The 56,055-nt window shown below is 40.8% G+C and carries 50 protein-coding genes (1 of these 50 only partly in view); 28 read left to right on the forward strand and 22 right to left on the reverse strand.

Annotated elements, in window-relative coordinates; genetic code table 11:
- The 4 genes from KV40_RS11370 to KV40_RS11385 all read left to right on the forward strand — a co-directional run.
- On the forward strand, positions 1–135 hold the 3' portion of the coding sequence (locus tag KV40_RS11370; RefSeq protein WP_036481161.1) for a WecB/TagA/CpsF family glycosyltransferase. The gene continues 1,056 nt to the left of window position 1, outside the view; the window shows 135 of its 1,191 coding nt (coding positions 1,057–1,191); its start codon lies beyond the left edge, outside the window; it ends in the stop codon at positions 133–135.
- Between the two features lie 302 nt (positions 136–437).
- Complete coding sequence (locus tag KV40_RS11375) at positions 438–2,339, forward strand: long-chain fatty acid--CoA ligase (protein ID WP_036481162.1); 1,902 nt, start codon at positions 438–440, stop codon at positions 2,337–2,339.
- A gap of 175 nt (positions 2,340–2,514) precedes the next feature.
- On the forward strand, positions 2,515–2,964 hold the full coding sequence (locus KV40_RS11380; protein WP_036481163.1) for a YlqD family protein: 450 nt from the start codon (positions 2,515–2,517) through the stop codon (positions 2,962–2,964).
- A 129-nt stretch (positions 2,965–3,093) separates the two neighbouring features.
- A complete protein-coding gene (locus tag KV40_RS11385; protein WP_036481164.1) occupies positions 3,094–4,098 on the forward strand; it encodes a carbohydrate kinase in 1,005 nt (334 codons plus the stop codon).
- Positions 4,099–4,224: 126 nt separating this feature from the next.
- Here the strand turns inward: KV40_RS11385 and KV40_RS11390 are convergent, their stop codons facing one another.
- Positions 4,225–5,124 carry a hypothetical protein gene (locus KV40_RS11390; RefSeq protein ID WP_172657274.1) on the reverse strand — a complete coding sequence of 300 codons (900 nt, stop codon included), beginning with the start codon at positions 5,122–5,124 and terminating at the stop codon, positions 4,225–4,227.
- 62 nt (positions 5,125–5,186) lie between these two features.
- Between KV40_RS11390 and KV40_RS11395 the strand changes: the two genes are divergently transcribed.
- Both KV40_RS11395 and fba read left to right on the forward strand, forming a co-directional pair.
- On the forward strand, positions 5,187–5,873 hold the full coding sequence (locus tag KV40_RS11395) for a Crp/Fnr family transcriptional regulator (protein WP_036481169.1): 687 nt from the start codon (positions 5,187–5,189) through the stop codon (positions 5,871–5,873).
- A gap of 331 nt (positions 5,874–6,204) precedes the next feature.
- A complete protein-coding gene (gene fba, locus KV40_RS11400; RefSeq protein ID WP_036481170.1) occupies positions 6,205–7,284 on the forward strand; it encodes a class II fructose-bisphosphate aldolase in 1,080 nt (359 codons plus the stop codon).
- Positions 7,285–7,434: 150 nt separating this feature from the next.
- Here the strand turns inward: fba and KV40_RS11405 are convergent, their stop codons facing one another.
- On the reverse strand, positions 7,435–8,214 hold the full coding sequence (locus tag KV40_RS11405; protein WP_036481171.1) for an HAD family hydrolase: 780 nt from the start codon (positions 8,212–8,214) through the stop codon (positions 7,435–7,437).
- Positions 8,204–8,860 (reverse strand): lipoyl(octanoyl) transferase LipB, encoded by a 657-nt coding sequence (lipB, locus tag KV40_RS11410; RefSeq protein WP_036481174.1) that lies wholly within the window; start codon positions 8,858–8,860, stop codon positions 8,204–8,206. The genes KV40_RS11405 and lipB overlap by 11 nt, the downstream gene beginning before the upstream one ends.
- A gap of 433 nt (positions 8,861–9,293) precedes the next feature.
- Here lipB and hpf point away from each other — a divergent pair, with 433 nt between their 5' ends.
- The gene (gene hpf / locus KV40_RS11415; protein WP_036481176.1) at positions 9,294–9,872 is read left to right on the forward strand and encodes a ribosome hibernation-promoting factor, HPF/YfiA family; all 579 of its coding nucleotides are present in this window, start codon (positions 9,294–9,296) and stop codon (positions 9,870–9,872) included.
- A 131-nt stretch (positions 9,873–10,003) separates the two neighbouring features.
- Here the strand turns inward: hpf and ggpS are convergent, their stop codons facing one another.
- Entirely contained in the window at positions 10,004–11,527 is a 1,524-nt protein-coding gene (gene ggpS, locus KV40_RS11420; protein WP_036481178.1) for a glucosylglycerol-phosphate synthase, read from the reverse strand.
- Positions 11,528–12,155: 628 nt separating this feature from the next.
- Between ggpS and gghA the strand changes: the two genes are divergently transcribed.
- On the forward strand, positions 12,156–14,648 hold the full coding sequence (gene gghA, locus KV40_RS11425; protein ID WP_081942830.1) for a glucosylglycerol hydrolase: 2,493 nt from the start codon (positions 12,156–12,158) through the stop codon (positions 14,646–14,648).
- 175 nt (positions 14,649–14,823) lie between these two features.
- Here gghA and KV40_RS11430 read toward each other — a convergent pair whose 3' ends face one another.
- Positions 14,824–15,402 carry a hypothetical protein gene (locus tag KV40_RS11430; protein ID WP_036481180.1) on the reverse strand — a complete coding sequence of 193 codons (579 nt, stop codon included), beginning with the start codon at positions 15,400–15,402 and terminating at the stop codon, positions 14,824–14,826.
- A 339-nt stretch (positions 15,403–15,741) separates the two neighbouring features.
- Between KV40_RS11430 and KV40_RS11435 the strand changes: the two genes are divergently transcribed.
- Complete coding sequence (locus tag KV40_RS11435; protein ID WP_036481183.1) at positions 15,742–16,575, forward strand: LmeA family phospholipid-binding protein; 834 nt, start codon at positions 15,742–15,744, stop codon at positions 16,573–16,575.
- A 43-nt stretch (positions 16,576–16,618) separates the two neighbouring features.
- Here KV40_RS11435 and KV40_RS11440 read toward each other — a convergent pair whose 3' ends face one another.
- Positions 16,619–17,248 (reverse strand): DUF1003 domain-containing protein, encoded by a 630-nt coding sequence (locus KV40_RS11440; protein ID WP_036481186.1) that lies wholly within the window; start codon positions 17,246–17,248, stop codon positions 16,619–16,621.
- Positions 17,249–17,443: 195 nt separating this feature from the next.
- On the opposite strand from KV40_RS11440, the gene KV40_RS11445 reads away from it, so the two are divergent.
- Positions 17,444–17,947 carry a thioesterase family protein gene (locus tag KV40_RS11445; protein WP_036481188.1) on the forward strand — a complete coding sequence of 168 codons (504 nt, stop codon included), beginning with the start codon at positions 17,444–17,446 and terminating at the stop codon, positions 17,945–17,947.
- Position 17,948: 1 nt separating this feature from the next.
- Here the strand turns inward: KV40_RS11445 and surE are convergent, their stop codons facing one another.
- The 7 genes from surE to KV40_RS11480 form a co-directional block, all read right to left on the reverse strand.
- Complete coding sequence (gene surE / locus KV40_RS11450) at positions 17,949–18,632, reverse strand: 5'/3'-nucleotidase SurE (protein WP_036481190.1); 684 nt, start codon at positions 18,630–18,632, stop codon at positions 17,949–17,951.
- Entirely contained in the window at positions 18,629–19,765 is a 1,137-nt protein-coding gene (locus KV40_RS11455) for an alkene reductase (RefSeq protein WP_036481191.1), read from the reverse strand. Before KV40_RS11455 ends, surE begins: the two co-directional genes overlap by 4 nt.
- 79 nt (positions 19,766–19,844) lie before the next feature.
- Positions 19,845–20,309: a YbhB/YbcL family Raf kinase inhibitor-like protein gene (locus tag KV40_RS11460; RefSeq protein WP_036481192.1), complete on the reverse strand. Its 465-nt coding sequence runs from the start codon at positions 20,307–20,309 to the stop codon at positions 19,845–19,847.
- Between the two features lie 67 nt (positions 20,310–20,376).
- On the reverse strand, positions 20,377–21,009 hold the full coding sequence (locus KV40_RS11465; RefSeq protein ID WP_036481193.1) for a glutathione S-transferase family protein: 633 nt from the start codon (positions 21,007–21,009) through the stop codon (positions 20,377–20,379).
- An 84-nt stretch (positions 21,010–21,093) separates the two neighbouring features.
- Positions 21,094–21,648: a type 1 glutamine amidotransferase domain-containing protein gene (locus tag KV40_RS11470; protein WP_036481320.1), complete on the reverse strand. Its 555-nt coding sequence runs from the start codon at positions 21,646–21,648 to the stop codon at positions 21,094–21,096.
- A gap of 136 nt (positions 21,649–21,784) precedes the next feature.
- A complete protein-coding gene (locus tag KV40_RS11475) occupies positions 21,785–22,522 on the reverse strand; it encodes an SDR family oxidoreductase (RefSeq protein WP_036481196.1) in 738 nt (245 codons plus the stop codon).
- Positions 22,523–22,722: 200 nt separating this feature from the next.
- Positions 22,723–23,319 carry a TetR/AcrR family transcriptional regulator gene (locus tag KV40_RS11480; RefSeq protein ID WP_036481198.1) on the reverse strand — a complete coding sequence of 199 codons (597 nt, stop codon included), beginning with the start codon at positions 23,317–23,319 and terminating at the stop codon, positions 22,723–22,725.
- A gap of 49 nt (positions 23,320–23,368) precedes the next feature.
- Here KV40_RS11480 and nth point away from each other — a divergent pair, with 49 nt between their 5' ends.
- The gene (nth, locus tag KV40_RS11485) at positions 23,369–24,037 is read left to right on the forward strand and encodes an endonuclease III (RefSeq protein ID WP_036481199.1); all 669 of its coding nucleotides are present in this window, start codon (positions 23,369–23,371) and stop codon (positions 24,035–24,037) included.
- Positions 24,038–24,086: 49 nt separating this feature from the next.
- On the opposite strand, the gene KV40_RS11490 is transcribed toward nth, so the two are convergent.
- On the reverse strand, positions 24,087–27,287 hold the full coding sequence (locus KV40_RS11490; RefSeq protein WP_052055556.1) for an efflux RND transporter permease subunit: 3,201 nt from the start codon (positions 27,285–27,287) through the stop codon (positions 24,087–24,089).
- 79 nt (positions 27,288–27,366) lie between these two features.
- Positions 27,367–28,779, reverse strand: coding sequence for an efflux RND transporter periplasmic adaptor subunit (locus KV40_RS11495; protein ID WP_052055557.1), 1,413 nt, complete (start codon positions 28,777–28,779; stop codon positions 27,367–27,369).
- A 268-nt stretch (positions 28,780–29,047) separates the two neighbouring features.
- Here KV40_RS11495 and KV40_RS11500 point away from each other — a divergent pair, with 268 nt between their 5' ends.
- The 6 genes from KV40_RS11500 (at position 29,048) to KV40_RS11525 (ending at position 37,440) form a co-directional block, all read left to right on the forward strand.
- Positions 29,048–29,533, forward strand: coding sequence for a MarR family winged helix-turn-helix transcriptional regulator (locus tag KV40_RS11500; protein WP_036481201.1), 486 nt, complete (start codon positions 29,048–29,050; stop codon positions 29,531–29,533).
- Positions 29,534–29,651: 118 nt separating this feature from the next.
- A complete protein-coding gene (locus KV40_RS11505) occupies positions 29,652–31,322 on the forward strand; it encodes a DUF3685 domain-containing protein (RefSeq protein WP_036481203.1) in 1,671 nt (556 codons plus the stop codon).
- A gap of 117 nt (positions 31,323–31,439) precedes the next feature.
- Positions 31,440–33,449, forward strand: coding sequence for a pentapeptide repeat-containing protein (locus KV40_RS11510; RefSeq protein WP_052055558.1), 2,010 nt, complete (start codon positions 31,440–31,442; stop codon positions 33,447–33,449).
- Between the two features lie 2 nt (positions 33,450–33,451).
- Positions 33,452–34,069, forward strand: a complete 618-nt coding sequence (ureG, locus tag KV40_RS11515) for an urease accessory protein UreG (RefSeq protein WP_036481205.1) — start codon at positions 33,452–33,454, stop codon at positions 34,067–34,069.
- 99 nt (positions 34,070–34,168) lie between these two features.
- Positions 34,169–34,684, forward strand: a complete 516-nt coding sequence (locus tag KV40_RS11520) for an urease accessory protein UreE (protein ID WP_036481208.1) — start codon at positions 34,169–34,171, stop codon at positions 34,682–34,684.
- A gap of 107 nt (positions 34,685–34,791) precedes the next feature.
- On the forward strand, positions 34,792–37,440 hold the full coding sequence (locus KV40_RS11525) for an efflux RND transporter permease subunit (protein WP_036481209.1): 2,649 nt from the start codon (positions 34,792–34,794) through the stop codon (positions 37,438–37,440).
- A gap of 79 nt (positions 37,441–37,519) precedes the next feature.
- Here the strand turns inward: KV40_RS11525 and KV40_RS11530 are convergent, their stop codons facing one another.
- The 3 genes from KV40_RS11530 to psbD all read right to left on the reverse strand — a co-directional run bounded on the left by KV40_RS11530 (position 37,520) and on the right by psbD (position 40,790).
- The gene (locus tag KV40_RS11530; protein ID WP_036481211.1) at positions 37,520–38,191 is read right to left on the reverse strand and encodes a HEAT repeat domain-containing protein; all 672 of its coding nucleotides are present in this window, start codon (positions 38,189–38,191) and stop codon (positions 37,520–37,522) included.
- Between the two features lie 174 nt (positions 38,192–38,365).
- Positions 38,366–39,748: a photosystem II reaction center protein CP43 gene (psbC, locus tag KV40_RS11535; protein WP_036481213.1), complete on the reverse strand. Its 1,383-nt coding sequence runs from the start codon at positions 39,746–39,748 to the stop codon at positions 38,366–38,368.
- Complete coding sequence (psbD, locus tag KV40_RS11540) at positions 39,732–40,790, reverse strand: photosystem II D2 protein (photosystem q(a) protein) (protein ID WP_036481215.1); 1,059 nt, start codon at positions 40,788–40,790, stop codon at positions 39,732–39,734. The genes psbC and psbD overlap by 17 nt, the downstream gene beginning before the upstream one ends.
- A 512-nt stretch (positions 40,791–41,302) precedes the next feature.
- On the opposite strand from psbD, the gene KV40_RS11545 reads away from it, so the two are divergent.
- The 6 genes from KV40_RS11545 (at position 41,303) to KV40_RS11570 (ending at position 48,237) form a co-directional block, all read left to right on the forward strand.
- Positions 41,303–41,854, forward strand: a complete 552-nt coding sequence (locus KV40_RS11545; protein WP_036481218.1) for a photosystem I assembly protein Ycf4 — start codon at positions 41,303–41,305, stop codon at positions 41,852–41,854.
- Between the two features lie 114 nt (positions 41,855–41,968).
- Positions 41,969–42,712: a peptidylprolyl isomerase gene (locus tag KV40_RS11550; RefSeq protein ID WP_036481219.1), complete on the forward strand. Its 744-nt coding sequence runs from the start codon at positions 41,969–41,971 to the stop codon at positions 42,710–42,712.
- Positions 42,699–43,829 (forward strand): beta-ketoacyl-ACP synthase, encoded by a 1,131-nt coding sequence (locus KV40_RS11555; protein ID WP_371260775.1) that lies wholly within the window; start codon positions 42,699–42,701, stop codon positions 43,827–43,829. Before KV40_RS11550 ends, KV40_RS11555 begins: the two co-directional genes overlap by 14 nt.
- A 170-nt stretch (positions 43,830–43,999) precedes the next feature.
- On the forward strand, positions 44,000–45,076 hold the full coding sequence (gene acsF, locus KV40_RS11560; RefSeq protein ID WP_036481222.1) for a magnesium-protoporphyrin IX monomethyl ester (oxidative) cyclase: 1,077 nt from the start codon (positions 44,000–44,002) through the stop codon (positions 45,074–45,076).
- Positions 45,077–45,337: 261 nt separating this feature from the next.
- On the forward strand, positions 45,338–46,405 hold the full coding sequence (locus tag KV40_RS11565; protein WP_036481225.1) for a pentapeptide repeat-containing protein: 1,068 nt from the start codon (positions 45,338–45,340) through the stop codon (positions 46,403–46,405).
- A gap of 122 nt (positions 46,406–46,527) precedes the next feature.
- Positions 46,528–48,237, forward strand: coding sequence for an iron uptake porin (locus tag KV40_RS11570; RefSeq protein ID WP_052055559.1), 1,710 nt, complete (start codon positions 46,528–46,530; stop codon positions 48,235–48,237).
- On the opposite strand, the gene KV40_RS11575 is transcribed toward KV40_RS11570, so the two are convergent.
- The gene (locus KV40_RS11575) at positions 48,227–48,535 is read right to left on the reverse strand and encodes a hypothetical protein (protein WP_253274232.1); all 309 of its coding nucleotides are present in this window, start codon (positions 48,533–48,535) and stop codon (positions 48,227–48,229) included. The genes KV40_RS11570 and KV40_RS11575 overlap by 11 nt on opposite strands.
- A 113-nt stretch (positions 48,536–48,648) precedes the next feature.
- Entirely contained in the window at positions 48,649–51,567 is a 2,919-nt protein-coding gene (gene uvrA, locus KV40_RS11580; RefSeq protein WP_081942831.1) for an excinuclease ABC subunit UvrA, read from the reverse strand.
- Positions 51,568–51,628: 61 nt separating this feature from the next.
- On the opposite strand from uvrA, the gene KV40_RS34885 reads away from it, so the two are divergent.
- Positions 51,629–51,856, forward strand: coding sequence for a hypothetical protein (locus tag KV40_RS34885; protein ID WP_156114018.1), 228 nt, complete (start codon positions 51,629–51,631; stop codon positions 51,854–51,856).
- Between the two features lie 21 nt (positions 51,857–51,877).
- Here the strand turns inward: KV40_RS34885 and KV40_RS11585 are convergent, their stop codons facing one another.
- A complete protein-coding gene (locus KV40_RS11585) occupies positions 51,878–52,306 on the reverse strand; it encodes a PIN domain-containing protein (RefSeq protein ID WP_036481231.1) in 429 nt (142 codons plus the stop codon).
- Positions 52,303–52,533 (reverse strand): hypothetical protein, encoded by a 231-nt coding sequence (locus KV40_RS11590; RefSeq protein WP_036481237.1) that lies wholly within the window; start codon positions 52,531–52,533, stop codon positions 52,303–52,305. The genes KV40_RS11585 and KV40_RS11590 overlap by 4 nt, the downstream gene beginning before the upstream one ends.
- Positions 52,534–52,765: 232 nt before the next feature.
- Here KV40_RS11590 and KV40_RS11595 point away from each other — a divergent pair, with 232 nt between their 5' ends.
- From KV40_RS11595 to KV40_RS11610, 4 genes are all read left to right on the forward strand, one after another.
- Positions 52,766–52,984, forward strand: a complete 219-nt coding sequence (locus tag KV40_RS11595; RefSeq protein WP_036481240.1) for a hypothetical protein — start codon at positions 52,766–52,768, stop codon at positions 52,982–52,984.
- 23 nt (positions 52,985–53,007) lie between these two features.
- Positions 53,008–53,490 (forward strand): hypothetical protein, encoded by a 483-nt coding sequence (locus KV40_RS11600; protein WP_036481246.1) that lies wholly within the window; start codon positions 53,008–53,010, stop codon positions 53,488–53,490.
- A gap of 107 nt (positions 53,491–53,597) precedes the next feature.
- On the forward strand, positions 53,598–55,262 hold the full coding sequence (locus KV40_RS11605; protein WP_052055560.1) for a CTP synthase: 1,665 nt from the start codon (positions 53,598–53,600) through the stop codon (positions 55,260–55,262).
- A gap of 208 nt (positions 55,263–55,470) precedes the next feature.
- On the forward strand, positions 55,471–55,728 hold the full coding sequence (locus tag KV40_RS11610; protein WP_036481247.1) for a DNA-binding transcriptional regulator: 258 nt from the start codon (positions 55,471–55,473) through the stop codon (positions 55,726–55,728).
- Positions 55,729–56,055: the final 327 nt, after the last annotated feature.

Here is a 56,055-nt window from a genome sequence, read left to right on the forward strand (position 1 = left end):
GAGAAAAAGTTTGGGGAGATTATTATTCAAAAAGGATGGATTAATCTCGTGACTCTAAAATGGTTTATCGAACTACAAAAACAACTGGTACGGGTTGCTAGTAACAAAGAGCTAGAAGTTCAAATAGCTAGATAAAAAAAGCATAAGACAATAGGATTACTATATTGATTTTTATATACTCGCTCGTGCGATCGCTAAATGGCTAGGGCTATTATAATACTGTAGTTAGTTGGTTAAAATTAGCAATTTACTATTTAGTCAAACAAAATCAATCTTTATTTATCGATCGCCAGTAAATAATCTACTCGATCGCAGATAAAGAGCGGTTAGCCCATATATATATTTAGTATCTGTAACCATACAAACGACTAAATTTTTAAAAATAACTTAGTTTGACGAATCATTTAGTACTTCCTATGAATCGAGTCGTATCACCTATGTCTATCGACTATAGTTCGCTCCAGTCGCTAACAGAAATTACGCCTATTACTGCCGAAAAATTTGGCGATGTAGTTGCCCTGCACGATCCCCATAGCAAACCCGAAGTAAAAATAACCTATCGCGAGTTAAACAGGCAAGTTGGGTATTTTGCGGCTGGTTTACAGGCATTGGGATTAAAACCCCAGGATAAGGTGGCATTTTTTGCTGACAATAGCCCCCGTTGGTTTATTGGCGATCGCGCTATTATGACCGCAGGAGGAGTAGATGTAGTGCGTTCTGCTGGTGCAGAACAGCAAGAATTAGTTTATATTCTGCAAAACAGCGATAGTACTAGTTTAGTCGTCGAAAACCTTAAAATATGGACTAAATTACGTTCTCAACTAAAGGATTTATCTTTACAGTTTGTTATTTTACTTTCAGACGAACAACCAGAGTCAACCGAATCGCTTAAAGTTCTCAACTACCAACAGTTAATCGATTTAGGCAAAGAAAGTCAATTGCAGTCGGTGCAGCAAGACAAACAAACTTTGGCAACTTTACTATACACTTCAGGAACAACGGGTAAACCCAAAGGTGTCATGCTCACTCATGGCAATTTATTACATCAGGTAAACGCGATCGAAACCATATTTCAACCGCAAGCAGGAGACAAGTTACTATCTATTCTTCCTAGTTGGCACGCTTACGAAAGAGCGGGGGAATACTTCTTTTTAGCTCATGGCTGTACTCAAATTTATACTAATATTCGCTACTTTAAAAAAGATTTAACCGAACATAAACCCGTATACATGATGGGTGTACCCCGTCTTTGGGAATCACTGCACGACGGAATTCAAAAACAGCTAAAAGAACAATCGCCATCGCAACAAAAGCTAGTTAAATTTTTCCTCGATCGCTCGGAACGCTATATTATTGCCAAACGTATTGCTAACAACGCTAGTTTAGACCATTTTAAAGTTTCTGGTTTGGCAAGAGCGAACGCTAGATTAGAAGCGATCGCCCTCGCACCAGTACACAAGTTAGCAGACCGCCTGGTGTATCGTAAAATACGTGCGGCAGTAGGTGGTATTGAAGCCGTTTGTAGTGGCGGTGGTTCTTTAGCTCGCTATCTCGATGATTTTTACGAAACAATTGGAATTGATGTTTTTGTAGGCTATGGCTTATCAGAAACTTCTCCAATTACTAACGCTCGTACTCCAGTTCACAATGTTAGGGGAACTGCTGGCAAACCGCTACCAGAAACTGAAATTAAAATTGTCGATCCTCAAACTCGTGAAACTTTACCGCAAGGAGAAACGGGTTTGGTATTGATTCGGGGAACTCAAGTGATGCAAGGTTACTATAACAATCTTGAAGCAACAGCTAAGGCAATCGATTCGGAAGGCTGGTTCGATAGTGGCGATCTCGGTTGGGTGACACCAGATAACGATTTGGTACTTACAGGTAGAGCCAAAGATACCATTGTGTTGACCAACGGCGAGAATATCGAACCGCAACCAATAGAAGATGCCTGCGTTCGCAGTATTTATATCGAGCAAATTATGCTAGTCGGACAAGACCAGAGATCGCTCGGTGCCTTAATCGTTCCCAATATTGATAATCTTCAGCAGTGGGCAAAAGAACAAAATATCGATTTTCAACAGAGTGAATCATCTCAAGGTATAAACTCTGCTAATTTAAATAATCCAGCCATAGAAAATCTATATCGTAGCGAACTGAATCGAGAAATCAAAAATCGTCCTGGCTATCGCGCCGACGATCTTGTTAAAACTTTTCGCCTGATTTTAGAACCATTTTCTATTGAAGCAGGCACTATGACTCAAACCCTCAAAATCAAACGTCCTGTAGTTAGAGAACGATATCGAGACATAATTGAGGAGATGTTTGCTGAAAAGTAATAACCGTACTTGCAAATAACAGTTTGTTATTCGGCAAAAAAAGATGACATTCAATTTAAATTCAGTTACAAGTAAAAAGATTAAAAGTTCGGGAAGTAACAAATTTTAAATTTACAACTTTCTGTAATCTTTACGCTGTGATTTACTCAACTTAAGAACTAAGCAAAATAAAACTATGGATTACGCAACTGCAAGCTTGATGTTAAAACGTCCCGTGACTGTAAAAGCGATCGTGACCACGAGATGGAAAGAAGAAGTTCAACAACAACTGCAAAATCAAGTATCTCAATTAGACAAACAGATGCAGCAACTCGATATGCAGGGCAAAAGAACTATCGAGGAAATCAATAAACAAGCCAAACAGCCTGCAAATCCGCAAATATCCAAACAGATTGAAAGTGTTCAAACTCAGGTCAATCAAAAAAAGAGCGAGATCTTAAATAAGAAAAATCAGATTTTACAGCAGCTACAGCAGATACAGCTTTTAGAATTAGAGCAAGAAGTAGTACAGGCTCAAATGGAAAGCTTCTTTAGACTGGAAAAAGGAGATAACCTGGTTAAAAAAATGAACGTTGAAGTTGTGATCAAAGACGGAGTAGTAGAAGAAATTCGCGGCGAACTTTAAACTGTAGGGACGTTTATAACGTCCCCATCCAGTCAAGCTAGCAATCTAAGTAAATAGACCTATTTAACTCCAGATCTTTCTCTGGGACAATATTGATTATTACGTTCGTTTTGTAATGAGGAGTCGAAATTGAATAGTAATGGAAGTGCCTCCAAGCTGGCTAAAGTAATTTGTCTGGGAGAAATATTGTTCGATCTCCTCGCCAACCAGATAGGAAAATCTATGGAAGAAGTAGATTCTTGGACGGCATATCCAGGAGGCGCACCAGCCAATGTTGCTTGCGCTTTAGTTAAATTAGGTACTCCTGCTGCTTTTATCGGCTGTGTGGGCAAAGATACTGAAGGCGACGAGTTAGTAAAGCTTTTAGAGACTGTAGGCGTAGATGTATCTGGAGTACAACATTCCCAGGATGCTCCAACCAGACAAGTGTATGTAGTTCGCTCGACAAAAGGCGATCGCACTTTTGCCGGCTTTGGCGATCGCCAGCCTGATAAGTTTGCCGATGCCTATCTTCAAGCCGATAAATTACCGCCCAAACTATTTTTAGATGCCGAATTTTTAGTAATTGGCACTCTGGAATTAGCTTATCCTCAAACTCGCGCCGCAGTATTTCGTGCTTTAGAACTAGCAGAAGAATATCATCTCAAAGTAATTTTAGATGTTAACTGGCGAGGAATGTTTTGGCAGGACGAATCGGAAGCTTTGCCTTTAATTAACCAACTTTGGGAATATGTCGATTTTCTCAAGTTAGCAGATGAAGAAGCAAGATGGCTGTTTGATACTGCTGATGCTGGAGCTATATACTATCGACTCGATTCGGTAGAAGGAGTTTTGGTCAGTAATGGTGATGCTGAAGTTAGCTACTGCTTGAGCGATAATGAAGGTTTTGTAACTCCGTTTAAAATCGAGGTTGAAGATACTACAGGAGCGGGCGATGCTTTTTTAGCTGGCTTTATCCATCAAATATGCCAAAAAGGAATTAAAAGTTTGAACGATCGCGCCGTTGCCCAAGAAGTAGTGACATATGCCTGTGCGGTTGGTGGCTTAACCGCAACTAAATCGGGAGCGATTTCTGCTCAACCCCTGCTAACTGAGGTTGAGTCTTTTCTCCAGCAAAATTCTAGTGCGCTCTAAAAAATCAGAAAGAGAGCCAACGACTTGCCGGGTTTCGTCTTGACTCTCTTAATCTGGTTCGCTCCTCACACGCCAAAGATACTAAACAAACATGGAATGTTTGTCAAGGTTTTTTCAAAATTTAATTTAAAGTTCTCTCAACGCTACTACTCTAAGTTCGGTCTGAAGTAGTTTTTGTAAAAAGTATTGTACTAAAGCGAGTAAGCCCAAACGAGCGATCGCTTGCTGAGGATGCTTCCGCTTGACCGCACCAAAAGTTTGACATCTGGCTTCAAAAGCTAACATTGCCTCGCTGAGATCAAAAGCTATTTTAAGCAAATTATTTTTATTAGTTAATTCTTCAACTGTTTTTAGTACTTGAAACAATAACCTGTATTCTGTAGGATGAGTTAAATAAAAATTACCTGTTGTGTCAAACCAAGAGAGTGATTCTGGCTGGACTATTTGCCAAGTTGAAGTTAAAAAAGGACGTTTTTTCAACCGAATCAGTTTTTCTCGTTCTCCCAAAGCCAACCAAGAACAGCAACGAGCATGAGCGTACTGTATTGAAAAATAATTCGGCATTAAATCGACTTTTGTTAGTGAAGCATCTATAGTAGAAAGTTGGCAATTGTTTGCTTTGGCAATCTCCGAATTTAACCAGCAGGCTAAAGTCAAATCTTCACAGTAAAAGTCAATTTGTCCTGCCGTTACTACTACTCTAAATTCTAAACTCGCCTCACTCTGCTTAAAGGCGATCGAAGCTAATAAATCGATTAATTCTTTAGCAACAATTATTGGTGATAAATCTACATATTTAGCAAGAGCAAAAGCAATTGTACATCGGTACACAATTTTTGAAGAACGAGCGAATAAGGATAAAATTTTGCGATCGAGTAAAGCATGAATTAACTCTGGATCGATAGCAATATCTTTGGTTTGCCAATATAAATCGATTGCTCGGCGTAAATTTTGTGTTAGCGATATTTTAATCAGATTTTGTTTTATATCTTGAAGTTTAGAAAAATTAATAGAAAAAGTATTCATTGATACGTCATTATTCATAGTAGAATTAATACTTATTCGATCTATCATTTTGCCTGTTCAATATGCACTTCTCCGATTCATCATCTGAGACATCTCGCCCTTTTTCAACTTGGCAAAGTATTACTGATTGGGCGCAAGAACATTATAGAGATCGTATTTTTAATAAAGACGAGCGTATTCCGACTCGTCCCGAATTGATATATTTGGTAGGCAAAGGAGCGATTCGTCTGGTTGGTACGCCAGCAAAAACCACTGAAGTTTCTACAGAATTATCTGATGAATTGATAGCAGAAGCCTTTCTTGGTTTTGTTGGTGCAGGTCAACCTTTTGAAACTGTAGAACAGGCAGCTTTTGTAATTCAAGCATACGCTCACGTAGATCGTACTCAAGTAATCTGGCTTTACTGGCGAGATTTAGAGAATTGGCCTCATTTTCGTCAAGAAGTAGAGCGAGCATTTCGCTATCAACATCAGCGTAAATTATTGTGGCTTACCGCTTTAGGACAAAGAAAGACTATAGATAGGTTAGCCAGTTTTTTGATGCTATTAATTGAAGAGTACGGTAAAGCAGAACCACAGGGTTACTGCTTGCCCTATACTCTGACTCACGCTCAAATAGGTAGTGCAATTGGCTCGACTCGCGTTACAGTAACTCGTTTGATGGGAAAGCTGCGCCGTCAAGGCTTAATTTTTCCAGGGGATGATAACTCGATTTGCATACCTAAAACCAAACTCGATCGCGGCTTATGAACAAATAGCAAAGTCCGACCGAATCAATATTTTAGAAGATTATAATTGCCGTTACTAGCAAAAATTTTTAAAATCTTCTGTTTTAAATATAAAATATATCTTAAGATTAACAGGTAAGAAATTAATTTTTCTTAAACTACACCCAATAAAATGACGCAGGGTGACACTAATAGATTAAAACAGCAGTTGCCATCAAGCTCTGTTGACTAAAGTAAAAATTCTCGTTTTGCAAAATACGAGTCGCGTCAATAACTCGTCCGTTTTCTAATATTCTGAGATGATATAGATAACGTTCGTCACTCGATAAAAAAATATATTTAGGAGGACATCTATGGCACTCGTACCAATGCGGTTGCTTTTAGACCACGCTGCTGAGAATGGCTATGGCATTCCAGCATACAATGTAAACAACATGGAGCAAATTATTGCGATCATGCAGGCTGCTGAAGAAGCTGATAGCCCCGTAATTCTTCAGGCTTCTCGTGGCGCACGTAAATATGCAGGAGAAAATTTTCTTCGCCACCTAATCACCGCCGCTGTAGAAAGCTATCCTAATATTCCCATTGCTATGCACCAAGACCACGGCAATAGTCCTGCTACTTGCTTTTCTGCAATGCGTAATGGTTTTACTAGCGTCATGATGGATGGCTCTTTAGAAGCAGATGCTTCAACTCCTGCCAGCTTTGATTACAATGTCAACGTTACTGCAGAAGTCGTTAAAGTTGCTCACTCGATTGGTGTGAGTGTAGAAGGCGAACTTGGCTGTTTGGGTTCTTTAGAGACTGGAAAAGGCGATAAAGAAGACGGTCATGGTTTTGAAGGAACTCTCAGCAAAGAACAGTTGTTGACCGATCCCGACGAAGCAGTAGAATTTGTCGAACGCACGCAAGTAGACGCTTTAGCTGTAGCTATCGGTACCAGTCACGGTGCCTATAAGTTTACTCGTAAACCTACTGGCGAAATCTTGGCTATTAGCAGAATTGAAGAAATTCACAGCCGTTTGCCCAATACTCACTTGGTAATGCACGGTTCTTCTTCCGTACCTCAAGAGTGGATCGAAATGATCAACGAGTACGGTGGTAAAATTCCCGAAACTTATGGGGTACCTATTGAAGAAATTCAAAAAGGTATCAAAAGTGGGGTGCGTAAAGTTAATATTGACACCGATAACCGTTTGGCAATTACTGCGGCAATTCGTGAAGCTGCTTTCAAAGATCCTTCTAACTTCGATCCCCGTCACTTCCTCAAGCCCTCAATTAAGTACATGAAGCAAGTGTGCTTAAAACGCTATGACGCTTTTGGAACTGCTGGAAACGCTAGCAAAATCAAGCAGATGACATTAGATGACTTTGCGGCTAAATATGCTAAAGGCGAACTAGCTGCTAGTCCTAAAAAAGCCGTTACTGCTTAAATAGTGCGATCGCTATAGAAGCTATAATCAAATAATCTCTAACTACCCTGTAGAAAAGTTATTAGCTTTTCTGTGGGGTTTTCTGCCTGTAATTTATTTGGTTTTAAGCTGTTGTTTGGTTGCTATTTGCTACTTACAAACAGATAGCTGTTATTTATTGGTGTTTATTACTAACTCTGCTAGTTCGTAAAAACCTCGATTTTCAGCGTTAGTAGTTATATAAACAGGTAAATGTTTCAGGCGATCGCGATATTCTAAAATATTTGCCACCCCTACCGAAACAGGAAATATTTGAGGATCGAACAAACTTTCGTCGTTGGGACTATCCCCAACGGTAATAATATTTTCTGTAGTTAAATCGGGAAAATATTGTTGTAATATTAGTTTCAATGCTATTGCTTTATCTTGTTGTTTGGGTTTGATATGACACTGAACGTTACTATAGGTAAACCCCCACCCTTCAGCATGGCATATAGTTGCAATCTCTTCTATTTCTTTATTAGTCAAATTATTAATATCGAATGTCCAATCCGTGAGGCGAAAACGATTGTCTTCTGATTCTTCGATCTGGGGAATTTTAGTTTGAATTAATTGAAATACAGTTTTTAGTTGCTGTCGATGTTTGGCAATATCTTTAATTTCAGTTATTAATTGACTGCGGTTTAAGTGACTCCACAAAACCAAACCGCCATTTTCAGCGATCGCGCCAACAATGGGTAAATAAGAAGCAATTGCCTCAACCCAACCAGCCGAACGTCCCGTGACAATCACAACGCTGATGTTAGCCTTTGCCAATTTTTCTAAAGCCAATAACACATCGGAGGTAAGCTTACCATTATGAGTTAAAGTTCCGTCGAGATCGGTTGCTAGTAGCCGAATATTGCCCAGTTTTTTATCGGTTATTGCCTTTAATATTGGTTTAGTTGACATCTTGAATAAATTCTACTTGAAATACGGCAGCAAAAGCTGCTGCTACATCTAGCCTAATCTGTTCTACTGTAATATTGGGAATAAACTCCGCCAGACTACCTACAGGTTTGTCGGCAATACCGCAAGGAACTATCTGTTGAAAACCACTCAGATCGGGACAGACATTAAGGGATAGACCGTGCATAGTAATCCAGCGACGAACTTTAATTCCTACTGCCGCAATTTTTCTTTCTTCCAGCCAAACTCCCGTCAGTCCTTTAAGGCGATAGGCTTGTAGACCATATTTAGCCGCTACGCGAATAATTACTTCTTCTAGCTGTCTCAAATACCAGTGTAAATCCTGTTGATAGAAGCGCAGGTTGAAAATAGGATAAGCAACTAGTTGACCAGGGCAGTGATAGGTTACTTCGCCGCCTCGCTCGATACGATGTAGCTCAAAGTTGTTTAGTTGTGGATCGAACTTAAGAAAATCTGTTTTTGCTCCCGTACCCAAAGTATAAACTGAGGGATGTTCTAATAAGATTAAAACATCATCGAAATTGGGGTTGTTAAGACGTTCGGCAACAAGCGATCGCTGCTCTTGCCAGGCTTTAGTATACGGCACTAAGCCTCGATTTTTTAAAATACAGCATCTTTGAGTTTTCATGCTAGTTAGCCGCAATTTTAAAACCGAAAATGTGTTCTAAATTTAACCAAATGTCAATCAATGTAACAGAAAATCAAAAGAAATAACAGATCTGATGTTTTGTAGAATACAAAATGCTAACCTAAGAAGCATAAAGTGAGTGAAGATTTAAAGTATTACTAGATGTAATTTAAATACTGGCTGTAATTAAGCTAACTTTTTCTATTCATCGAGCGACTAATTAATTACTAAAGTAATCTTGATTCTTCCAAAACTAAAGATATTGGGGGGAAAAGCTACAAGTTTCAATTGAAAGAGGTATTAACTGTAACCAACAAAAAACTACAGTGCTTGTTAAAGAAACATAGTTAAATATAGCCAATCGTTGTATAGATATTTATTGCTGCGTATAGGCTATTTCGAGCATACAACTAGCATGGAGAAATAGAAAAGTATGAAGCTTTTAATCCAAGGTAACAATATTGCGGTAACAGATTCAATTCATGAATATGTCAAGCAGAAATTAGCTAAAGCAGTAAAACATTTTGAAAATATTACCAGCAAGATAGATGTTCATTTATCAGTTGCCCGTAATTCTCGGATTGAAAGCAAACATAAGGCAGAAGTGACTGTATATGCTAACGGTACGGTGATTAGAGCGCAAGAGGGCAGCAGCAATCTCTACGCCAGTATCGATATGGTAGCAGACAAAATTTATCGTCAGTTACGCAAGTATAAAGAAAAGCATCTAACCAAAAAAACTCACGCTCATGTGAGAACGGGCGATATTATTGAAGCAGCACCAGTAGAAGAAAATTTAATTGGCGATCGCACTCCCGAATTACCTGCCGAGATCGTTCGTAATAAATACTTTGCCATGCCGCCAATGACGATCGACGAGGCACTAGCGCAATTGGAATTAGTAGACCACGATTTTTATATGTTTCGCAATAAGGAAACTCAAGAAATCAATGTGATTTATACTCGCAATCACGGTGGCTATGGCGTAATTCAACCCCGCGACACTTTCTAACAAGGAACTAAAAAAGGTGGGGCTTGCCCACCTTTGACTATTCTATTTTGGTACGAAAAAAGAGGTTAGATGGAAAAACTAAGAAAGAGCGCTCGCTTCTTCCTCCTTTCTTCATCCTTATTCCTTTAAATCTAATTATTGGCTGCCGATAGAGCAGCTTCGCGTTCCTCTACTGTTTGGTGTTGGAGATTTTTAAATTTATCTAGTAACCGATCTGCCCAATACTTAACGTCGTAAGTAGTTACAGTTTCATACATTTTTGCCATCCGCTCTTTTTGTTCCGATTCTGGCATTTCCAAAGCGCGATCGATCGCTCGATCCATACCGTCAATAGAATAGGGATTAGTTAAAATTGCCTCTGGTAGCTCTACTGCCGCACCGACAAACTCGGACAACACTAAAACTCCTTTATCTTCTTTGTGAGCGACGACATATTCTTTGGCAACCAAATTCAACCCATCACGCAAAGGAGCCGTCCAGCAAATATCTGCTGCTTTGTAGTAAGCTATAAGCTGCGAAAACTCTAGAGGTTGAGTAAACAGTCTAATTGGCATCCAGTCTAATTTGCCATAACGACCGTTAATTCTACCCGCCAGTTGTTCGATTGTCTCTTGAGCGTCTTGATAAACTCGCATTCCAGCAGCAGCTTCCACGCAAGTCATCACAAAACTAATTTTACCGTGTAGCTCTGGGCGGCGTTCTAGCAAACGCCAGTATGCTTCTAATTTTTCTTGATTGCCCTTGACATAATCTACTCTGCCTGCGGCAATAATTAATTTACGTCCGTTTAGTTCGGCTTTGATATCAGCCAGATGCTTTTCGGTTTCTGGCTTTTCTAAAGTATTGAGGATATGTTGGGGATTAGTACCTACAGGAAAAGCATCGATATTAACTACCTGTTCTTTATAACTCAGTTGGGTCGTAACTTCTGGCTCTGCTAGAGCAAGACCTACAGGAGTCATGTGTCCTTGGGAAACTGCTTCTTGCTTTAAAATTTTGACTGGTTTGAGGCTGCGAGCTACGCGCACAAAATTTTCCGAATAGCGGGGAACGTGAAAACCAACAATGTCGCAACACAGCAAGCTTTCAGCGATCGCATCTCGCCAGGGCAAAATATTAAATATGTCTACCGAAGGGAACGGAGTATGGTGGAAAAAGGCGATTCTGGCATCGGGTTTTTGCTGGCGAATATACATAGGCGCGAGCCAGAGATTATAGTCGTGAACCCAAATCAAAGCATCTTCTGCCGCTTCTTTACAGGCAGCATCGGCAAACAGGCGATTAATCTCCTGAAAATTTTCCCAGTCGGCAGTTTCTGACGTAAAGTGATAGGGAAAAGAATGCAGGATCGGCCAAAAAGCTTCTTTAGAAGTAATGTGATAGAAGTGTTTTACTTGATCGGCGTTTAAGGGAATGCGTCGTACGTTATAGTTACCTTCTCCTTCAATTTCAACTCGCTCTTGAAAATTGGCTTTTTGTTCGGCAGTTACCTGTTTCCAAGCAATCCAAGTTCCCTGATTGACATCTGCAAAAAAGCTTTTTAAAGTAGGTACAATTCCATTGGGACTTTTCTTTGGTAAATATAAGGTTTTGCCATCTTTGACTACTTCGTCGTAAGGTTCTCGGTGGTAGAGGATTACTAAAGAAGATTTCATAGTTATTTGGAGGGTGTTGTTTATTTTCGGTCTTAGCGAGAGTTGAATTGGGACTCATCGATCGCGATAATCACTAAATTTTAACTGGCTATAATGAATTTACTCGAAAAACATTATGCAGTTAAAGATTGCCGCGCCGTAAGAAGGCAGAGCAGTAACTGTCGGTCGAGTAAAAAATGCTTGTTTCATTTAATTGATTTAAACCAGCAGTTTGATGACACGATCTAGATCTATATTAAAACCCAATCTCAATTTTCAATCTTTTTAATTACTTTCGTTATAGTAACTAGAGTATTTGCTGCCAAACAAGCAAAGCTCGGGCGTGAGGATCGCTCGTGTATTATTTTACGATGACCGAAAATATGAATATAGTAGAATCCTACACTATTGATGAATGTAACCCAAATTAGAGTTTTCTTATTGAGGAAGCAGCTAAATTGGTTATTAACGAGCGATTCAGTTTATAGTGGAGTCTTTGACTGAATTTGCAGTCAATTAATTAAAAAAGTATATGCCGTCTACCCCATACTCACTATTGTTGTATTCTGGCAATGTTACATAACAAAAATATAAATTTATTAGTATTTTGATAATAACGGTGCGGTAATGCCTGGCTGTATATCAAAATATGTCCAAGAAAAAGCAAATTAGTTTAATAACCAGAGATAATGGCGTGAAAGTTGAAGCAATAAATAAATCGGTCGCATTAGTAGAAGAAGCAACAGGACAATTACTAGCTTGGGCGACAGGTCTAGAATCATCAACCAACAATTACTTAGAGCAAGTCAGAGCCCTGGCGACAAAACTAGGCGCGCACTATCGTGCTGACGGGCTGACAGAAATTGGTTTTTGGGTACCAGGATTGATGGGAGATGTTTTACACGAGCGAGAGATTTTTTTAGAAGTCTTTACTCCCCTGGATGAGATTGACTGGCATAATAAAGAACAGAGAATTAGATTTAGACGCGATCGCCTCCAGTTAGAACAGCAAGGAGAATTTATCTGGGGTGTAGTGTCGGGAATGCAGGCTGGAACGCGCGATCGAACTGGTTCTTTTTACTGGTTGCGCTATGTAGATCGCGCTCAACAACTGCGGACTATTCGCGATTTGGTACCTTATTCTCTGCCCTATGGTATTTTTGCCCCTGCCGAACTCTACGACATAGATAGCTTACAGGCAAATAGAACCGATTTAGAATATTTTCGACGCACTGCCGTACCTATTAAGAAAAATGTCATTCCCAGAGTTAGCGATCCGAAAAATATTTTACAGCTTCATGTCGGTACGGCTTCAGCTGAAGGAACTCTATCGGGATTGACCCGTATTTATCAAAACATTGCCCAGAAGCTAGAAGCAAATACGCCACTAACATCAGCAGAACAAAACTATGTCGGCTACGATGCCATAGAACTTCTACCTACCGAACCGACAATCGAATTTCGCGATGAGTATAGTCCTGAAAGTGAGTTTTTCTCTTTCATTTCTGAAGACGAAGATATTGTAGAAGTAGAATTAACCAAACCCAATACTCAAGACTGGGGCTATGACGTACCGATTTTAGGTTCTAGCACCACTAATCCTGCCTTGTTAGAAAGTTTGCGTCCAGACGAAGTAATTGAGTTTATCGCTACGTTGCACAATTTTCCTACTGGACCAATTCAACTTATTTACGATTTAGTATACGGACACGCTGATAACCAGAGTGAGTTGCTGATCTCTCGTATGTTTCTCAAAGGTCCTAATATGTACGGTCAGGATCTCAATCATCAATTACCGATGGTTAGAGCAATTTTATTGGAAATGCAGCGGCGTAAAATCAACAATGGTGTTGATGGGATTCGTATTGATGGCGGTCAGGATTTTCGCTTTTTTAATCCTCTTTCAGGCAGAGTCGAATATGACGATGCCTACTTGCTAGCTATGAGCAATGTAGTGCAAGAAATTGGCGGCAATCAAAGACTCTTAGTCACTATTTATGAAGATGGTCGTCCCTGGCCCGAAGAAGGGTGGGAAGAAAAATCGCGCTACCGCGAACTAATCGAACTGCAACCAGAGTCCTATCAATGGGGACCTCTAATTTTCGCTCATAATACTCCTACTCTTAAAGGTTTTTGGGAGCGAAAATGGAGTCGCGTTAGAGAAGTAATGGAAATAGGCGATCGCTGGATTACAGGATGTGCCAATCACGATACCGTAAGACGCGGCAATCAAATCCCTCTCGATAAACCAATTAACTGGCATTTGGGAAAAATTCTCACTCACATACTACATCATGCCTACGACAATCCTGCCATTACCATGTGGGTCTATGGTTTTAGCCCTGGGTTGCCTATGGACTTTATTAATGCGACCATGCGCGCTCCCTGGTTATTTTTCCGCAACACCGACGAACAATACGGAGTCAAAGTAGTTTCGGAAGAATTTGGCTTTTTAGACTGGCAAATTACTCCCCAACTATACAAGCAATCATATTGCTTTCCCCGTCTTAAATCTTTAGGCTTCAAACAACTACCGCAGCTACAGGAGTTTGGTCGAGCTTTACAGGTAGCGATGATTAAACAAGATTACAATTTAGCAGAGGTAGTAGAGGTTTTGCGTTCCTGTACCGACGGCAATTGTATTGATGAGACTTCGCCGTACAAAGAACTGAGGCGCGGTACGATGGTTCGCTTCCTCAAAAAGCTCGATGAAGACAGACTCAAGAGTTTTGCGTTGCTGTTTATGGAAGATTGCTATCAAATATGTAATGTCGCCCATTATCAATCTCAACTCAATGCGGCACATACTAAATTTAATCTTTCTCTAAGGCAGTTTCGTCACCAGCATCCTTGGCTACAAAAAAATATTTTGGCTACAGATACTTTTGATAAGCTTGAAGATCCAGAGAGAACGATAGTTTATGGAGTGCGTTACGCTCCCGACACTGACAAACCCACAGTTGCAATGGTAGGCAATTGGGAAGGAGAACCTATAACTCTCAATATCGAAGAGTTATTAAAAGTTAAGCGCGATCGCTTGCAGGTGGCGATCGCAACTCCTGGTTTAATAGTTGAAGATCTTAGTTCTGTAACTCTAGCTAATAGTCAAAGCTTGTTATTAACCGCTAATGAGACTGACTAATATAGTTTGGGGACGCTTACAAACGTCCCCAACCGTCAAATATTTAAAAAATCAGCAGAAATTTTTATTAAACTTCTTGCAAAAGTTGATTAGGAATAAAAATTAATTTCTTTCCCCTTAATCTTTACCCTTTACCCTTTACCAAAGGAAAATTTATCGGGCTTGTGCAAGATGTCTATCCTTCAGTCAAACCACCGAACGTACCTTTGAGAGCGGCAATTGCGTCTTCTGCTGCCGACCAAATACTGTCTTCTGGTTCTTCTCCTACCAACTGACGAGTACCGTATAAATAGATCGCGCTTTTTAATTGTTCTTGGTGAGCGCGGTTTTTAAAGTTAACTTTGTTAATAGGATCGACTAGCTTTTGTAAAATGCCGTCTGTAGCCTGGGCTGCCTTGTGAACTAACAAACCAGTCATCACTAACTGGTGTTTTAGCCCTTCATGCTGCATAATTTTTTCATATACATCGAGTTTGCTTCCCGACATAAGCTCTTCGATAGTTCCTACCATGCTTTCTACGGTGTTGCTAGGATCGGAAGTCATTTCCAAATCTGAGATCGCTTCATCGATCGCAGTCAAACTTTTGCGATCGTCTTCTAACATATCATTGAGGTTTTCTGTAACTTTATTTTCGCCTTTACAAGCTTCAAGTAATTTTTCTTCGTTAGAAATCATTAGATTTTGCAGAGCTTTCATATCTGCTAGCTTGCGCGCGATCGCATTTTTTTTGGTTGTTTCTAATGTAGCTGCCATTTTTATTTAAAAATTCTACAAATCTGACTTAATATTTTTAGTTTTACGCTAATAAAAATTAGAAACATCGTACTTACGAGTGATTAGAATACAGTTTTTTAAAATTATATTTAGGAAAATTCTATTTTAGAAATCGTAATAAAAATCAAATGACCTGCAAATAAAAAAATACTAGCTTACTAATTTACGTCTTTAGATAGATTCAATTTTAATTTATGTCATACGCAATTGATTTAATTTAAAATTAAATAGAGTATTTTTTATTTCTGTCTAGTTGCAGTTTACTTTTGTTTATATTTTTTAATTTTTAGTGATTACAAACTTTTGAATTTTATAATAATGAATGCTAGAGCGTCAAATAACTTTTGTATAACAAAAGCTGCATTAAATAAAGCCGCAGAATTATATTTATCCAGTCAGGTAAATAAATCTAAAAGTCTAGAAATAGATATAGATAGCGAAGCAAATAAGCTTATCAAAGGCGAAATAAACTCTATTAATTTTAACGGCAAAGAAATAGTTGTTTTTCAAGATATTAGTATTAAGGAAATAAACCTTAAGTCAGACAGCATAAATTTAGATTTATTAGAAGCTATTTCTGGTACTATTAAATTAGAAAAGCCAAGCAATATTCAAGGACAAATAATTTTAAGTCAGGCAGACTGTAACCATTTAATAAATTCTAAATATTTAGCAACTCTTTTAGAACGGCTGCCAATAAAAATTGACGAGCGGTTATTTACATTTGATATACGACACGCTAAATGCGACTTAAAAGATAATAACAAACTAACTTTAAGTGCAGAATTAATTTTGTCTAATTGTTTTCAGTTCGCGTCCTTAGAGAGCCAAAAATGTACAAATTCAGGTATCGAAAAAATATCAAAATTTGAAATCGATCTATTGTTGGTTGAAGATGGACGAAAAATAATTTTTGAAGGGGGCAAATATCAAGAAAACCAAACTCTATCTTTAGAAGCTACAGTTGCAGTTCTTGGAAAAATTAGAGATTTGGTGTATTTTCGTCACTTTACCTCCCCTAGCTTAAATTTTCAAATAAAAACAATTGAGGTTAAAGCCGAACAAATAATTCTCGATCTCGATGCTACTGTAAACCAACTACCCGACTCTTTAGAAAGTTCGTTGATAACCGCAGCTTTAGAAATAAACTAATTTATCATTTATTTTAGCTAAAACTAAAATTTAACTAACTTTATTATTGAGTAGAGTTAGTTTCTTCCGAGTCTGACATAGGCGACTGATTTACTGTTGGCTCCAAATTCTGCTTGATAATATTTAGAACAACTTGAGGATCGGTTGCTTGCTGCATGATTTGAGCTTCCCAATCATAGCGATTGCGCACGCTGGGCATATCGGTTCGTAACTCTTCAATAAGTTCGATTAGTTTGGCAATTTTTTGTTCTGTCAATAGTTCGATCTGTAAGATTAAATGCGATCGCTGTTCTGCTAATTTATCTTGACGTGCTTGCTGTACTAAAACTCCTGTAGCAATAAGTAGAGACGCTACGTCTATTCCCATTTCCTGTAAGTCAAATTTGGGTAAGTTCCAGGGTAGCGAACTCGGCGCAAAATGACTGCATAAACCCCAGCTAACAAACAAAATCAGCTGAAGATATAAAAATTCTGGCTTACCAAAAAAAGCAGCAACTCGAGTTAAGACACGCTCGTGAATTGGTATATCCTTAACCTGTTTTGCTTGAAAACCAATTACGGATTCAATGTTTTTTAATACCTGTTCTGATAAAGGATATTTTTTGCCATTGATAAACACCGAGTCTGCTGAAGTAGTGATAACAGGAGAGGAATCTTGACAATCGGCAACCATAGTATTGGTATTTTTTTACAGTTAATTTGGCAGGTAAACATTATTATGATTATGACAGTATAAAAAAAGAAATACACGATGCCAATGATAGCGATCGCCTAATGACCAAGCGATCGATATTATATTTAGTATCTGCACGAGCATTAAATCTAATAAATTGTTTATTTTTAGTACGACCGAAGGAAGATAACTAAATTGACTGACAAACAAATTGGTAAGCCTCAGCTACCCAAACTACCTACTTCAGAAATCGAGCCCGACAAGGGTTTGCAGGCAAAAACCCAACGCTGGTTTGAATATCCTGTCAAAGCACAGCCACATCATACCGATTATGCTGGTATAGTTTGGCACGGAACTTATCTAACCTGGATGGAATCTGCCAGAGTCGAATATTTGCGCTCTATTGGTATTGATTTTTCTAATTTGGTTGCTATGGGGTGCGATTTGCCTGTAGTCGAATTATCGCTACGCTATCATCGCCCAGTTCGGTTGGGTACATCGGCAGTAGTAAAAACTCGTTTGATTGAAACCGAAGGCGTACGCATTCATTGGGACTATCGCATTCTGTCATTGGATGGTGAAGAATTATACGTGACGGGGAGAGTAACTTTGGTAGGGATCGATCGCGAAAAAGGTAAAATTATGCGTCAATTACCAGCTAGCGTTCAAGATGCTTTGGTAAAAGTGACTCAAACTTGATTTACAGCTTAATTAGACTTACAGCAATATTACCAGAAAAACACACATCGACATCGGTTCCAGGAGAGCGATCGCGTTTGGCATATTCTCCCTGATAGTAATATAAATCTTCCTCAACTCGATAATCTACAGGCAGAGGGTCAATACTGAGATCGCAGAACACGATTTTTGGTTCTGGTGCATTTGGTTCTAAATGGGGCAAATTGACATTCCAAAAACTATAAGGTGGCAGCGAACGGTGGAATAAAGTTTCTAAAACTCTAGCCGTCCAGCGACTAGCTACTTGCCAGTCAACAATTAATGGTCTTTTAATCCAGTGAGAAATTGCTATACCGGGTATACCATGTATAGCTGCTTCTCTTACCGCCGCTACTGTCCCCGAAATGTAAATATCCGTACCTAAATTTCCCCCAGCATTGATTCCTGAAAGCACCCAGGTAATTTTTTTATTTTTGGCAATTTGAGTTATTGCCATGCGGCTACAGTCAGCAGGAGTACCATCTACCGCATATTCTACAGGCGATCGCTTCTGAAGGTGAATTGGTTTACTAGTAGTTACGCGATGTCCGCAACCCGATAAAGGCGATTTCGGCGCGACAATAATATTTTTTTGGGTTACTGCGTGCTGCAAAGCTTGAATGCCTGGAGCATCAATACCATCATCATTAGTTAAAATTATGGTCATGCTCTGGCTATAGTTTGAGTAGCATTAGACTTTTGATAGGTAGGAAAATCCGTGTAGCCTTCAGCTTCAAAGGAATACCAAATGGACTGGTCGGCATCGGGATTGAGTTCCCAGTTATTGGCAAAACGGGCAACTAGATCGGGATTACTGATATACGGTCTACCAAAGGCAATTAAATCGGCATCTCCGTTAGCGATCGCTTTTTCGGCTGATTCTTTGTCATATCCGCAATTACCCATAACAGTTCCGTCGTATATTTTTCTTATTTCTGCTAGAGTCATCGGCTCTCCAAGTTCGTGGAAACCAAATGCTAATCCGTCAAGTACGTGCAAATATGCCAATCCATGATTGTTTAACTGTTGGATAACATAGGTAAAAGTTTCTCGATAATCTGGCGAACCCATATCATTATAAATGCCATTCGGAGAAAGTCTCACGCCTACTCGTCCTGTATCCCAAACACTCAAAACAGCTTCAACAACTTCTTTTAAAAATCGATAGCGATTTTCTAAACTGCCGCCATATTTATCGCTGCGGTGATTGGTTTTAGACTGCAAGAATTCATCAAGAAGATAACCATTAGCACTATGAATTTCTACCCCATCAAAACCAGCTTGTTTGGCGTTGGCTGCTGCTTGGCGATAGTCTTCCACTATTTGAGGAATTTCTTCGGTTTCTAAAGCCCTGGGAGTTTCATGGGGCTGTTTGCCGTTCGGTGTATGTACTTCCGCTCCTTCATGTCTAATTGCTGAAGGTGCGACGGGAAGCTGGTTGTTGGGTTGAAAGCTGCTATGAGAAGCTCGTCCCGTATGCCATAGCTGCATGAAAATTGGCGTACCTTTGGCGTGTACCGCATCGACAACTTGTTTCCAAGCTTCGGTTTGCTCTGCTGTATAAACACCAGGAGTATGTTGCCAACCATTTGCCTGTTGGGAAATAGTCGTAGCTTCGGTAATAATTAAACCCGCACCCGCTCGTTGGGCGTAATACTCTGCCATCAAAGCATTGGGTATTCTTTCTTTACCAGCACGCGATCGAGTCAAAGGAGCCATAATCGCGCGGTTTTTTAAAGATAGATCGTTGTTAAGTTTAAAAGCACTTAATAGCTGTAGAGAATTTGTCTGAGAAGTCATATCGCTCGGTAATAGAAATGTTTCTGAATTATTTAGTAGTTAGTGGTTAGTAGTTAGTTATAAATAATATTGGGTTGTTCTAACGCTCGTAAGTTCCTACTAGTCTGGCTTGTGCCGTAACATAATCGGCGATCGCGTCGAGTAGTTCTTCTCTATTTAAACTGGCTTTGAGGTCTAGAGATTTATTTAAAGCGTAGAGCCAGAAGTAATAGTGATGAACGCCATGACCTTCTGGAGGAGCGGGACCTGTATAGCCATTACTGCCAGCACTGTTGCTGCCTTGAGTAAACTTATCGCCGCCAGCTTCTGCGATTTCGGTAATATCGGGCGGAATATTGTAGAGAGTCCAGTGAGTAAACCCTAACGGTAAGGGTGCATCGGGATCGTAACAAATTAAGACTAACTGTTTGGTTTCAGGTGGTATTTTACTCCACTGGAGAGGGGGTGAAATATTTTCTCCATCGCTGGTATAGCGTTTAGGTATAGCTGCTAGAGGCGAAAAAACAGGACTAGTAAGTTCTAAATCTTTGAGTTTTAATTCCATAAAAAATATTTTAATTGCTGCAAATTTAGTTTGTATTCTTAACCTTCAGCCAGGTCAAAAACTCAAATCAAGCACAAATTTCTTTGACGCTGGCAAGAATCTTAACCTCATCCCACCAAGCTTTTAGTTTGGGAGTTTGTGCCGTAACTGTAGTAAATTCAGGCGTTTTTTCTAAATAAATAAAAATTGGAATTAGATAAAAATCGGCGATGCTAATCAGACTACCTGCTAGAAACGGAGTGCATAAAGCTACGTCTTCGATCGCCTTTAAAGCTTTTTGAGTAGGTGCGATCGCCTCACGAACTGCTGATTCGTCTGGTTGACCTCCCTGTTGGGGTACGATTAAACGTTGAATCACAATCGTACCAACGGCGTGAGCGTAAAGATAATTGTCGATAATTGACATAATCTGACGCATTTTAGCCTCCAGCAGCAAATCTGGCGGACTAAATTTGCTGTCAGCCAATTTTTGGTTAATGTAGTGTGTAATGGCGGTTGATTCGTAGATTGTTTCGCCGTCTACTTCCAATGTGGGAACTTTTCCGAAGGGGTGCTTGTCTAAATATTCTGCTGTATGATTGTCACCATTAAAAATACCGATATCTTTTGAGTTATAGTCGATATTTGCTTCTGCTAGCAATAAACGGCTGGTGCGGACATAGGTACTTGTAGGTGTACCGTAGAGTGTAACATTGGGCATAGATATAAATTAATTTACTTCAGTATGTTATTTAATCGTGTAAGGTGAGTAATGCGATTTAGTTAGGCATTACTCACCACAAAACTACTTGGTTACTGGTTGCTTAGAAAATAATTCGATCGCTTTAGCGTTAAAAGCAGGAATATCGTCGGGGTTACGGCTGGTAACTAAACCATTATCTTCGACTACTTCGCGATCGACCCAGGTAGCACCTGCATTTTCTAAGTCTGTTTTGAGTGAAGACCAAGAAGTAACGGTGCGTCCTTTTAAAGCACCAACTTCAACCAGAGTCCAAGGACCGTGACAGATAGCAGCAACTGGTTTGCCAGCATCAAAGAAAGATTTTACAAACTGTACTGCTTTATCTTTGGTACGTAACTGGTCGGGGTTTGCCGTACCACCAGGAAGTAACAAAGCATCGTAGTCGTCGGGATTGGCGCTATCCAAAGGAACATCGACTGTAAAAAAGTCTGCTTTGTCATAGTGATTCCAGCCTTGAACGCGATCGCTATTAGGGGAAATAATATGTGCTTGCGCTCCCGCTTCTTCAAAGGCTTGCTTGGGTTTAGTCAATTCTACTTGTTCAAAACCATCAGCAACGAGGATGGCAATTTTTTTGTTGTTTAGTTCTTGTGACATAATTTTATCTTCTGTTTGTCTGGTTGCAGATAGTTGCAATCTTAAAGACTGCAAGCAATTGTCATAGCAATGCTTTACTTTTAACCTATCTCTCCGATAGAGCTTATTTGTCGTCCCCAAGTAAGAGATCGAGATTTTATAGTTCCTGCTTGGTAGGACGAATAATCATTTCGTTAACGTCAACGTCTTCAGGCTGCTCGATCGCATAGGTAATTGCGCGGGCGATCGCATCAGCATCAATGGCTACTGAATATAGTTCGTTGACGCTTTTAGCTGTCTCGTCGTGACTAATAGTGTTAGTTAACTCGGTGTCTACCGCTCCTGGTGAAATATTTGTCGAGCGAATCTGTCCGTGAGATTCGAGTCTAATTCCTTCTGAAATTGCTTTAACGGCAAATTTGGTGGCGCAATAAACCGTACCTCCAGAAAATACCTGATGTCCTGCTACAGAAGAAAGATTAATGATGTGTCCCGATTTTTGCTCGCGCATAATCGGCAATACCGCAGCGATGTTGTATAGTACACCTTTGATGTTGACATCTACCATTTGCTCCCACTCATCGACTTTAGCTGCATCTAAAGGTGATAGAGGCATCAAACCTGCATTGTTGACTAAAACGTCAATGCGTTCGTATGCCAGCTTGGTCGATTTGGCTAATTCCTCTACTTGAGAGCGATCGGTAACATCTGTGACCTGATATTTGGCAGTGCCTCCATCTTTTTGAATTTCATCGACTAATTCTTTGAGACGGTCTTCTCTTCTGGCAGCCAGCATTAATTTGGCTCCATTTTTAGCTAGTCTACGAGCAGTAGCTTCACCAAGACCGCTACTAGCTCCTGTAATAATTACTACTTTATTTTTTATTTCAGACATAATTAATTCTTTGCTTTATTACTTTAAGATCGCTCGTCTAAGAAAAAATTATTTGTTTGTTGCTGTTGAGCTTAATTTATTCTTTTGACTTGGATTTATTGTTTATTTGCTAGGTTAAATAATTAATACTTGTTTACTAGTAGACCAGTCGTCTATTAGCAACCGATAAAATACTACTAATTACAACAACAGTCCTAAATCTAACTAAAGTCAGATTTACCCAAAATTTGCCGAAATAAAATTTTGGCAAAGGTTTGCATCGGTACGGTAGATTTTGTAACCTTAGCTTTTAAAATTGCTCCTTCCCAGCTCGAGACAATAAACTTTGCTAGATCTTCAAAATTGTTATTGTCTGGGATTTCTCCTGCCTCATGAGCCTCTTTTAGACACCGTACAAAATACTGTTCCCAATCAACAAATACGCGATTGAGGCGATCGCGAAACAACTCGTTTTGCGCCGATAGTTCTTGTGCGAGATTACCAATTAAACAGCCTTCAGCATACTGACAGGCTTCCATATCCTTAATCCCTGACATAAAGTAATTATGCAGTCGCGTCAAAGGAGAAAATCGTTTGTCCTCTAAAAGATTTTTTAGTCTATCTTCATATCTGCTGGCAAAGTCATCAATAATTGCCAACCCAAAATCTTCTTTACTAGAAAAATAATAATAAAAGGAACCTTTGGGAACGCCTGCGGTAGTTAATATGTCATTAAGACTTGCCGCTTTAAATCCTTGTCGCAGAACAATATCGCTGCCGACTCGAATTAATTCATTGCGTTTATTAGTTCGTTTCATAATATATACATTTTATCAATAGTAGACCAGTCGTCTTTCTATCTATCAAATGACTTTAAAGCGATCGCTCGATATCGAAACCGCAATAACCAAGCTACGCGAAACAGTAAAACCCTTTCCCAAAGCTGCAATGTTTGCTCTAGCAGATGAGGGATATACTTCTGCTTTCGAGCAATTAATTGCCTGTATTATTTCTATTCGCACCTATGATGAGGTTAGTTTGCCAGTTTCCCGTCGTCTATTTGCGGTGGCCAATACCCCAACAGAAGTCAGTCAATTAAGCCTAGAGCAAATTGAATCTTTAATTGAAGCCAGTACCTATGCTAAAAGAAAAGCCGCACAAATAAAAACAATTGCCGAAACAATAGTTTCTGAGTACGATGGCGTTTTACCTTGTGATGCAGAAGTAATGTTGAGTTTTAAAGGCGTAGGAGTAAAATGCAGTAATTTAACTTTGGGTATTGCTTGCGGACAACCCCATATTAGTGTAGATGTTCACGTTCATCGAGTCACCAATCGCTGGGGATACGTACGAACTAAAACCCCCGAACAAACTACTGCTGATTTAGCAACCAAACTTCCTCAAAAATATTGGATTAAAATTAATAATTTGCTGGTTCCTTTTGGCAAACACATCTGTACTGGTAAATTACCTCGCTGTTCTAGCTGTAGCTTGCTGGAGATGTGTCAGCAAGTAGATGTAGTGAAACATCGTTAATCTAAAACAAATTTGAGATAACACAATATAGGGTTTGATGTTTAAAACGTTATTGCCAAGAATCAGTCTTAGTATTCCCAGAACTAGAAAGAGCTACATCTCTCCTGCCGTTTCCTGTTTCTGCATCCGTAGGAGGAGAGGGTAAATGTTTGGAAATGCGATCGCTCAAGCCAGAAATTACGATATACAGTACGGGGACGACTAATAAACTAAGAAAAGTAGCAACAATCATACCGCCAATGACTACAGTTCCTAAAGATTGACGAGAAGCCGCACCAGCACCACTGGCGATCGCCAAAGGAAACAGACCGACGATGGTAGAAAATGCTGTCATTAGAATTGGACGCAGGCGTTGTTCGGCAGCTTCAACGGCGGCTCTAACGGTAGAATATCCCTGCTCTCGGAGTTGGTTGGCAAATTCTACGATTAGAATTGAGTTTTTGCTTGCCAAACCGATTAACATCACCAGACCAATTTGACCGTAAACATCATTTTCCAATCCTCTTAAAGACAGTGCAAGTAATGCTCCCATCACTGCTAACGGCACTGCCATCATAATAATCAGCGGGTCGAAATAGTTTTCATATTGAGCAGCCAGCACCAAAAAGACCATTACCAATCCCAAGCCAAAAATTATCGGTGCCTGTCCTCCAGAACTAATTTCTTCTAAAGCCGTTCCCGACCAAGCATAGTCATAGCCTGCTGGTAAAGTTGCTTCTGCTACGTCACCAATAGTAGAAATCGCTTCGCCCGAACTATAGCCTTCGGCTGCCGAACCAGAAATCTCAATGGATCTAAATAAATTGAAATGAGGAATAGTAGAAGGTCCAGAGGTAGGAGTGAGAGTAACCAAATTAGCTAGGGAAACCATCTCGTCATTAGCGGAACGAACGTATAGCTGTCTGACATCATCTGGTTTAGCGCGAAACTCTTTATCTGCCTGAACATATACGCGATAGTTGCGCTGTTGTAGGGTAAAGTCATTGACGTACTGCGAACCCAGGGAAATGCCCAGGGTAGCGAGAATATCGTCAATATCTACCTGGAGTGCCTTAGCCGCATCACGATTAATAGTCACCTGATAGCGGGGTGTATCGGCAGTAAAAGTAGTGTAAACAGATTCTAGTTGCGATCGCTGGTTTGCTTGTTGTAAGAACTGGTTGGATACTTCAACGAGGTTATCGATATCTTCACTGGAAGTTAATTCCTGAAGATGCAGGGTAAATCCGCCAAAGGAGCCAAGTCCGCGAATGGCTGGCGGGTTGTTGGGCAAAATTCTGGCTTCGGGAATTGCCGCAAACTGCTGTCTCAAACTACCGATAAGAGCCTGTGCCGACTGGTTTGCATTAGTGCGTTGCGACCAGGGTTGGAGATTAGTAAACATGATGCCGCTGTTGGCACCACCGCCACCAAAGCTAAAGCCACCAACTGTAAAGACAGCCTGTACTTCTGGAAGTTCTAGCATCTCGCTTTCAGCTTGCTGCATTACCTTGCGAGTATAGTCGAGAGATACCCCTGGAGGTCCTTGAACGATGGTAATAAAATATCCTTGGTCTTCTTCAGGGAGAAATCCACCAGGAACCTGCGTATAGAGGAAGGCGGTAAATCCTAATAAGACGATAAATAGACCGATAACGATACTTTTAAAATGAACGATCTTCTCTAGCAACCTCCGATACTTGCGCCGTACCCAATCTAAAAAACGATTAAATCGCGAGAAAAACCAGTTTAGCCAGCGAGGAGGGCGATTTCCCCGACGCAACAATAATGCCGAGGCTGAAGGAGCCAGGGTTAGTGCGAGAAAAGTGGAAACGGCGATAGAAAAGGCTAGTGTTAGAGCGAATTGACGATAAATTGCACCCGTTGCTCCAGGGAAAAAAGCCACTGGTATAAATACCGCCATCAATACTAGAGAAGTTGCAATAACGGCGCTAGAAAGTTCCTGCATCGAGGCGATCGCCGCTTTACCAGGACTCTCTCCTTCTTCAATGAGTCGGCTGATATTTTCTACGACAATAATCGCATCATCTACTACAATACCCGTTGCTAGAGTTAGCCCAAATAGAGTCAGGGTATTAAGAGAGAAGCCAAATGCTCTAACAAAAATAAAGGTGCCGATTAAAGATGTGGGAATGGTTAGAACGGGAATAATCGTCGTGCGCCAATCTTGCAAGAAGATAAAAATAATCAAAATTACCAGCAAGACAGCTTGTATCAGAGTAAAAACTACTTCTGAAAGCGACTCATCGACAAATTCGGTAGCATCGAAAGCAACTTGATACTGAATACCTGGAGGAAAATCTTCAGACAAACGAGCCAACTCTGCCTTTACCGCTTTGGCAACATCTAAAGCATTACTGCCTGGAAGTTGGGTAATGCCCAAACCAATAGCTTCCTGTCCGTTGAACCGCAAAAAAGTGCTGTAGTCCTGTGCGCCTAATTCTACTCTGCCTACATCTTTAACCTGAATCAGCGCATCATCATCTTCCGAGCTAACTACCACATTTTCAAACTCTTCGACGCTACGCAAACGAGTATTGGCTTCTAGTTCGATTTGGTAGAGCAAATCGTTAGAAGCAGGCTGTTGTCCCAAGCCGCCAATTGCCGCCTGAATATTTTGTTCGCTAATGGCATCGACCACATCTTGAGGTGTTAAGTTACGGGATGCCAATTGATTGGGGTTCAACCAAAGGCGCATAGCGTAGCGGCGTTCGCCAAAAATTTGTACGTTTCCCACTCCATTTACCCGTTGCAAAGCCTCGGCAATGGAAATATCGGCATAGTTACTCAGAAAAATCGGGCTGTAGCGATCGCCTTCACTAAATAGTCCAATTGCCATCAAAAAACCCGCGTTTTCCCGTTCTACAACTACTCCCGTACGCTGTACGGTTTCTGGTAGTCTAGCCTCGGCAACAGAAACGCGATTTTGCACGTCTACAGCAGCTAAATCGGCATCTCTAGAGGGGTCAAAGGTAATCTCAATCGAACTACTACCGCTACTGCTGGTTGAAGAAATGTATTGCGATCCCTCAACCCCATTAATTTCTCGCTCCAAGATATTGGTAACGGTGTTTTCTACTACGTTGGCACTTGCTCCAATATAGTTAGCCGTAACCGAAACCTGGGGAGGAGCGATTTGGGGATATTGGGCGATCGGCAAAGTAGGAATACTAACCGCTCCCAGCAACAGGATTAGTAAAGCACAGACACTAGTAAAGACTGGTCGTTTGATAAAGAACGAGGAAAACATACGGCGGTTGGCAATTTAATTTATGGGATGAAGCGTGATATTAATCGTAGGAATGCTTTGCGAAGCATTCCTACTGACATTATTGAATCTGAAGCTGGTCTTCAGCTTGTTGCTTAATTGGCGCACCATCGGCAAGATTCAAAATTCCCGTGACGACGATGCGATCGCCCGATTGCAGACCTTCTAAAACTGGATAGTTATTGTTTTGCAGTTCTCCCAATTCTACGGGTACTTGTCGGGCAACTAGTTGGGGTTGTTCTGATGCTTCGGCTCCCGAATCTGCTTGAGGTTCTGGTTCCCGTGCCACATAAACAAAAGCTTGTCCCCCTACGCGAGTAACTGCCGTTGTCGGCACCAAAATTCCCTGTCTTTCTTCCCAAACTATACGAGCGCGTACGTCTTGACTATCGCGTAACTGACCGTCTGGGTTGGGAAACTGAGCCTGAGTCAAGATAGTTTGGCTATTAGCATTTACTTGCGGTGAAATAAAAGTAATGCGTCCCTCGCCAAAAGAATTTCCCTGGGTATCTTCGAGTTCTACTGGTAAACCCCTTTGCAAGTCAGAGCGGCGTTCTATGGGAATTGCCAGTTCTAATTCTAGAGGATCGTTTTTAGTCACGCTGGTAAGCGTAGTACCAGGAGCGACATAAGCCCCCAACTTAACGATAATATCGCCAACCTCACCCGCAAAGGGAGCAACTATATTTGTGTATTGTAGTTCGTCTCTGGCAACAGCTACATTTGCTCTGGCTTCTTCTACTGCCGCCTCAGCCTGACTGAGATTAGCACGGGCTGCTTGAATCTGGTCATCGAGAGAATTGAGTTGAGCAACAGCCGCCAGGCGATCGCGATTGGCTAAATCTAATTCTTCTTGCGCTAAAGCTCCTTCATCGACCAGAAATTGACGGCGACGAGTTTGTTCTTTTTGCAGTTCTACTTCTGCTGCCGCTGCCGATCGCTCTGACTGTACGGATTGCAGTTGAGCCTGAGCATTGGCTCTTGCCGCCTGAGCGGAATTTAGCGCCGCTTGCAAGCTGCTCAACTCTGCCGTTTGCCGATCTGGTCGAAGTTGAACTAAAGGCTGTCCTGCTGCGACTTCGCTACCTTCTTCTACATAAATTTGGCTGACTCTGCCCTCTATTTCTGGGCTAATATTAACCGACTGAGGAGAAGTCAAACTGCCAATAAACTGTGAGGTTTCTCGCACTGTTGAAGACTGTAGAGTTTTTAAGCCTACAGGAGCAGCTTGTGGTTGAGACTGAGCCGCTGGCGGAGAAGTGTCGGCTTGGCTAGTCTGCCACCATCGCCATCCTCCATATCCCAGCAACAATAAAACAATTAATCCCAGCAAAATTTGCCAGGGTTGTTTGGGTTTTGGTTTCGGAGATTTACCATTGGTTTCAGTATGGTCTGGTTTTATTTGCTTATCGATGACCTGGGAGCGATCTATTTCTGGAGATTTTGGTGAATGATTGGAGGAGTTTGACTGCATTACGTATATCTGGTTATGGCTGAAGAGACTAAGCTCAATTAAATAAAAAGTTAGAAGTTTAAAAATTAATTAATATTTATAATCGCTATAATATGCTGTACATCAATTAGTTAGGTAAACTAACTGTTTGGTTAACTAACTATACAATTAAACATTATAGTCAACAAAATTGTTCGTAGGTTGGTCATAAAAGTGATGGGAAGTAAAAATCGACCGATAGTAAGATTTAGAAACAAATTGATAAAACAATGTGTTAGGTTAGGTAGTTATGGCAGTCAATAATTTTTCCTCGACACCGCTGGCTCAAGCTACAGGAGCTACTTCCAAGCAATGTGCGAGCAAAATTTTACAAATTATTCCCGAGATAACTTACTTTCTCCGCAATGAAGTGCGGCAGTACGGACAGCCTCGATTATCTCTATCTCAACTGCGAATTTTGTGTTTTTTAGAGCGCCATCCGCAGTCTTCACTGTCTGAGGTGGCAGAATATTTAGATGTAACGCGTCCTACAACCTCTGGGGCGATCGAACGTCTGGTACAGCAAGGTTTAGTCGATCGCGCCAGCGATCCTCAAGAGCGCAGAAAAATTTTGTTGTCTCTTACTTCGGCGGGTAGAGAATATCAACAGCAAGTGTATCGAGCTATGTTATCCCGCATCGAAAAAAAACTCGGTTCTTTGTCCCAAACCCAATGTTGTCAACTGATAGACGGTCTGCTGCTGCTAGAAACGTTATTTTCTGAAACAAACCCTTAAATTAATTTTCTGGACTTGATACTTTCAGCTGCATTCAGCAATATAATTAACCAACGGTTAGAGATGACTGCGAAATCTGCTTTTATCTCGATCTCTGACTTATTGAAGACAGCGAGCGATGACCCAAGACCAGATTAAACTCTTTATCGTTGATAATGACCCTATCTTTCGTCTGGGTTTTTGTACTGCGATCGCCCGATATCCCGACTTAGTAATTATCGGTCAGGGAGACACCAGCATTGATACTTTTCGCCAACTCACTCAAGGAATCATCTTAAATGTTTTAGTAGTGGGTATAGGTTTAGATTTGCCTGAGTTAGAGTTTTCTAGCCTCCAGTTTTGTCAAAGGATTGCCCAGCTATATCCCCAGCTACCAATTTTTTTACTCACCCTCGATCTAAAGTTTAAGCAGGCAAATAAAATAAAATCTTGGGGAGTGAGAGGTTACTGCAATAAGGGAACCAGTATCGAAACTGTTAAAGATGCCCTGCGAGCGATCGCCTATGGTGAAAATTACTGGCAAACTCCCACCCAAAGTCGTTCCAATCAGTTACAGAAGATTTTATCTAACCTCAGTCGGTCGGGAAGACAAGAAATTGCCGATAGCCTGGCAGAAATCGAACGGCAGTTAGCAAGCCCAAATTTATCTGATTGGGAACGGGTATTTTTAGTCGGTCGTCAACGAGAACTGTTAGCCGCACAGTGGTTATCCCGTCAGTTAGTTGCTGAAGATTTACCAGCAGCAGAGAGTAATGATTCTTCCTTGGTGCGATCTTCAACACCAGAGATTATACCGCTGTCTCCACCTACAAACTTAGAAATAGCACCAGTTTTTGAAGATTCAGTTACCGCCGAAATTTTTGAACGAGTTTTTAACGATATTCAATTTGGTTTATTTAATCGCACTCCAGTTACTTTAGAAATAGATATTTTACAAAGAGAAAAAAAGCAGTTTTTACTCGGTCTGATTCTCAATCTCGTCGGAGAAACATTAGAAGAATTAAAAACTAGAGATAATCCTTTAATTCCCATTGAATTAAATTTACGCAGTATCTGGCAACAAGCTACTAGCGATTTTTTTTTCCTGCACTACGAACAAACTATTGAAATCGAGCGCGAGCAGTTGACTACAATTTTGTTGCAGGAGTTTGAAACAATAAAAAAAAATACCTTCGACAAAATTTACTCTAGCTTAGAATTATTTGCTTATTTGTTAGGTGAAACTAAGCTGTCTATAGACAATGTATCCTATAGTTCTGACGCTCCCGAAGCCAAAATTCGCGCCGAAAATCTCTTGCAAAATCTGATTATTCAGTTAGCAAATTGTGTAATGCAGGTGATTTTAAACAACTTTTACGATCTAGAAATTTTTAAATACAATCTCTACACTCCCACGTGCCGAACTGCAAGGGAAATTGCCAGTTTTCGCAACGAATTATCCTGGCGTTATCGTTTAGAAACCTATTGGGAAGAGCCAAAAAATGTATTTGAAAGCCGCCATCGCTTGTTTGTTTTAAATAACGATCGCATCAAACTGTTATTTATTTACGCTCCTCGTAGAGAAGAATTAGAGCAGCTTCAAGGCATTCCCTGGATGGCGACAATTGCCATTGAAACTCGCGACGCGATCTCGCCACGACTCAGAGCAGTTTTGTCATTTGCAGGTAGCGGCGTAATATTTATTTTGACTCAGGTAATTGGTAAAGGTATTGGTTTGATTGGCAAAGGAATTATTCAAGGAATTGGCAGTACAATCAAAGATGTTCCTAATAACAAAAGTAGAAAGTAATAAAAAGGCAAAAGGCTCGGATGTCACAATTGTCAATATCTCTAGATCTGAATCCTTACCAGTCTGTTTATAATTTTTTATTATCATACCATTCTTCAGCCATTCTCAAGTTAACTGATGATTGAGAAACCAAAGTTAAGCTTGTTTAAAGCCACCCGAAGGAGTTTGGGTGGAAATTTGAGAATTTATCTGCAAATTTTGTTTTTACTATTAATTATTTGTAGCTTTAATTTGCTGTTTTGCGATTTGTCTATGGCGGTCACTCAAACCGATAAAAATTATTTAACCCTAGAAATTTTACAAGAAAAACTAAATAATACAGTTCGACAAGAAGGGATAGATACTATAGAGTTAAACAACTATATTATCGATCTATCCCAACAAGATAACGAATTTATAGATAGTTTTTATCAACAAATAAACTATAAAATCAATCGTACCAAAAACTCAATCAAACTAGATTTTAGCGATAGTATAATTCAAGGGAATTTTGAGCTTAATCGCTTGGGAATTGCAACTCCTATGGTAGAAGGTGCATTATCTTCGCTGCTTACTCCTCAAGAGCGCGAACAAATTAAAAGCTATCATCGATCGATCGATAAGTCGCAAGAATTAAACCCAACAATTAACGTATTTCGAGACATTCTCAATCTCGATCGCACCGTGTTTACTGCTACGGCAGATTTTTCCAACATCTTATTTTTACAAAAGTTTGAAGCTATAGAAACCAATTTTCAGCAACAAGCCAACTTTACTAATAGTATATTTGCCGAACAAGTAGATTTTGGCGGTGCTGTTTTTGATGGAGTCATACAAAGCGATCGCACTCACTTTTATGATAAAGCTAACTTTAATAACATACTATTTTCAGGAATAACTAATTTTAGCAATAGTTACTTTGAAGGAGAGATCGATTTTAACAATGCGGCTTTTTTTGGACTGGCAAATTTTACTCGCAGTATTTTTTATAAATCTGCTGATTTTAGTAAAACAATTTGGCGCGATCGCGTATTGTTTTCTAAAGGCAAATTTTTAGATTGTTTGACCTTGACCGATGCTACTTTTGAAAGAAATCTTGCTTTTCGTGATGTATACGTCGGCTCTAATATAAATTTACAAGATGTAAGCCTATTAGATAGAGTCGATTTTAGCAATGCTTTTTTTGCTACTACTTCCAAAATCAACATGACTGGTTTGGCTTTTGATGCCGAAGAAGCAAAGATTATCGGTGAAAGTGGCACAATTGGCAATGTTATTACTCTCGATCTTTATAAAGGCAATGAAACTGTTTTTCGTAACTTAATTCGTAATTTTCGCAATCTAGAACAAATTAATGATGCCAATCAAATAGAATACCAGCGAGAACAATTAAAATTGCAGTTTTTGGGCGATGGACTGATTAAAACTCCCTGGCAAAAAATATTTAGACTTAGTTGGATAAGTACTTTATTGCAGTGGATGGGTTTGAGTTTGCTCCTACTTTTAGGCGACTATGGCACTAACTTCAACTTAATATTTAGTGTGGGAATTTTAACCATTGCCTTTTTTAGCGTTCTTTTCTGGCTTATCGATCGCTATCGTCCTCAAATTTTTCCTCCAATAGTTCCTACAGGGTACGAAACATTCTGGATGATAAGTAGTTATCTAGCATTAACTATTTTTGGTACTGCTAATGTATTTATTTCAACTGATAAACCCTGGTTGACTTTAGCCTGTGTGGCTATTGTTTTATTACCAGTTCCTCTGGCATTCTCAATTCGTTTTTTCTGGCAGAATAAGACCGAGAAACTATTTGACGTTACTTACTTTGTGGAAAATGGCGAAATGCGGCAGTTTCGCTTAATGTTAGGGCGACTGCCAGTTATGCCTCGATTTTATTTCTTTCGCGATCGCTTCATGCCAATTTTGTGGGACAAACGCTGGAATTGGTTAAATTATTACAATCTTAGTTTGAATAACGTGTTTAAACTCGGCTTCAATGATATCCGCGTCCGAGACGAACATTTACCAGGTACGATTGCCATTTTAGTCTGGTATCAATGGTGTCTGGGGGGGCTGTATACTGTTATCTTACTTTGGACGCTCTCACGCACAATACCAGGTTTAAATCTCTTACTTTATTTTTAAATATGAAAAAATCGGCAGCAAGATTGGGTATAGGAGGTCCTGTAGGCAGTGGCAAAACTGCTTTATTAGAAGGATTGATCCCCAAATTAATCGCTAAAAATATCGAAACTGCGGTAGTGACCAATGACTTGTTAACTACTGAAGATGCCGACCGCCTCAAAAAAAAAGGCATTCTCGCCAGCAATCGCATCGTAGGAGTAGAAACTGGTAGCTGTCCCCATACTGCCATTAGAGAAGATCCGACCATGAATCTATTGGCAGTCCAGGATTTAGAATTACTCTATCCCCAACTAGATCTAATTTTTATTGAAAGCGGTGGCGATAATTTGGCATCTACCTTCAGCTACGATTTAGTAGATGCTTATATTTTTGCGATCGACGTAGGTGCGGGAGATGATATTCCTCGCAAACGGGGACCTGGCTTTGTACAGGCAGATTTAGTAGTTATCAATAAAATCGATCTCGCTCCCTATGTTGGTGCTAACTTAGATTTAATTCGCCAAGAAGCAGCAATACACCGACAGGGCAAACCACTAGTTTATACCAACTGTAGAACGGGAGAGGGTTTGGATGAGGTTGTAGAGTTTATTTTAAAAACGGTCTTATTTTTCGATTCATAAACTATAGAGTTTTTTAAACCAAACTTTTACTAATCTTTGATTTTGATTTTTTACACTAGTAGTAGAAGTTTGACCTTTAACTACAAAATACAGGAGATTATGACCGAGATTGTCCGTAAATATTTGGGGAATACCAATGAAGATCCTGGTTTAGAACAGCAGATTACTAAAGCTTGCCAAAGTCAGCAGTGTTTGGAAATCGATCTCGTTCTAGCAGATCGCGCCAAAGGCAGAATCTTTACTCAATCTACTTCGGGTGTGGCTATTGGCATTATTAAAAATCGAGATCGCCTGTTAGAAACGGGAGATGTGTTTGAAACCGAATCTGGGAGTTTGATTCTAATTCGCTTACAGCCACAAAAATTGATGGTGCTGAGTTTTACCCAACCGTTAGGCGATCGCGCCGTCGATTTAGTCCATCTCGGTCATGTTTTGGGCAATCATCATTATCCGATCTTTATCGAATCGAATAAAATTTACGTTCGATTAGTTACCCAACCAGCAGCAATTGAAAAAATAATCGCCGAATTCGATTTGCCTGGATTGAAAATAGAGTACCAAGGCAGATCTGCTGAAGAACTTACTTTTTCCAATCATCATCATCAAACGCTATAAATAAAGTTTTTCTAATATCGCAATCGTCATAAGAAAATTTTTGCAGTTGAGAGGCTCGCTAAAGTAATAATTAAAAGCAGCTAACTACTCAAACTGCGTCTGGATAAATGTCTTTTAACCAAGGTTTTAATTTTTCTCGCTTCGCAATTTATCATTCACGCCTCACCATTTGTGCCTGGTTAGCTGTAGCGATAGCAGGAATATTTGCTTTTAGTTCCCTGGAGTATGCCCTATTTCCCAACGTTACTTTCCCTGTAATAATAGTTCGCGCTAAAGCTAATTTAGAAACTGTATTAGACACCGAAGCTCGATTGACCGTACCTTTGGAAACCGCCGTAAATACTGTAGTAGGGCTACAACAGTCTACTTCTTATACATATTTGGGACAAACTGTTGTTAATTTATTGTTCGACACCAAAGTAGATTTAGAAACTGCGAATACAACCATCGAACAGGCGATCGCGCCAGTAGAGCTTCCTGCTGCCACAGATATTGAAATAATTCCTTACAATCTCAATGAATCTACGGCAGTTAGTTACGTACTCGTTAGCGATCGCTACGATTTAACAGAATTAACTCAAATTGCCCAAACCCAAATTGCTCCCGATCTCGATCGTTTACCAGGAGTGCAAAGAGTAGATATTCTCGGTGATGCAAACTTTAACCTCACTACTTCGATTGATAATGCCAGCCTAATTCATTTCAATCGCCGTCAGGCGATCGCGCTTCAGGTGGTCAAACAGGCAGATGCCAATACTTTAGAAATAGTCGAACTAGTAGCAACTGCTGTCGATCGCTTTAGAACTCAATTTGCAGATATCGAGCTAGTTCTGGCAGAAACTCAAGCTGACTATATTCGTCAAGCAACCAAAGCTACCATTGAGGCTTTGTTAGGAGCCATTGTTTTAGCAGTAGTAGTAATTTATCCTTTTTTACGCAATTTACGAGCGACTTTAATCGCAGCGACTGCCATTCCCATATCTTTATTAGGCACGTTTATCGTTATGGCATTGGTAGGTTTCAAACTCGAAACCCTAACTTTATTAGCTTTAGCGTTAATTATTGGCATTATTATTGATGATGCGATCGTCGAAGTTGAAAATATCATGCGCCATCTAGAACATGGCAACACTATCAAACAAGCGGCACTACTAGCTACTGAAGAAATTGGTTTGACGGTGTCGGTTTCGACTTTAACTATTGTGGCGGTATTTTTGCCTATTGCCTTGATGGGTGGAACTTTAGGACAGTTTTTTCGACCTTTTGGTTTGACTATTTCGGCAGCAGTATTAACCTCGTTGCTAGTTGCCCGAACCCTAACTCCTGTTTTGGCAATATACTGGCTTACACCTAATTCACCTCAAGCCAGAAATAGTAAAAATAATCGGTTAGTTAGAGGCTATAGCAATATATTAAGCTGGTCTTTAAATCATCGCCAGCAAGTAATGGGAATTGCGATCGCTTCTTTAATTGCAGGTATTGCTTTAATTCCTTTAATTCCCCAAGGATTTTTACCAGAGCTAGATCGAGGGGAATTTAATATTTTTTATACTACTCCCTTGCCTAATTTAGCGGACCGTATTGCCTCTCCTCAACCGAAACCGCAGCCAGATAATAGACCATCACAATTTGGCTGGTTGACTAAAATAGCCCGTTCTCCCGAAACAATTTTGTTACGTAAGACAATTGCAGTTGGCGAACAATTAGAAACGGTAGCGTTAAATAATCTCAATGTCGAGTCCGTTTATACCATTGCAGGGGTAAGGGGCGAACCAAATAAAGGTAAACTCTACATTAAGCTCAAAAGCGATCGCGATTCGACCACCTCTCAAGTACAAGAAACACTCCGTACCGCTTTACCGCAAATCCCTAAAGTCATTATCAGTATTGAAGATATTGCTTTTGTAGAGACGGGTGAAGATAGTGCGGTCAAGATTGCTTTGGTAGGGGAAGATTTAGAACGGCTTAGAACCAGTGCGATCGCTTTAAAAGAAAAGGTGGTACGGCTACCTGGATTTACCGACGTGCGAGTTACTAATGAAAACCCCAAACTGACTACAATCGTCCATCAAGACGGCAAACGAGTTACCTATCTTAATGCCAATCTAGCCAGCAACAAAGCCATTGGCGATGCTACACAAGAAGTAAGGAAGATCGCCAAATCGATTTTACCTTCTGGTATCAGCCTCGATTTAGAGGGAGAATCGGCGAGAACCCGTAAAATTCTTGGAGAATTTGCCGTCACTTTGGTTTTATCGCTAATTTGTATGCTAATAGTTCTTTATTTTCCTTTTCGCCGCTGGTTAGAGCCAATGGTAGTCGGTCTATCGCTGCCGCTATCGATAGTAGGAGCCATGCTGGCTTTACTAATAACTCGAAGCGATTTTGGCATGATCTCCTTAATTGGCTTAATCTTTCTACTTGGCTTGTTAGATAAAAACGCAATTTTACTTTTAGATTACATCAATCGCTTGCGTAAATCTGGCATGGAGCGCACTCAAGCCATTTTAGAGACGGGGGTAGTGCGCCTGCGACCGATCTTTATGACTACTATCTCCACAATTTTAGGAATGCTGCCCATTTCCCTTGGTTTGGGTGCGGGTTCGGAATTAAGACAGCCAATGGCGGTAGCGATTATTGGCGGCTTGATAACTTCTTCTATATTGAGTTTAATTGTCGTTCCCGTACTTTATACCTTGCTGGAAGACTGGAATTTGCCAGCCAAGTCTATGCAAAAATCTAACCGATATTACTAGCGATCGCTAGTAATAATCAATTGTCCGTACTTGATATAAAAGATCGAAGAAGCGATCGCCTCATTTACCTAAAATAAAGTCAAGTATTTTGTTCTAAATTTTTCAACGAAATACTAGCTGCCTGGCTTACCTGTGGGTGAATATCTTTAGCTAAAAATTTGAGTGCGGAGATGCTTTTTTCAGTATTGAAATTGCCCAAAGCTTCGGCAAGTCGCTGTCTGACCAACCAATCTTCCGAACCTGCAAAATCAAGAATGCGATCTACTGACTCGGTGGCTTTAATTTCACCTAAAGCTGCGATCGCAGCCTGTTGCAAAATTATTTCTTCACTGTCTAAAGCCTGCAATAAAACTTCTTTAGCTCTAATGTCTTTTAAATTCCCTAAAGAAACCGCAGCACTAAAGCGTACCAACCAGTTAGTATCTTCATAAAAAGCTCTAACTAAAGGTTCAAAAGCTCGAATATCTCCTAGATAACCTAAAGCACCTGCCGCATCAGCACGAATTCCATAGTCTTCATCGGCTTTTAACAGATTGACTAAAATCGGATAGCATTCAGGTGTTGGTTTGACTCCTAAAGCAAATACCGCCATCGATCGCACTGGTAAAATTTCGTCGTCAAGCACCTTTTTGATCAGCGGTACTGCATCTTCGGGAGCAACTTGTCTTAAAGAGGTTAGAGCGAGTAAACGATCTTTAGAGTTTGGGCTTTCTAGCTGATTGGCGATTTTATCTAAATCTGGTTGTTCCATAGTCGATCTATACTGACTTATCATATTTAAACAGTAGACGATTCTCGATGAATAATGTAGATTTGAATCGCTAAATACCAGAATTTTTGCAATAAATAAGCTCCCGTAAAACAGCGGGAGCTTATTTATTTGTCTAGCCTGTATTAAACCGACAAAAATAAATTAAATTGTCAATCAGTCTAAATCGGGCATACTCAATACGGGTTCGGTTTCGCGGTTGATACCTTTTTCAAAACCTGCTACAGCCGCTCTAGCGCGTCCTGCGTGCCACCAGTGTCCGACTAGGAAGAAGAAAGCCATGACGAACTGGAACGCAGCCAACCATTGACGGATGTTGACAAAGTTAAAGGAGTTAGACTCGGTAATAATACCACCAACAGCATTAATCGAAGCGTTGGGAGCATGAGTCATGTATTCAGCAGCACGACGTAGTTGCCAGGGCTGAATATCATTTCTAACTTTGTCGAGGTCGATGCCGTTAGGACCGCGCATGGGTTCTAACCAGGGACCGCGAAAATCCCAAAAGCGCATGGTTTCTCCACCAAGAATAATTTCACCAGTGGGAGAACGCATTAGGTACTTACCAAGTCCCGTGGGACCTTGAGAAGAACCAATGTTCGCGCCCATTTTTTGGTCGCGAGCTAAAAAGAGAAAAGACTGTGCTTGAGATGCTTCGGCGTTAGTAGGTCCATAAAACTCACTGGGATAAGCAGTGTTATTGAACCAAATAAAACAAGCAGCAATAAAGGACATAAAAGATACAGCAGCGAGGCTGTAGGAAAGATATGCCTCACCAGACCAAATTAAAGCGCGGCGCGCCCAACCAAAGGGCTTGGTAAGAATGTGGAAAATGCCGCCAAAAATACAGATCAAGCCGACCCAAATGTGACCGCCAATAATATCTTCCATATTATCGACACCAACAATCCAACCTTCGCCACCAAAAGGAGCAGAAGTTAAATAACCAAAGATTGTTGCTGGATTGAGAGTTGGGTTGGAGATCACTCTAACATCACCACCACCTGGCGCCCAAGTGTCATAAACGCCACCGAAGAACATGGCTTTAAAAACTAACAGTAAAGCACCACAGCCTAGCAGAATTAGGTGATAGCCAATAATGTTAGTCATTTGGTCTTTGTCTTTCCAGTCTTGACTAAAGAAGCTAGAGTATTCTTCTAAAGTATCTGGACCGCGAAGGGCATGATAGATACCGCCCAAACCAAGAACGGCTGAAGAAATTAGGTGTAAGACACCAATTACAAAATAAGGATAGGTATCGATAACTTCTCCACCAGGACCTACTCCCCAACCTAGTGTAGCCAGGTGAGGAATCAAGATCATTCCTTGCTCGTACATGGGTTTTTCTGGTACGTAATGGGCGACTTCAAAAATAGTCATCGCACCAGCCCAAAATACGATCAAGCCTGCGTGAGCGACATGCGCTCCAAGAAGTTTACCTGAGAGATTAATTAGTCGTGCGTTACCAGCCCACCAGGCATAACCTGTAGTGTCTTGGTCGCGACCGCCTGCAAAAGCGGGATTAGAGAGCGTTACCACGTGGTAGTACCTCCTCTGGGAATTCAAATCTTTGATGTGGTTGGTCTTGTTTTGCCATCCATGCTCTTAGACCTTCATTGAGCAGAATGTTTTTCGTATAGAAAGTTTCAAATTCTGGGTCTTCTGCCGCTCTCAACTCTTGAGAGACAAAGTCATAGGCTCTGAGGTTGAGGGCGATGCCGATGATGCCGATACTCGCCATCCATAGTCCCGTTACCGGTACGAACAGCATGAAGAAGTGTAGCCAGCGTTTGTTGGAAAAGGCAATGCCAAATATCTGCGACCAGAATCTGTTTGCCGTTACCATACTGTAGGTTTCTTCTGACTGAGTCGGCTCGAAGGCTCTAAAGGTGTTAGAACCGTCTCCATCTTCAAACAGGGTGTTTTCCACTGTCGCTCCGTGGATCGCACAGAGTAAGGCTCCTCCCAACACTCCTGCTACTCCCATCATGTGGAATGGGTTGAGGGTGAAGTTGTGGAATCCTTGTACGAACAGAATAAAGCGGAAGATTCCTGCTACTCCAAAGCTGGGTGCGAAGAACCAGCTCGATTGTCCTAATGGATAGAGTAAGAAGACCGAGACGAATACGGCGATTGGGGCGCTAAAGGCGATGGCGTTGTAGGGTCTGATTCCTACTAAGCGCGAAATTTCAAACTGACGCAGCATAAAGCCTATCAGTGCGAAGGCTCCATGTAGTGCCACAAATGTCCACAAGCCGCCGACTTGACACCAACGGGCAAAGCTCCAGTTGGCTTCAGGTCCCCATAAGAATAATAGGGAGTGTCCCATGCTGTCTGCCGGAGTGGATACGGCTACGGTTAAAAAGTTACAGCCTTCGAGGTAGGAACTGGCTAGACCGTGAGTGTACCAGGAGGTCACGAAAGTGGTTCCTGTCAGCCAGCCGCCTAATGCCATGTAGGCGCAGGGAAATAATAGAATTCCCGACCACCCGACGAAGACGAAGCGATCGCGCTTGAGCCAGTCGTCGATGATGTCAAACCATCCTCGCGACGCTGGGGCGCGTCCTACTGCTATTGTCATATTTTTTAATCCTCTTGTTTGAATCTACAAACTGTGAGATTTTTCATTAATGTGCGCGCTCGTCATGACTCGGACAGTGCGATCGACGAACGATTGTAATGAACTGTCAAGTTTTATAAAATTCTACCTTCTTAAGGGTAGGATTCTTATATATTTAGGCAAGTTTGCGCTTGGATTCATTTACTTTGTGCGCTTTGGTTGTTTGCCAGACGCAGCATTTTTTAAAATAGCACGAAACTAGCGTACATTAGGGCAAATCTCAAGCTTTAGCCCTAAAATCCATAGCGCGAAAGCATGAATCATCATTTATATAATTATTAGCAAAAATTTAACAAATTAACATAAATTTTCTCATAATTTAATATTATTTAATTATTGACGCAAAAAGAGACAGTCTCATAGGTGGCGCGAGCTATTACTAACCTCCAATAATCCTCCAATAATTAATATTAGTAAAATAAGTCGAGCACAATGAGACAATAGACTCGACCGTATTCTTATTGCAACTGGTAATGATAGACAACAGCAACGTATTTCGTCAGAATATTTTGGGTTCTCGTCGATTTAGTAACTTTTTTTGGGCAGTCGCCGTATCTGTAGGCGGCACGGGATTTTTACTAGCAGGACTGTCTAGTTACCTGAAGACTAACTTATTAATTGTTTCCGATCCTACAGGGTTGCAGTTTATTCCCCAGGGAATCGCTTTGAGCTTTTACGGTGTAGTGGGTTTGCTGCTAGCAATTTATCTTTGGCTTCTGGTTGTTTGGAATGTTGGCAGTGGCTACAACGAGTTTAATAAAAAAACGGGGAAAATTAAAATTTTTCGTCGGGGTTTTCCAGGAAAAAATCGAGAAGTTGAGATAGAAATACCGATAGAAGAAGTTCAGTCAGTTAAAGCTGAAATTAGAGAAGGACTAAATCCCAAGCGAAGTCTGTATTTAAAAGCCAAAAAAAGAAGAGATATTCCTCTAACGCGTGTCGGCGAACCGATCGCCCTATCAAAGTTAGAAAATCAGGGTGCAGAGCTAGCTAAATTTTTGGAAGTTCCCTTAGAGGGGTTGTAACATCAAAGATTTTTTAGATTGACCATCTTACTAAAGTGAAAGTAGTTAAGTTAAAACAGTTAATTTAGATTATGACTTAAAATTTAGTGTTGTAAGTAACAAAAATTACAAAAAATGACCGACAAAACCAAAGTTTGGGCAATTGCTCTAATTTTACTAATTTCGATTGGTGCTTTTACGCTCGGTGGCTGTACTACATCAGCAACGGATGTCTCCGAAACCTCATCATCTGATAATCTGACAACAAAGCAATCTCAACAGGCAATCGCGCCACAGCAAAATATGACTAATCTACCTCAACTAGAAGGAATGGCAACAGTAGAGCTTACCGTTAATGGTTCGCCCATACTTATAGAAGTTAATGGTAACGAAGCTCCCGTAACTGCTGGTAATTTTGTCGATTTAGTAGAAAGGGGCGTGTATGATGGACTGGTATTTCATCGCGTTATCCCTGGTTTTGTAGCGCAAGGAGGCGATCCCCAGGGTAAAGATCCCAATTTTAAAGGAACTTTGGGAACTGGCGGCTTTGTCGATCCCGAAACGGGTAAAGAGCGTAGAATACCTTTAGAAATCAAACTAGATGGTGAAGGCGAACCTACCTACAGCAAAGCAGGTTTGCCTTCTCAATCGGTGACTCTCAATCACGATCGCGGCGTAATCGCAATGGCGCGGTCGGCAATGCCAGATTCAGCTTCTTCGCAGTTTTACATTGCCCTGGAAGACCTAGAATCTTTAGATGGCGACTATGCCGTATTTGGCAAAGTAACTTCGGGTATGGACGTAGTAGATAGCATTAGCCAAGGCGATCGCATCGAAACAGCCAAAGTTGTTGAAGGTGCAGACAATCTCAAACGCTAAAACCAGCGATTCTCAAGCGGTAGTAGTAACGGGGATGGGTTTATTGACCTGTCTCGGTTCGCTACAGCAGAGTTGGCAGAGTTTATTGGCGGGTAAATCGGGAATAAAATTCATTCAGCCTTTTGCCGGACTGCCATTCTATCCTCTAGGAGCGATCGCTCCCAAACCGATTGAGATCTCTACTATTACCGAACCAATTGTAGCCGCAGCACTTGCCGATGCTAACCTCAAACTTCCCTTGCCAGACTGCGCCGTAGTCATCGGTTCGAGTCGTGGGTGTCAGGCAAATTGGGAGCGATATAATGCTGCTAACTGGTTAGAAACTTTACCCCATCAGCCAGCGATCGCTACAGCCAGATATCTCCAAACTACTGCACCAGTTTTGGCACCGATGGCAGCTTGCGCCACGGGAATTTGGGCGATCGCCAGAGGCTACGAATTAGTAGCTACTAATCGCTGTCAGAGAGCGGTTGTCGGTGCAGTAGAAGCTCCCATCACCAGACTAACCCTCGCAGCTTTCGAGCGCATGGGGGCGTTAGCTGCTACAGGCTGTTTTCCTTTCGATCGGCAAAGAGAAGGATTGGTTTTGGGAGAAGGTGGTGCAGTGTTAGTTATGGAAACAGCAGCTTTAGCTCGCAGTCGTAGAGCGAGAGTTTACGGCGAAATACTGGGCTTTGGTTTATCTTGCGACGCACATCATATTAGTTCCCTGGATATTAGTAATCGAGCAGCTTACCAAGCTGTCAAACAGTGTCTGTCTCGCAGTCAGATAGAAGCAAAAACAGTCGATTTAATTCACGCTCATGGTACGGGAACTGAGCTAAACGATCGCCGCGAAGCCAAAATAATCGAGCATCTATTTGCACCAGAAGTAGCCGTAACCGCCACCAAAGGAGCGACGGGACATACTTTAGGGGCATCTAGTGCCATATCTACTGCTCTTACTCTAATGGCGATTTCTCAAAGTATTCAACCCGCCTGTATCGGTTTACAACAGCCAGAGTGCGAGCTAAATTTTGTAACCAAACCACGCCAAAAGCAAATAAATAGCGCTCTTTGTTTTAGCTTTGGCTTTGGCGGACAAAATGCCGTATTAGCAGTAGGAAAATATGAGTAGCGAGTAGCAAGTAGCCTTCTGACCTCTGCCTTCGTTAGGTGATTAACATTCGTTAACTATCTGCGATAAACTCGGCAATATGTTGCAAAATATACCCTTAGTAGCCCAAATAATCGCTTTCGTGGCATAAAAACAAGTTAATCAAGTCAAAGTTATATATAAAAAATCTAATGGTAGATAGCTTAAAAAAACCTAAGTCTGAGGAAATGCGCCCTGGAGTCAAGTCTCCAGCCGCCGAAACGATTCTCACACCTCGTTTTTATACTACAGATTTCGAGGAAATGGCAGAAATGGATATTTCTGTCAACGAAGAAGAATTAAGAGCTATTCTCGAAGAATTCCGCGTCGATTACAATCGCCACCACTTTGTACGCGATGAAGAATTTAATCGCTCTTGGGATAACATCGACGGTGAAACTCGCAAACTGTTTGTAGAATTTCTCGAACGTTCCTGTACGGCTGAATTTTCTGGCTTTTTACTTTACAAAGAATTGGGTAGAAGATTAAAAGGCAAAAACCCCCTTCTTGCAGAAATTTTTAATTTGATGTCGCGTGATGAAGCTCGTCATGCAGGTTTTCTCAATAAAGCTCTATCTGACTTCAATCTGACTCTCGATTTGAGCTTTCTCACTAAAAGCCGCAAGTATACTTTCTTTAAACCCAAGTTTATTTTTTACGCCACCTATCTTTCAGAAAAAATCGGCTACTGGCGTTATATCACCATCTATCGGCATTTAGAACAGCATCCCGAAGACAGAATTTATCCCATCTTTCGTTTCTTTGAAAACTGGTGTCAAGATGAAAACCGTCACGGAGACTTCTTTGATGCCATTATGAGAGCGCAACCGCAGTTTTTAAACGATTGGAAAGCTAGATTGTGGTGTCGTTTCTTTTTGCTGTCGGTATTTGCCACGATGTATCTTAATGACATTCAGCGTTCTGGATTTTATGCTTCTATAGGTTTAGATGCTAGAGAATACGATAAAGAAGTAATCGAGAAAACTAACGACACTGCCGGTCGAGTTTTTCCGATAATTCTCGATGTCCAACATCCAGAATTTTATTCAAGATTAGAAACCTGTATTGAAAATAACGACAAACTTAGAGCGATCGACAATTCCAGTTCGCCCAAACCAATTAAGTTGCTGCGTAAGCTTCCTGGCTATGTTTCTAATGGTTGGCAGTTTTTGAAACTATACCTAATTAAACCAATTTCTGTAGAGAATTTAGCAGGAACCGTTCGTTAAAGCGAGTGAGTCTAGTTTTGGTTTCCTAGCTTCAAAGTTCCGTTAGCGCGGAACTTTTTTAATTTTTCAGATGGAAGCTTAAAGGAGCCAGGACCTAACTCTCGTAAAAATGAGAATTAGTAATTTTTCTTATGTTTTGACAAAAATTGCTTTCATGATTGTTATCTTTGAATGTAGGTTTAAGATTATCTATCAAAGTTATAAATAATTTTTATAGACGATCTAAACTAAATAAGCAGTAGTATTTAAGGAAAGATTGCAATGGCGGTCGAGAATCTAGAGCAATACTATAAGGTTTTAGGATTAGAAACAGGTGCTTCTTTAGAAGAAGTCAATCAAGCATATAAAGATTTAGCCTTTATCTGGCATCCCGATCGCCTGCCTAAAGAAAATCAAAGATTGATCCAAAAATCCTTAGAAAAAATCAAAGAAATCAATCACGCACGAGATTCATTGCGTTCTGCCCATCGCCGCCAGGGAAACACTTCATCTCAATCTAAACCGCCAGCGTCTGACCAACAGGCAGCCCAGCCAAAACAAAATCGCTCTCACTACAATCCTTATTCCTATCGCACTGGAGAGCGCACTAGCTATAGTAGCGGCAATTCTTATAGCTATAATCGTAATTACAATTCTCAGAATTATTCTCGTTCTGGAGATCGCGCCAGCTACAGTAGCGGAGATGCTTACGGTTATAGAGATCGCGGTTACTACGATCCCAAGCGATATTCTCGTCAGAGCGATAAGCAAAGCCAGCACGCGAAGCGCGATCGCAGCAGTCAAAGCAGTAGCAATTCTCAAAGCTATAGCGATCGCGGTTATTACGATCCTAAAAAATACTCTCGTCCGAGCGATCGCGCATATCAAAGCAATGGAAATTCATATCGAGCACACGACTGTCCCGATTACAATAACAAAAATCATTATCGCAGTTCTTACGGTAACTCTTACCAACGTCCTTGCGATCGAGACATGAAAGGAATCGATTTAAGTAGAGCAAATTTAAAAGAGAAAGATTTTTCTGGTAAGAACTTACAACAGGCAAATCTCAGCTATGCAGATTTAAGCGATAGTTTTTTGCACAACATTATTTTAGAAGAAGCTAATTTAATGGGAGCCAATTTATTTCGGGCTAATTTACTGGCGGCAAATCTTAGAAAAGCTAATCTTCGAGATACCAACTTAATTGGTGCCGATCTCAGCGGTGCCGATCTCAGTGGTGCCGATCTAACAGGTGCCAAAGTCGGAACTAGTAACAAAATACTGGTCAAATTAACGGGAGTAAAGTTGACAGGTACAATTCTCCCCGATGGCTCTGTTCACACCTGAATAAAAATATTAATAGTCGATTGATTGCAAGTAATGCCAAAATGGGAAAAGTTTAATTTGTGATACTCTCTATAACTCGGCTGAGAGCAACAATTAACATTTAGGTGTGAGGATGGGGAAAAATGCCACAATTATTGGGTGGAATCGCTAAGATCGCCCTTATTTTTGCTGTTGTATTATCGTGGGAACTCAAAACAGAAGCAGTTGAAGTCGAGCGAATTGAAGCTGCACCCACTAATGTGAAACGTACTAAACCCGATGATGTTTCATCAAACCAAGAGCGCGATTTAAATTGGGCATTTTTGTTAAATTCAGAGGCTGTAGCGCAAAACMCCCCGCAAGCCGATCGCGAAGATAGAGCCAATCGTCAGCTACTCGATACAGTAGATCGATACAATAACGATAAATCGATGTTTCAGATGAATAGTGTCGATCGCCTACAGGATGTATCCCCTGACGACTGGGCGTATGAAGCACTAAGAGGTTTGGTAGAACGCTATAACTGTCTGGCAGGTTATGAAGATTTTACCTATCGTGGCGATCTCACGCTGTCTCGTTACGAATTTGCTGCTAGCTTAAATACCTGTCTCAATCGCCTTGAAAGGGCGATCGCTAACTCGGAAAACGTTGTCCAGGAAGATATCGAGCTTTTAATGCGTTTGATGCAAGATTTTCAAACAGATTTAGCCGTATTAAAGGGCAGAACCGATGGCTTACAGGCTCGCACTAAAGAATTAGAGATTACTCAATTTTCTACCACGACTAAATTGTTAGGGGAAGCAATTTTTAGTCTCGGTGGTATTTTAGCTGGTGGCGAAGATAACAGCGTTGTCTTTGGCGATCGCCTGCGTTTAGAATTAACCACTAGCTTTAATGGTCGAGATTTGCTGTTTACTCGCCTTTCAACGGGTAATTTTCCTGCTTTTACCGAACAAACATCAACTTTTGCAGGTAATTTAGCTTTTGCCGAGCCTGAAAACAACAATCTAAATTTAGAAGTGCTTTTTTATAATATTGGTATTGGCGACAACACCAATATAATTTTGGGTACTTCTGGCATAGGAGCCGATGACATAGCAGGTACGGTTAACTTTTTAGACGGTGATGGCGGTTCGGGTGCGATTTCGGCTTTTGGCACTCGCAACCCAATTTATTTAGCTGCTGGCGATGCTGGTTTGGGCATCATTCATCGTCCTATCGAGGCAATTGAAATTTCGGCGGGTTATCTGGCATCAGAAGCTAACGATCCTAGTTCGGGTAGCGGTTTATTTAACGGAGCCTTTAGCGCGATCGGACAAGTTTTATTTACGCCTACAGATAGCTTGAGCTTTGCAGCTACTTACATTCACGGTTACAACCAGAGCGACACGGGAACTGGCAGTCTTTTATCTAACCTGCAATTTTTAACTGAAGCCATATTTGGCGAACCAATACCTACCGCCAGCGATAGCTATGGGGTGGAGTTATCCTGGTCACTGAGCGATCGCATTATTGTTGGCGGTTGGGGTGGATATAGTAGAGTTGCATTTTTAGACGAACAGTTTTTTGTAGATAGGCAAGATATTTGGAACTGGGCAGCAACTTTGGCAATAACAGATTTAGGCAAACAAGGTAGTATCGGTGGTTTAATTATCGGTATGGAGCCTTCCGTAGATAGTCCTAGTTTTTTAGCAGGAGTAGATGATTCTTGGCATTTAGAAGCTTTTTATCAATACCGAATAAATGACAATATTGCTGTTACTCCAGGGGTAGTTTGGATTACTGCACCTGATAATGATAATGATAATGACGATTTAGTTATTGGCACCGTTCGCACTACCCTTAGTTTTTAAATACTGCGATCGCGCCTTCACCTTTAGACTTATCGCGCAAAGCAACTTCAGGTTGTGGTAAAGATCGCCTTTGGGGTTTGAGCTTTATTCTTAACCAGCCAAAGCTACTAACTAGTATCGGCAAAGCAAAAACTATTACTAGCGCGATCGCCGCTACGCGAAAAATTACAGGGCGTTTACTACCGTTGGGAGGATTACCACAACTAAGGCAGATTTCTGCTTCAGAACTATTAAGACTGCCGCAAATGTTACAGGGTTCTAGTGCCATATATAGCATTACGTTAGTAGGTTGGGACATTAATCGGTTTTGTTAGGCAAAAGGCAAAAGGCAACTGTATTTAGCTCAATGTCTTAATACTCTCTTGTACTGCTATAAAATATAAACTGCCATACTTTGCAAGGAGCGATCGATTAAGAGCTAATAACTTCTGCTAAAGGATATTTTTTTAGTACCTGTTGGAGATATTTACCAGTATAGGATCGCTCATTTACTGCTATTGCTTCTGGCGTACCTTCAGCAATAATTTCACCGCCTTTATCGCCTCCTTCGGGACCGAGATCGATAATCCAGTCGGCACAGCGAATGACATCGAGGTTGTGTTCGATAACAATAAGTGAATTGCCTTTATCAACCAAACGCTGCAAGACGTTTAACAAATGATGCACGTCATAAAAAGATAGCCCAGTAGTCGGTTCGTCGATTAGATAGAGAGTTTTACCCGTAGCGCGACGGGACAACTCTGAAGCTAGTTTGACTCTTTGTGCCTCACCTCCCGATAGAGTCGGTGCTGGCTGTCCGAGTTTGATGTAACCCAAACCTACATCGACTAAAGTTTGTAGGCGACTAGCAGCGCGGGGAATATTTTTAAAAGTTTCTACCGCTTCTTCTACGGTCATGTTTAATACATCAGCGATGGAATAATTTTTATACTTAACCTGTAGAGTTTCTCGATTGTATCTGGCACCTTTGCAAACATCGCACTGAACGTAAACATCGGGCAAAAAATTCATTTCAATGACGTTTACCCCTTGTCCACCACAGGCTTCGCAGCGACCGCCTTTAACGTTAAACGAAAACCGTCCTGCTTTATATCCCCTGGCTTTTGCTTCTACTGTTTCGGCAAAAATAGCCCGAATTGCGTCAAAAACTCCCGTATAGGTAGCAGTGTTAGAACGAGGAGTTCTACCAATAGGAGACTGATCGATAGTAATTACTTTATCGATCGCCTGTAAACCAGTCACTTCTCCTAAATTAGTCGGAAAAGGAACCTTGCGAGTTAAGTGATGTTTTAAAGCTGGGTGCAGCAGTTCGTTAACCAGAGTAGATTTACCGCTACCAGAAACTCCAGTAATACAAACAAATTTACCCAAAGGAACATTAACGTCGATATGTTTGAGGTTGTTTTGGCGGCAATCTTGCAAGGTCAAGCCAACTGCTTTACCCGTTCTGCGTTCGGCAGGTGTAGCAATAACTCTTTTCCCAGCTAAATAAGCACCAGTCAGAGATTGTTCGGCAGTTAATAAAGCCGTTAAATTTCCCTGAACCACAACCTCGCCTCCATGTACCCCCGCATAAGGACCGATATCGACAATATCATCGGCATTGCGAATTGTATCTTCGTCGTGTTCGACTACGATTAGGGTATTGCCCAAATCTCTGAGTTTTTTGAGGGTAACGAGCAATTTATCGTTATCTCGCTGGTGCAAACCAATACTCGGTTCGTCAAGCACGTACAGCACCCCAGTTAACCCCGCACCAATTTGAGTTGCCAAACGAATACGCTGCGCTTCTCCTCCCGATAGAGTCATAGCAGCGCGGTCTAACGTTAGATAATCTAAGCCGACATCGAGCAAAAATTGCAGTCTGGCTCTAATTTCTTTTAAAGCTAGTTCGCCGATCGTTGCTTGCCGCTTGGTAAGCTGAAGATTATTAGTTCTAAACAAACATTCTCTAATAGGTACGCTGACTAGATCGTTGATGCGGTATCGACCCAAGCTAACCGATAGAGATGCAGGTTTGAGCCTTTGACCATGACAGACTTCACAGGGAAGATCGACTAAATACTGTTCTAGTTTCTGCTTGATACTATCAGAATTTGAATCGTGATAGTTGCGTTCTAGCATCTTGATTACGCCAGAATAATGCCGATGATAGCCTCGGCGATCGCCGCGACGGGTATCGGACTCAAAGTAGATTGCTTCGTCGCTACCGTAAAGAATTACCTGTTGCTGTTTCTTACTTAAGTCGTTCCAACGAGTTTGAATTTCAAAGCCATAAGCTTGCGCTACTCCGTAGAGCAGAGATAGATAGTAACTATTATCTCGATCCGACCAGGGCGCGATCGCACTATATACTGGCTGTGTCGGATCGGGTACTACCAGTTTTGGTGAGAAGGTGCGTAAACTGCCCAAACCGTGACAGTGAGAACAGGCACCGTAGGGAGAATTAAAAGAAAACAGTCGGGGAGATAACTCTTCAATTACCGCACCGTGTTCGGGACAGGCAAAGTTTTCCGAAAAAACTATTTCTTCTGACTGCTCGGTATCGTTTAAAATCTCGATAACGGCAACACCCTCTGACAGACGCAAACAGGTTGCTAAAGAATCGGCTACCCGCTCTTGAATGCTATCTTTTTTAATTAGTCGGTCTATAACAACTTCAATATTATGCTTGTAGTTTTTATCGAGAACGATATCATCACTCAACTGTTTGACTTCGCCATTGACGCGGACTCTCACAAAACCTTGAGCGGCAAGACTAGATAATAGCTGCTTGTGAGTCCCTTTCTTGCCCCTTACTACTGGCGCGAGAATTAGAAACTTGGTGCGATCGGGCAATTCCATAATGCGATCGCACATTTCATCGATAGTTTGAGGCAAAATCGGGCGATCGCACTGGGGACAGTGGGGTTCTCCCGCCCGACCAAATAATAATCTCAAATAGTCATAAATTTCCGTAACCGTACCGACAGTAGAACGGGGATTGTGAGAAGTTGATTTTTGATCGATGGAAATTGCAGGACTCAAACCTTCGATCGCATCGACATCTGGTTTATCTAACTGTCCTAAAAACTGACGGGCATAAGCACTTAGAGATTCTACATAACGCCTCTGTCCCTCGGCAAATATGGTATCGAAAGCTAGAGAAGATTTTCCCGATCCCGACACGCCAGTAAAGACAATTAACTTATTACGCGGTAATTCTAGATTGATGTTTTTTAGGTTATGCTGTCTCGCACCGCGAATACGAATAGTATTTTCATTGAAATTGCTATTGAAATTGTCGGGTTTAATGCCGTTTGTGGGGCGATCGTCGATCGACTGGGACATAAGGACAGTGGCTTAATATTCCTTAGTAATCTTAGCGTTTTCAGACAGTCTTGAAGCTAAAGTGAGCAAATTTTTTTTGAAGTTGGACGGGCGATCGCTAACTTTTCTAAGAATTAACCACAATAAATTAAATGTCACAATTGAAGAGAAGCCCGTTAACCCAACCAATAAACAAGCACAAGTCTGTCTGAGAGTTTGTCAAAATAAAGTAAGTATGTTTTCCATAGAGCGATCGCATCTTCGTAGGGCAAACAAACAACAACTAGGAACAGTTAGCGTTCAAGAATAGCTCATTGCTCACCAGATTAAATCAATCTTTATTTTGCGCTTTAACTTGCTGTAGTAATTCCTGAATCGATAATACAGATATAGGAGAACTCACAAACCCTTTATTATCGCGAGTTACAATCGCATCTAAATTTTGAGCAACTGCACTGAAGATCTGAACGGCATCTTCAAAATCATCAAAGCCAGAGTTGAAAGTGGACTCTAAAACTGCTCTATCAACTGAGCAAATAGTCATAACCGTTAATATCTCTGAAATCGCTTGTCGAGCAACTTCTGTGCTGCCAGAGTGTTTGCGAGCAATATAAAAAATATCTGTCAGGGTTGTTGCCGTAACATAACCAATAATCTGTCCAGTGCTGACAACTTCAAACAAAAGCTCCGCATCTTGAAGAAAAGGTTTTCTTTGCAATAGAAAATCCAAGACTATATTGGTATCGATTAAAACTTTCACTTGCTATACTTCTTTGTCCGTCTTTCTTCTAGCATGACAGCTACTTCTTCATCAGTTGGTGCGGGGCGATCTGTGGTTAATAAACCTCGCATCCGTTTAATTGCAGTGAAGCGATCGCCCTGAGAAACAGGGGCATTTTGTAAAGATTCGACGATCGCTGAAATTAGTTCGAGACGCTCTTCTGGAGAAAGCTTAACGGCTTCTGCTTTTAGTTGTTGTAGTCCCATTGCCTTCTTGCAAACTTAAATATATCTATCTTCTAGTATATGAAATCGGTTAATTATGAGATGAGCAATCGCATCTTCATAGGGCGAACAAATAGCAACTAGAAATAATTAGCGTCTCAAGAATAGCTCATTGCTCGCCAGATTAATTTGCAACATAGCATCAAAAATTTGTAGCGAGAAGCAACAAAAGTATAATTGAATATACATAGGACAAATGACAATATCCTAAAAAATGACCCTCAAAGAACAATTAATTCGTGAAATTGAGACAGCATCCGATCGCGTCATCGAAGAAGTTTTTGACTTTTTACTACTAGCAAAAATTAAGCATCACCGCTTGCAAGAATCACCCAAGCCTTTTGGCGTATTTATTGAAGAACTGGTTGCCGACATTCCTCAAGAAATTTTAGGCATTTTACCAACAGACAGTGCCGAACAGCATGACCATTAACATGAGTATTTTTGCTATTAATCATGTTTAGAGCGAGAAATTTATTTAAATTAGCGATTGTAATTGCGATCGCACTAATTGTTATTTCTATTTTTATCCCATCTGCAACAGCGGCAACACAAACATTTCAGTGGCAGGGTGCGAAGGGATATACGGTTAAAGGAGTGTTTGAATATGAGAGGCGATCGCCAGTTATTTCTCAGAAAGGCGCAGGGCAAACCGAAAATTTACAATCTTTGAAGGTTAATTTTTACGATCCTGCCAATAAGCTAATTCAGACTTACAACAACGTAACCGATGGGTTGGCTAAGGGAAATTATTTTGAGTTTCACTTCGATCCGACTACACAAAAGCTAATGGGTAATATCGATCTTGGTGGCGAAGTTGCTGGCGAAACTTACTTAAAAGGAACGGTTGAATGCGAATTATCTTTAATTGAGGTAGACTCATCTGGTAAAGAACACATTATCGATCGCGATTTTAGTTTGGCTGCTTCATCAAACTAATTATTTTGTTCGTACATAAAAATGAACTGACCTACAATCGCTTTTGTCAGCTAAAATTTTACTTTGGCCGATCGGGTCGCGCCTAAAATAAATGATGGGGAATTCTAATGGCTAAGTTCGTTTTTATTACTGGAGGAGTTGTTTCGAGTATCGGTAAAGGGATTGTTGCGGCTAGCTTGGGAAGATTACTCAAGTCGAGAAATTATTCGGTGTCTATTCTCAAACTAGACCCTTATATCAACGTCGATCCTGGTACGATGAGTCCCTATCAACATGGAGAAGTATTTGTTACCGATGATGGGGCAGAAACAGATTTAGATTTGGGACATTACGAACGCTTTACCGATACTTCGATGTCGCGTCTCAATAGCGTTACTACAGGTTCTATTTATCAAGCGGTAATCAATAAAGAAAGAAGGGGTGACTATCAGGGAGGAACGGTACAGGTAATTCCTCATATCACTAATGAAATTAAAGAAAGAATCCATCGAGTAGCCAGAAATACAGGTTCAGATCTCGTTATTACCGAAATTGGTGGTACTGTCGGCGATATCGAATCTTTGCCGTTTATGGAAGCAATTAGGCAGTTTCGCAAAGATGTCGGCAGAAATAACGTCATTTATATGCACGTTACCCTAATCCCCTGGATAAAAGCCGCAGGGGAAATGAAAACTAAGCCCACACAGCACTCAGTAAAAGAACTGCGCTCGATTGGCATTCAGCCAGATATTCTAGTGTGTCGCAGCGAAAGCCCTCTAAAAACGGGGATTAAAGAAAAAATCTCGGAATTTTGCGATGTACCCGTAGAATCAGTGGTAACTTCCAGAGATGCCAGTACGATTTACGAAGTACCATTAATTTTAGAACAGGAAGGTTTGGCGCAGCAGGTTTTAGAATTGTTGCACCTTGAAGCGCGTCAGCCGAATTTAGAAGACTGGCGCGGTTTAGTACAGAAAATGAATTCTCCTCGCACTCAAATTGAAGTTGCGATTGTTGGTAAGTACATCCAGCTTGGAGATGCTTACTTATCGGTTGTAGAAGCTTTGGAACACGCAGCGATCGCTGTAGAAGGTGACGTTCATTTACGCTGGGTCAGTGCCGAAGATCTTGAAATTCACGGCGCGGAGAAATATTTAAAAGATGTTAGCGGTATTATCGTTCCTGGCGGCTTTGGCATTCGTGGCGTAGATGGTAAAGTTGCTGCTATAGAATATGCTCGCCTCAATAAAATTCCTTTTTTAGGGCTTTGTCTGGGAATGCAGTGTTCGGCAATAGAATGGGCCCGTAATGTAGCCAATCTTCACGATGCTAATAGTTCCGAATTCGATCCCGAAAGTCCCAATCCAGTAATTAATATCCTACCCGAACAACAAGACGTAGTAGATTTGGGAGGAACCATGCGTTTGGGTATATATCCCTGTCGTTTAAAAATCGATACTCTCGCATCTTCTTTATACAAACAAGAAGTAGTATACGAACGTCATCGCCATCGTTATGAATTTAACAATGCCTATCGTCAACTGTTATTAGAAACTGGCTATGAAATTAGCGGTACTTCTCCCGATGGACGCTTGGTAGAAATTATCGAGTTACGCGATCATCCTTTCTTTCTGGCTACGCAGTTTCATCCCGAATTTCGTTCTCGTCCTAATGAACCCCACCCACTATTTTTGGGATTTGTTCGCACTGGACTTCACAAACACAATGAAGCTCAAAAACAACCCATAATGGCAAATAATGGCAAACATTCAACAATTGACAATGAACAGTGAACAATTTTCATTGACTAACCTTAAAGTCGCTCATCAAAATTTATTGCTAATTGCTCATTGAAAAGTTTAATGTTAAACGAGCTTTGCTCATTAATAAAATATGGCGATCGCGACAAACATAATCTTTGTTTATATCCTAAGAAAGAGTGCATAAGATTTATTTTTGCCAACACTGTAAATATAGATGCAGAGTTAAAGAATCAATCTTATGACTGCAACAAAATTTCAAAGATTACCTCAACCCTATATCGGTCGTCTTATTTGTGAATTACACAAAGAAAGTGGATTGAGCGAAGAAGAATTTGCTTCTTATTTTCACGTAATTATACCTACTATAAATCGTTGGGAAAGAAAACAAGTACGTCCCTCCCCAATGGCACAAAGGCTAATTTTTTCAGAATTAGAAAAGATGGGCGATCGCGGTAAAATGCTATTTGAGCGATATCAAACTCATGCTTTGAAATAGCTAATTTTTACAGTTTAATACATTAACAAATAATCAGCATTTTCTAATATCTAAAATAGAATTATCACTGTTATATTGTGTTTGAGTAACGGGAGCATCCCATTTTGGAAGAAAAACAGAAGAAGTAGAGAAATAGAAGCAATGGCGGTCAAACTATAAGAAGACTTGAGTAGATAAAAAGATTAATGACTCCATCAGAAAAAGCTCGTGTTCAAGAGTGCGTTCAAGAACTATCAGAGATTTTGTATCGTAATACTCCATCAGACAATCGCGCTTCGCGATTCGGCGGACTCCAGCCCGCGCCAAACTTTCTGGGAGATGGACATT

The organism is Myxosarcina sp. GI1, assembly GCF_000756305.1.
GTDB lineage: Bacteria > Cyanobacteriota > Cyanobacteriia > Cyanobacteriales > Xenococcaceae > Myxosarcina.

Bases quoted from the DNA above. Each gene is read 5' to 3' on its own strand.
- KV40_RS11375 (WP_036481162.1), top strand. From the start codon at position 438: ATGTCTATCGACTATAGTTCGCTCCAGTCGCTAACAGAAATTACGCCT.
- KV40_RS11380 (WP_036481163.1), top strand. From the start codon at position 2,515: ATGGATTACGCAACTGCAAGCTTGATGTTAAAACGTCCCGTGACTGTA.
- KV40_RS11390 (WP_172657274.1), bottom strand. From the start codon at position 5,124: ATGAATACTTTTTCTATTAATTTTTCTAAACTTCAAGATATAAAACAA.
- KV40_RS11395 (WP_036481169.1), top strand. From the start codon at position 5,187: ATGCACTTCTCCGATTCATCATCTGAGACATCTCGCCCTTTTTCAACT.
- fba (WP_036481170.1), top strand. From the start codon at position 6,205: ATGGCACTCGTACCAATGCGGTTGCTTTTAGACCACGCTGCTGAGAAT.
- KV40_RS11405 (WP_036481171.1), bottom strand. From the start codon at position 8,214: ATGTCAACTAAACCAATATTAAAGGCAATAACCGATAAAAAACTGGGC.
- lipB (WP_036481174.1), bottom strand. From the start codon at position 8,860: ATGAAAACTCAAAGATGCTGTATTTTAAAAAATCGAGGCTTAGTGCCG.
- hpf (WP_036481176.1), top strand. From the start codon at position 9,294: ATGAAGCTTTTAATCCAAGGTAACAATATTGCGGTAACAGATTCAATT.
- ggpS (WP_036481178.1), bottom strand. From the start codon at position 11,527: ATGAAATCTTCTTTAGTAATCCTCTACCACCGAGAACCTTACGACGAA.
- gghA (WP_081942830.1), top strand. From the start codon at position 12,156: ATGTCCAAGAAAAAGCAAATTAGTTTAATAACCAGAGATAATGGCGTG.
- KV40_RS11430 (WP_036481180.1), bottom strand. From the start codon at position 15,402: ATGGCAGCTACATTAGAAACAACCAAAAAAAATGCGATCGCGCGCAAG.
- KV40_RS11435 (WP_036481183.1), top strand. From the start codon at position 15,742: ATGAATGCTAGAGCGTCAAATAACTTTTGTATAACAAAAGCTGCATTA.
- KV40_RS11440 (WP_036481186.1), bottom strand. From the start codon at position 17,248: ATGGTTGCCGATTGTCAAGATTCCTCTCCTGTTATCACTACTTCAGCA.
- surE (WP_036481190.1), bottom strand. From the start codon at position 18,632: ATGACCATAATTTTAACTAATGATGATGGTATTGATGCTCCAGGCATT.
- KV40_RS11455 (WP_036481191.1), bottom strand. From the start codon at position 19,765: ATGACTTCTCAGACAAATTCTCTACAGCTATTAAGTGCTTTTAAACTT.
- KV40_RS11460 (WP_036481192.1), bottom strand. From the start codon at position 20,309: ATGGAATTAAAACTCAAAGATTTAGAACTTACTAGTCCTGTTTTTTCG.
- KV40_RS11465 (WP_036481193.1), bottom strand. From the start codon at position 21,009: ATGCCCAATGTTACACTCTACGGTACACCTACAAGTACCTATGTCCGC.
- KV40_RS11470 (WP_036481320.1), bottom strand. From the start codon at position 21,648: ATGTCACAAGAACTAAACAACAAAAAAATTGCCATCCTCGTTGCTGAT.
- KV40_RS11475 (WP_036481196.1), bottom strand. From the start codon at position 22,522: ATGTCTGAAATAAAAAATAAAGTAGTAATTATTACAGGAGCTAGTAGC.
- KV40_RS11480 (WP_036481198.1), bottom strand. From the start codon at position 23,319: ATGAAACGAACTAATAAACGCAATGAATTAATTCGAGTCGGCAGCGAT.
- nth (WP_036481199.1), top strand. From the start codon at position 23,369: ATGACTTTAAAGCGATCGCTCGATATCGAAACCGCAATAACCAAGCTA.
- KV40_RS11490 (WP_052055556.1), bottom strand. From the start codon at position 27,287: ATGTTTTCCTCGTTCTTTATCAAACGACCAGTCTTTACTAGTGTCTGT.
- KV40_RS11495 (WP_052055557.1), bottom strand. From the start codon at position 28,779: ATGCAGTCAAACTCCTCCAATCATTCACCAAAATCTCCAGAAATAGAT.
- KV40_RS11500 (WP_036481201.1), top strand. From the start codon at position 29,048: ATGGCAGTCAATAATTTTTCCTCGACACCGCTGGCTCAAGCTACAGGA.
- KV40_RS11505 (WP_036481203.1), top strand. From the start codon at position 29,652: ATGACCCAAGACCAGATTAAACTCTTTATCGTTGATAATGACCCTATC.
- KV40_RS11510 (WP_052055558.1), top strand. From the start codon at position 31,440: ATGATTGAGAAACCAAAGTTAAGCTTGTTTAAAGCCACCCGAAGGAGT.
- ureG (WP_036481205.1), top strand. From the start codon at position 33,452: ATGAAAAAATCGGCAGCAAGATTGGGTATAGGAGGTCCTGTAGGCAGT.
- KV40_RS11520 (WP_036481208.1), top strand. From the start codon at position 34,169: ATGACCGAGATTGTCCGTAAATATTTGGGGAATACCAATGAAGATCCT.
- KV40_RS11525 (WP_036481209.1), top strand. From the start codon at position 34,792: ATGTCTTTTAACCAAGGTTTTAATTTTTCTCGCTTCGCAATTTATCAT.
- KV40_RS11530 (WP_036481211.1), bottom strand. From the start codon at position 38,191: ATGGAACAACCAGATTTAGATAAAATCGCCAATCAGCTAGAAAGCCCA.
- psbD (WP_036481215.1), bottom strand. From the start codon at position 40,790: ATGACAATAGCAGTAGGACGCGCCCCAGCGTCGCGAGGATGGTTTGAC.
- KV40_RS11545 (WP_036481218.1), top strand. From the start codon at position 41,303: ATGATAGACAACAGCAACGTATTTCGTCAGAATATTTTGGGTTCTCGT.
- KV40_RS11550 (WP_036481219.1), top strand. From the start codon at position 41,969: ATGACCGACAAAACCAAAGTTTGGGCAATTGCTCTAATTTTACTAATT.
- acsF (WP_036481222.1), top strand. From the start codon at position 44,000: ATGGTAGATAGCTTAAAAAAACCTAAGTCTGAGGAAATGCGCCCTGGA.
- KV40_RS11565 (WP_036481225.1), top strand. From the start codon at position 45,338: ATGGCGGTCGAGAATCTAGAGCAATACTATAAGGTTTTAGGATTAGAA.
- KV40_RS11575 (WP_253274232.1), bottom strand. From the start codon at position 48,535: ATGTCCCAACCTACTAACGTAATGCTATATATGGCACTAGAACCCTGT.
- uvrA (WP_081942831.1), bottom strand. From the start codon at position 51,567: ATGTCCCAGTCGATCGACGATCGCCCCACAAACGGCATTAAACCCGAC.
- KV40_RS11590 (WP_036481237.1), bottom strand. From the start codon at position 52,533: ATGGGACTACAACAACTAAAAGCAGAAGCCGTTAAGCTTTCTCCAGAA.
- KV40_RS11595 (WP_036481240.1), top strand. From the start codon at position 52,766: ATGACCCTCAAAGAACAATTAATTCGTGAAATTGAGACAGCATCCGAT.
- KV40_RS11600 (WP_036481246.1), top strand. From the start codon at position 53,008: ATGTTTAGAGCGAGAAATTTATTTAAATTAGCGATTGTAATTGCGATC.
- KV40_RS11605 (WP_052055560.1), top strand. From the start codon at position 53,598: ATGGCTAAGTTCGTTTTTATTACTGGAGGAGTTGTTTCGAGTATCGGT.
- KV40_RS11610 (WP_036481247.1), top strand. From the start codon at position 55,471: ATGACTGCAACAAAATTTCAAAGATTACCTCAACCCTATATCGGTCGT.